47 protein-coding genes and 1 tRNA gene (1 of these 48 running past the window's edge) are annotated in these 57,671 nt (G+C 43.5%); 27 read left to right on the forward strand and 21 right to left on the reverse strand.

Annotated features, from left to right (window positions below):
* Positions 1-165: 165 nt before the first annotated feature.
* The 17 genes from N774_RS19560 to N774_RS0116290 all read right to left on the reverse strand — a co-directional run bounded on the left by N774_RS19560 (position 166) and on the right by N774_RS0116290 (position 13,945).
* On the reverse strand, positions 166-378 hold the full coding sequence (locus N774_RS19560; RefSeq protein ID WP_024862233.1) for a hypothetical protein: 213 nt from the start codon (positions 376-378) through the stop codon (positions 166-168).
* Complete coding sequence (locus N774_RS19565; RefSeq protein ID WP_196231581.1) at positions 333-635, reverse strand: hypothetical protein; 303 nt, start codon at positions 633-635, stop codon at positions 333-335. The genes N774_RS19560 and N774_RS19565 overlap by 46 nt, the downstream gene beginning before the upstream one ends.
* A complete protein-coding gene (locus N774_RS19570; RefSeq protein ID WP_196231582.1) occupies positions 572-775 on the reverse strand; it encodes a hypothetical protein in 204 nt (67 codons plus the stop codon). Before N774_RS19570 ends, N774_RS19565 begins: the two co-directional genes overlap by 64 nt.
* Before the next feature lie 274 nt (positions 776-1,049).
* Entirely contained in the window at positions 1,050-1,175 is a 126-nt protein-coding gene (locus N774_RS20050) for a hypothetical protein (protein WP_278245181.1), read from the reverse strand.
* A 28-nt stretch (positions 1,176-1,203) separates the two neighbouring features.
* Complete coding sequence (locus N774_RS0116225) at positions 1,204-1,674, reverse strand: hypothetical protein (RefSeq protein ID WP_024862234.1); 471 nt, start codon at positions 1,672-1,674, stop codon at positions 1,204-1,206.
* On the reverse strand, positions 1,652-2,242 hold the full coding sequence (locus tag N774_RS0116230) for a hypothetical protein (RefSeq protein WP_155250460.1): 591 nt from the start codon (positions 2,240-2,242) through the stop codon (positions 1,652-1,654). The genes N774_RS0116225 and N774_RS0116230 overlap by 23 nt, the downstream gene beginning before the upstream one ends.
* 91 nt (positions 2,243-2,333) lie before the next feature.
* Positions 2,334-2,930 (reverse strand): RNA polymerase sigma factor, encoded by a 597-nt coding sequence (locus N774_RS0116240; protein WP_242836697.1) that lies wholly within the window; start codon positions 2,928-2,930, stop codon positions 2,334-2,336.
* Positions 2,931-3,166: 236 nt separating this feature from the next.
* The gene (locus N774_RS18575) at positions 3,167-5,092 is read right to left on the reverse strand and encodes a serine hydrolase domain-containing protein (protein WP_024862236.1); all 1,926 of its coding nucleotides are present in this window, start codon (positions 5,090-5,092) and stop codon (positions 3,167-3,169) included.
* A 14-nt stretch (positions 5,093-5,106) separates the two neighbouring features.
* The gene (locus N774_RS0116250) at positions 5,107-5,886 is read right to left on the reverse strand and encodes an ABC-2 transporter permease (RefSeq protein ID WP_024862211.1); all 780 of its coding nucleotides are present in this window, start codon (positions 5,884-5,886) and stop codon (positions 5,107-5,109) included.
* 11 nt (positions 5,887-5,897) lie between these two features.
* Complete coding sequence (locus tag N774_RS0116255; protein WP_024862237.1) at positions 5,898-6,611, reverse strand: hypothetical protein; 714 nt, start codon at positions 6,609-6,611, stop codon at positions 5,898-5,900.
* Positions 6,580-7,464, reverse strand: coding sequence for an ABC transporter ATP-binding protein (locus N774_RS0116260; RefSeq protein ID WP_024862213.1), 885 nt, complete (start codon positions 7,462-7,464; stop codon positions 6,580-6,582). The genes N774_RS0116255 and N774_RS0116260 overlap by 32 nt, the downstream gene beginning before the upstream one ends.
* A gap of 3 nt (positions 7,465-7,467) precedes the next feature.
* Positions 7,468-7,839 (reverse strand): GntR family transcriptional regulator, encoded by a 372-nt coding sequence (locus tag N774_RS0116265; protein ID WP_024862214.1) that lies wholly within the window; start codon positions 7,837-7,839, stop codon positions 7,468-7,470.
* A gap of 202 nt (positions 7,840-8,041) precedes the next feature.
* The gene (locus N774_RS0116270) at positions 8,042-8,749 is read right to left on the reverse strand and encodes a dockerin type I repeat-containing protein (RefSeq protein ID WP_024862238.1); all 708 of its coding nucleotides are present in this window, start codon (positions 8,747-8,749) and stop codon (positions 8,042-8,044) included.
* 23 nt (positions 8,750-8,772) lie between these two features.
* Positions 8,773-11,112, reverse strand: coding sequence for an ABC transporter permease (locus N774_RS0116275; RefSeq protein ID WP_024862239.1), 2,340 nt, complete (start codon positions 11,110-11,112; stop codon positions 8,773-8,775).
* A complete protein-coding gene (locus N774_RS0116280) occupies positions 11,106-11,870 on the reverse strand; it encodes an ABC transporter ATP-binding protein (protein ID WP_024862240.1) in 765 nt (254 codons plus the stop codon). Before N774_RS0116280 ends, N774_RS0116275 begins: the two co-directional genes overlap by 7 nt.
* Before the next feature lie 99 nt (positions 11,871-11,969).
* On the reverse strand, positions 11,970-13,151 hold the full coding sequence (locus N774_RS0116285; RefSeq protein ID WP_242836700.1) for a HAMP domain-containing sensor histidine kinase: 1,182 nt from the start codon (positions 13,149-13,151) through the stop codon (positions 11,970-11,972).
* A gap of 92 nt (positions 13,152-13,243) precedes the next feature.
* Entirely contained in the window at positions 13,244-13,945 is a 702-nt protein-coding gene (locus N774_RS0116290; protein ID WP_024862242.1) for a response regulator transcription factor, read from the reverse strand.
* Positions 13,946-14,237: 292 nt separating this feature from the next.
* On the opposite strand from N774_RS0116290, the gene N774_RS18580 reads away from it, so the two are divergent.
* The 8 genes from N774_RS18580 to N774_RS0116330 all read left to right on the forward strand — a co-directional run bounded on the left by N774_RS18580 (position 14,238) and on the right by N774_RS0116330 (position 20,113).
* Entirely contained in the window at positions 14,238-15,452 is a 1,215-nt protein-coding gene (locus N774_RS18580; protein WP_024862243.1) for a leucine-rich repeat protein, read from the forward strand.
* Positions 15,453-15,774: 322 nt separating this feature from the next.
* Positions 15,775-16,242, forward strand: a complete 468-nt coding sequence (locus N774_RS0116300) for a flavodoxin (protein ID WP_024862244.1) — start codon at positions 15,775-15,777, stop codon at positions 16,240-16,242.
* A 159-nt stretch (positions 16,243-16,401) separates the two neighbouring features.
* Positions 16,402-16,752 (forward strand): hypothetical protein, encoded by a 351-nt coding sequence (locus N774_RS17805; RefSeq protein ID WP_242836702.1) that lies wholly within the window; start codon positions 16,402-16,404, stop codon positions 16,750-16,752.
* Positions 16,753-16,917: 165 nt separating this feature from the next.
* Entirely contained in the window at positions 16,918-17,490 is a 573-nt protein-coding gene (locus N774_RS0116310; RefSeq protein ID WP_024862245.1) for a recombinase family protein, read from the forward strand.
* Positions 17,491-17,830: 340 nt separating this feature from the next.
* Positions 17,831-18,136: an ArsR/SmtB family transcription factor gene (locus N774_RS0116315; protein ID WP_024862246.1), complete on the forward strand. Its 306-nt coding sequence runs from the start codon at positions 17,831-17,833 to the stop codon at positions 18,134-18,136.
* A gap of 74 nt (positions 18,137-18,210) precedes the next feature.
* A complete protein-coding gene (locus N774_RS0116320) occupies positions 18,211-18,648 on the forward strand; it encodes a C-GCAxxG-C-C family protein (protein ID WP_024862247.1) in 438 nt (145 codons plus the stop codon).
* An 80-nt stretch (positions 18,649-18,728) separates the two neighbouring features.
* The gene (locus N774_RS0116325; protein WP_024862248.1) at positions 18,729-19,730 is read left to right on the forward strand and encodes a permease; all 1,002 of its coding nucleotides are present in this window, start codon (positions 18,729-18,731) and stop codon (positions 19,728-19,730) included.
* Between the two features lie 11 nt (positions 19,731-19,741).
* A complete protein-coding gene (locus N774_RS0116330) occupies positions 19,742-20,113 on the forward strand; it encodes a thioredoxin family protein (RefSeq protein ID WP_024862249.1) in 372 nt (123 codons plus the stop codon).
* Between the two features lie 334 nt (positions 20,114-20,447).
* Here the strand turns inward: N774_RS0116330 and N774_RS0116335 are convergent.
* The 3 genes from N774_RS0116335 to N774_RS18585 all read right to left on the reverse strand — a co-directional run bounded on the left by N774_RS0116335 (position 20,448) and on the right by N774_RS18585 (position 25,639).
* Positions 20,448-20,523: transfer RNA gene (locus N774_RS0116335), tRNA-Trp, on the reverse strand.
* Positions 20,524-20,747: 224 nt separating this feature from the next.
* Complete coding sequence (locus N774_RS0116340; RefSeq protein WP_024862250.1) at positions 20,748-23,738, reverse strand: carbohydrate-binding domain-containing protein; 2,991 nt, start codon at positions 23,736-23,738, stop codon at positions 20,748-20,750.
* Between the two features lie 221 nt (positions 23,739-23,959).
* Positions 23,960-25,639, reverse strand: coding sequence for an EAL domain-containing protein (locus N774_RS18585; RefSeq protein WP_051463445.1), 1,680 nt, complete (start codon positions 25,637-25,639; stop codon positions 23,960-23,962).
* Between the two features lie 804 nt (positions 25,640-26,443).
* Between N774_RS18585 and N774_RS0116350 the strand changes: the two genes are divergently transcribed.
* From N774_RS0116350 to N774_RS18595, 7 genes are all read left to right on the forward strand, one after another.
* Positions 26,444-27,490, forward strand: a complete 1,047-nt coding sequence (locus N774_RS0116350; protein WP_024862252.1) for a hypothetical protein — start codon at positions 26,444-26,446, stop codon at positions 27,488-27,490.
* 453 nt (positions 27,491-27,943) lie between these two features.
* Entirely contained in the window at positions 27,944-29,248 is a 1,305-nt protein-coding gene (locus N774_RS0116355; protein ID WP_024862253.1) for a hypothetical protein, read from the forward strand.
* Positions 29,249-29,273: 25 nt separating this feature from the next.
* Positions 29,274-30,215, forward strand: a complete 942-nt coding sequence (locus N774_RS0116360; RefSeq protein WP_024862254.1) for a hypothetical protein — start codon at positions 29,274-29,276, stop codon at positions 30,213-30,215.
* 32 nt (positions 30,216-30,247) lie between these two features.
* Positions 30,248-31,399, forward strand: coding sequence for a hypothetical protein (locus N774_RS0116365; RefSeq protein ID WP_024862255.1), 1,152 nt, complete (start codon positions 30,248-30,250; stop codon positions 31,397-31,399).
* Positions 31,400-31,462: 63 nt separating this feature from the next.
* On the forward strand, positions 31,463-42,295 hold the full coding sequence (locus tag N774_RS0116370) for a hypothetical protein (RefSeq protein WP_024862256.1): 10,833 nt from the start codon (positions 31,463-31,465) through the stop codon (positions 42,293-42,295).
* A gap of 356 nt (positions 42,296-42,651) precedes the next feature.
* Positions 42,652-44,730 (forward strand): dockerin type I domain-containing protein, encoded by a 2,079-nt coding sequence (locus N774_RS19905; protein ID WP_024862257.1) that lies wholly within the window; start codon positions 42,652-42,654, stop codon positions 44,728-44,730.
* 199 nt (positions 44,731-44,929) lie between these two features.
* Positions 44,930-45,337, forward strand: coding sequence for a VanZ family protein (locus tag N774_RS18595; RefSeq protein WP_024862258.1), 408 nt, complete (start codon positions 44,930-44,932; stop codon positions 45,335-45,337).
* Positions 45,338-45,395: 58 nt separating this feature from the next.
* On the opposite strand, the gene N774_RS0116385 is transcribed toward N774_RS18595, so the two are convergent.
* Positions 45,396-45,734 (reverse strand): hypothetical protein, encoded by a 339-nt coding sequence (locus tag N774_RS0116385; RefSeq protein ID WP_024862259.1) that lies wholly within the window; start codon positions 45,732-45,734, stop codon positions 45,396-45,398.
* Positions 45,735-46,604: 870 nt separating this feature from the next.
* Here N774_RS0116385 and N774_RS0116390 point away from each other — a divergent pair.
* The 12 genes in view from N774_RS0116390 to N774_RS0116445 are tightly spaced (at most 38 nt apart) and all read left to right on the forward strand, a layout consistent with a single transcriptional unit that may run on beyond the window.
* Positions 46,605-47,807 (forward strand): DegT/DnrJ/EryC1/StrS family aminotransferase, encoded by a 1,203-nt coding sequence (locus N774_RS0116390; RefSeq protein WP_024862260.1) that lies wholly within the window; start codon positions 46,605-46,607, stop codon positions 47,805-47,807.
* 32 nt (positions 47,808-47,839) lie between these two features.
* Positions 47,840-48,502, forward strand: coding sequence for a sugar transferase (locus tag N774_RS0116395; RefSeq protein WP_196231584.1), 663 nt, complete (start codon positions 47,840-47,842; stop codon positions 48,500-48,502).
* A gap of 10 nt (positions 48,503-48,512) precedes the next feature.
* Positions 48,513-49,118, forward strand: coding sequence for a GNAT family N-acetyltransferase (locus N774_RS0116400; protein WP_024862262.1), 606 nt, complete (start codon positions 48,513-48,515; stop codon positions 49,116-49,118).
* A 1-nt stretch (position 49,119) separates the two neighbouring features.
* On the forward strand, positions 49,120-50,244 hold the full coding sequence (locus tag N774_RS0116405; RefSeq protein ID WP_037281292.1) for a glycosyltransferase family 4 protein: 1,125 nt from the start codon (positions 49,120-49,122) through the stop codon (positions 50,242-50,244).
* A gap of 12 nt (positions 50,245-50,256) precedes the next feature.
* Positions 50,257-51,414 (forward strand): O-antigen ligase family protein, encoded by a 1,158-nt coding sequence (locus N774_RS0116410; RefSeq protein ID WP_155250462.1) that lies wholly within the window; start codon positions 50,257-50,259, stop codon positions 51,412-51,414.
* A gap of 7 nt (positions 51,415-51,421) precedes the next feature.
* Positions 51,422-52,345 carry a glycosyltransferase gene (locus N774_RS0116415; protein WP_278245182.1) on the forward strand — a complete coding sequence of 308 codons (924 nt, stop codon included), beginning with the start codon at positions 51,422-51,424 and terminating at the stop codon, positions 52,343-52,345.
* Positions 52,342-53,793 carry a lipopolysaccharide biosynthesis protein gene (locus N774_RS0116420; RefSeq protein ID WP_037281294.1) on the forward strand — a complete coding sequence of 484 codons (1,452 nt, stop codon included), beginning with the start codon at positions 52,342-52,344 and terminating at the stop codon, positions 53,791-53,793. The genes N774_RS0116415 and N774_RS0116420 overlap by 4 nt, the downstream gene beginning before the upstream one ends.
* Positions 53,790-55,007 carry an ATP-grasp domain-containing protein gene (locus tag N774_RS0116425; protein WP_024862267.1) on the forward strand — a complete coding sequence of 406 codons (1,218 nt, stop codon included), beginning with the start codon at positions 53,790-53,792 and terminating at the stop codon, positions 55,005-55,007. Before N774_RS0116420 ends, N774_RS0116425 begins: the two co-directional genes overlap by 4 nt.
* 12 nt (positions 55,008-55,019) lie before the next feature.
* On the forward strand, positions 55,020-55,964 hold the full coding sequence (locus N774_RS0116430; RefSeq protein WP_024862268.1) for a hypothetical protein: 945 nt from the start codon (positions 55,020-55,022) through the stop codon (positions 55,962-55,964).
* Positions 55,957-56,484, forward strand: a complete 528-nt coding sequence (locus tag N774_RS0116435; protein ID WP_024862269.1) for a GNAT family N-acetyltransferase — start codon at positions 55,957-55,959, stop codon at positions 56,482-56,484. The genes N774_RS0116430 and N774_RS0116435 overlap by 8 nt, the downstream gene beginning before the upstream one ends.
* Complete coding sequence (locus tag N774_RS0116440; RefSeq protein ID WP_024862270.1) at positions 56,477-57,595, forward strand: DegT/DnrJ/EryC1/StrS family aminotransferase; 1,119 nt, start codon at positions 56,477-56,479, stop codon at positions 57,593-57,595. Before N774_RS0116435 ends, N774_RS0116440 begins: the two co-directional genes overlap by 8 nt.
* Positions 57,596-57,633: 38 nt before the next feature.
* Positions 57,634-57,671, forward strand: partial view of a polysaccharide biosynthesis tyrosine autokinase gene (locus N774_RS0116445; RefSeq protein WP_024862271.1) — the beginning only. 1,504 nt of this gene lie beyond the right edge of the window; the window shows 38 of its 1,542 coding nt (coding positions 1-38); the start codon lies at positions 57,634-57,636; its stop codon lies beyond the right edge, outside the window.

Genomic DNA, 57,671 nt, shown 5'->3' on the forward strand with positions numbered 1-57,671 from the left:
TTTTTTGCGATTGTAATTATATCTCTCATGGTCACACCTCATCATTTCCGCCGTTAAGGCTTGTATAAATATCGTAGAAAGCGTCCTCAAGGGAGCGTCCCTGCATGAGGTTTTTCCAGTGTATCGTCCGCAACTATCCTGCCGTCCATTATCATGGCAGCTCTGTCACAGACCTTTTTCTACAAGGTCAAAAAGGTGAGTGGAGATTATTACGCACTTGCCTGTTTTTTTCATGTTGAGTATGAACTCGCGGACTTCACGGGCAGCGATGATGTCCAGTCCGTTTGTGGGTTCGTCAAGGATAACGAACTTCGGATCGTGGATAACGGATATTACCAGCGATACCTTTTTGTCTCTGTCCCTGAGAGAGCTTTGCAATAGTGGTATCTGCGAATTTGTTTTATGCCGAACTCGTCAAAGAGGAGCTTTTTTCGCTTTTGCGCAGCGTCCTTTGGTATGTGTGGTAGAGTTCTGCAAAGAAGTCGAACATGATGTTGGGGTGTGGACTTCATGTCGGGTTTCAGATCAGTAGTGAGAAATGCCAGCTGTGAGCGTATCTCCTCGGGCGACTTTACGGCGCTGACGTCATTGTAGAGCGCGTCGCCGCTGTCGGGAGCGAGAAGTGTAGCCAGCATACGCATGGTAGTTGTCTTGCCTGCGCGCCGTTAGGTCCGATAAGTCCGAAGACCTCGCCTGATCTTGCGGTAAAGCTGATACCGTTTACGGCGACCTTTTTCTTTTCTGTGATCCCGAGAGCTTTGGCGTTGTTTTTCACTTATAGTGAATGATTTTACGAGTTTTTTCTGCTTTCAGTATTTCCATTATATCCTCCTTGAAATTATTGGATCATGCTGTGTTCAGGGCACAGCGGTGCATATATATACGTTTGCACACCATTTTTTATTATACATCATAATACATTATTTTTCAATAGCAAAGTCATTTTGTCCTACAGGTATACTCAAAGATATAACCACCGTCATGCGGTGGTTATATCCTGTATTTTACTATATCATGTTATGCATCAGTAAGGGTGGTTCATTGCTATATCAGGAAGAGGCTCTGCATTTTTCGTTGAAGGCTACCTTGGAATACCCCGTTCCGTAAATAGCTTCACCGTTTTCATTTTTGAAGAGCTGTTTCATGATAGTACCTGTTTCTTTATCTACGAGCATTTCTGCGTATTTTATCTTACTTACATTTTCAGCTATCGGGAAACCGCTGTTTTCTGAATAAGAGCCCGTCTGTAAAGCCTGTAGGTATGCCATTAATTGTCATCATATCTGCTTTCAGAAGCAGACATTCTCTACCCATATATTTTTTGCCGTATTCGATCTCAACAGATGAAATATCTATTGTGTTCAGCTTCGCCAATGTACTGATCGGAGATGCAGTGTATGCACAGGAGGACGAGCTTGTAAGGTCAATGCTTCCGTCGAATGTGTAATACTGCTTTGTATCTTCATACTTTTCATAAAAATCATCATAGGAAAGAGCTGTTTTATCGCGGTTGTAAGTGATATAATCATCGGCATCCAAAAAGAAGGATTTACGGTCGTTTTTCAGGTCACAGTACTTTGGGAAGTTGGGATTGCCACGGAATTCCTCGCCAAAAAGTGCACCGTCGGTATTCATGTACATAGTTCTGCCTTCAAAGAAATAATTGTAGTTCATACGGTAAACCGTTTGATGTAAGTACGGGATCGCCGATTCTGTACCAGTTTTCTTCCATGATATCGTTTGATATCACATCGATGCTGACGCTCTCTGCACTCCATAAGCCTGTATCATTTGCAAGATCGAACCAGAATGATGTTATGCAGTCCGAGCCGATGACTTCGCCGCTTATCTTATCCATGAAATGGAAGTCATTGAGCATTCTGCCGATAACAGCTTTTTCTGAGCTCATGTCATATTCGTCAAGGTCAACTTCATCAGCTGAGTATGCCTTATCGGCATTGGGATCGGCAGCTTCGGTGGTCGGTTCAGTGGCAGGCTCGGTCACAGCAGATCCAGAGCTGTCGGTTTTGAATGTGTGCTTGTTCTTCATCAGATACACGCCGCCTGCGATACCGCCTACAAGGATCGTACATGCAGCGGCTGAGGAGATCACTTTTCGGAGAGTGCGGGGACGGTAAGGCTCCGAGCCGCTTACAGATTCCTCGTCAGCGGCTGCAATGCCATTTTTTCTCATATTATACTTTCTTCTGCTCATTTCAAGTATCCTGGTTTTTTTCTTCATTGCCTGCTGCAGGGACTTTTTCGGAAAGGGACTCCAACTCATTTATCTCAGCGTTTTTCCATAATGCCGAAATCAACTTCTTTCTTGTTCGTCATAGTTCTGCCTCCTTTAAAGATATACCAATATTACTCAGCTTATCTTTCAGTTTTTTTATGGCTCGGGAGCATCTTGTCCTGACGTTGGCAGGCTCAAGTGAAACAGAATCTGCTATTTCTTTTGAACTCATGCCGTAGTAGTATTTTTGTATGATGATGATTGAATCGGGTTCTCCAAGCTCTTCCACAAGACGGAGAAGCGTGCTGCGGAGCTCTCCGCGTTCAGCGTTATCGGCAATATCCGTACTGTCTGAAATGCTGTCTGCGTCACTTTCTTCAAGTGAAACTGTCCTTCCGCTTTTTGAATTAAGGCTGTGGAACATATTGATAGCTTTTCTTATCGCCACGGTGCTGATAAAGCCTTTTACATCAGCGTTCTGTACAGATGTTTTGTCAAGGTATTCAAATACGTCTGCAAAGACATCGCTGACACATTCTTCCATATCCTCTTTGACAGCGCAGCTTCTGAGCTTGTTGAAAACGATAGTGTAAACATAGTTGAAATATTCGTCAAACAGCTTGCTCTGAGCTTCCTGCGGAGATCTGGTGAAAAGTATTCGGTATTCCTTGTCCGTCATGACTGATACCTCCATTTATTTGAAAAGTTGTAATGCGCATTTCCGCTTTCATAATATATACTCAAAATGATATTGTAAAGTGTGACACGATCAATGTAAAATTAATGATCACCGTCAGGTGGCAGAAAAAAGAAAGCGATACATCCTGATCCGCAGATGAATCGCAAGTGTCAGTATTATAAAAAAATATTGAGAAAAAGGACTTTCACATTATATCTGTCTGCAATGTTCATATGCTTCAATTGGCTGTATCAGCAGCCCCAGAAGTTGTACATCTCAAAGAATATCATTGCGGATACGGTGATAAGGTTTCCCGCAAAGCATGATATGCTGCGTATTTTTTTGTAGGGGAGCTTCTTTTTTGCTATGAGTGAGTAAGCGGCAGCAAGAAGTGCAAGTACGCAGACTCCAAGGCATAGGAGCTGTGTAATGCCTATGACCATGCCCTGTGTCTTGGTGAGACCGTCGTTGTCACCCTGTATACGAACGACTACAATGGATATCATTGCAGCAAGGGATACTATCTTTGCAAACTGTCCTGCGGTGATGATATGGGCAAAGGACAGGGGAGCAGCCTTGTGTGCCTTGTTTAGCTTCCGCTTTGCAAGGAGTATGAACAGTGACGCAACGCCGCAGAGCATAAAGCCTGCAAGGAGACAGAGCTTGGGTATGTAATGCTTTATTTCAAGGTATTCCGAGCAGCTGTTAAAAAAGCCCCGTCTGCCGTCAGAGTGTTCGACTATGCCGTATATAGCATCATCATAATAATCTTCGGAATGATATTCAAGAAATACATCGTCAGCTACCTTTACAGCGTCTATATTGTCAATTGAGAATGCGTCCATATACAGTATGAATCTTCCCATTCCTGCCGCATGTGTGCGGGTGTCGGAATAGTAGCCGCTGTAGGGCGTCAGATCTGCTTTCTCGAAGTTTTCTCCGATATAGTTCTTGGTCTTCAAGCTTCCGAAAACAAATGAGCACAAATAGTTTGGAAAATCATCGCGGCAGTTTGAAAGACCTACGACTCCGAACTTTGATACGGGATCGAATTCCATATTAGAAACACAGCCAAAGGTACCTCCTGTATGTCCGAAGGAGCGGACGTTGTTGTATTCATGGACGTCAAAGCCATAGCTGAAGCTGGGGATATCAGTGTTTCCGTAGAATGAGGAGCCTGAGAAGAGCTTCTCCTGAGTTTTGGCATTTTTGAACAGGGGGTGGTCGTCGTTGACCAAAGCCTGTGCGAAGGTGGCAAGGTCGCCGATAGTACCCGTTATTGAGCCGCAGGGGTAGAGCTGGTCGTTGAAAAGGCAGGTGCCCTTGGACTTGAATTCTTCAATAATTCCTTCCTCTATTACTCCGTCTTCGTTTTCTTTATACCCGCCATGGGTAGATAAATCATAGCAGATAGTTTTCAGACGCTGCTCTCTTACCCATGGGTTATCTGTAAGGTTAGGAGCTACTGCGGTGTGCTCCATACCGAGTGGCTCGAAGATGTTCTTGTGAATGTAGTCAACGTAGTCCATGCCGCTTACCCGCTGAACGATAAGTCCTGCAAGTGAAGCAGCCCAGTTTGAGTAGGAAGCTACTTCACCGGGACGGTAGGTCTGGGCGGGCTCCACATTTTTGAGAGCTTCTTCAAGTGAGGGCATTTCAGCCATATCCTCTGAGGTGGAGTCGTAGAACTTCTCGCACCAGCCGCCCTTGTGGTTCATGATGTCCATGAGTGTAATTGGATCGTCATATTTAAGGCGGCGGAAGAAGTCATCTGGGAGATATGTGCGGATATCCGCTTCAAGGTCTATCTTTTCCTGTTCCCAGAGCTGCATGATGCTGACCCATGTAAAGGTCTTGCTTATGCTTCCCCATTCAAATACGCTGTTCTCGTCGGCAGGGGTGTGCTCCTCAATATTAGTGCAGCCGTAGTAGCGTGTATAAAGTATCTCGTCCCCGTGAAAAACAAGCTCCACATGAGCGCTGTCAGTCTTGCTGTTTTTGATATTGGTGGGATGTGCGTTTAATTTTTTCTGACTGCTTATAAGTTTACTGACGGTTATTCCCGATGGACATTTCGGCTCGTCTTCATTTTCTGCAAAAGCGCTGAATGGCTGAGTGCAGACTGTAAGCACTGCCGCAGCAATAAAAGCGGCAGTGCTGCGCAGAAATCCTTTCATGTATATCCACCTCCTCAAAGCTCACGGGCTTCATAGTCCACTACCGAGCATACAAGCTGATAGAGTGTGAAGCCGAAGCCGATAAAGATAAGTACGATACTGAGCAGCAGTCCGTTCATGGGAGCTGCCAGCGCCATTATCATATTTAAAAGTACTATAAGTACAGGCTTGAGTATATCTACATTGAATATCAAGATAATGACAGCAGCTATGGCATAGAACAGAGCAATTCCGCCTAAGATTTTAAGGAAGCTTATCAGCAGGGAGTTGCTCTTGCTTGAAATGCCCTTTTTGAAATATCTTCTGTGCTGTCCTGCCATGACTATAAGGGTAACAGCGAAAACAAGCCAGAACATTGAGTTTTCCAGAGCCTTCATCTGTACACCTGTGCCGAAACCGTGTGATACTTCGTATACATCTCTTACGTCCTTGGAAATGGTTATTCCATGAAGCTCACTGAATTTTTCCATTATGAGGTACAGGATAAAAATAATTGCCGAAAATACGGTATATATCCCCGTTGTGAGAGCAAAGCGTGAAATGACAATGCTTTTTCTGTCGGTGGGGATGACTGAGAATATTTTTCCTGCATTGTGAGTCTTTTCTGCCATTGTGATAAACGGCACGAGCATGACTCCCAGTACAACTATGCTGAATACCATGAATATGGCTTCCGTGAGCAGTCCCATGACCACAAACATTGCGGTAAGCAGGAGCATAACGAAGATTCTTGCCTTGTTTCTGCCCTTTGCCGATATGAGGTCCACTCGCATAAGGTCGATCATCTTTTTCATATTGTCCCTCCTTACAGCTCTTTTGCGGACGCCTTTTTAATAGTGACCGTGCAGAAAAGGTATGCCGCAGCTAAGGTAATTGCATTGAGTATAGCAATGGACAGCCATTTGCCTGCCGAAGTTGGCGGCATAATTATATCTCTTAAAGCGCGGAGCTTTCCGTTGTACATCATAACCGATATGAATGCTGTGACGGCTGCAAATACAGCAACTATTATCATAAGCTCACGAATGGCTGTCTCCATGTTCTTTACCTCCGAGCGCATCTGGGCATAGCAGAGAACTATTGTTATGAAAGCAAATGCCGCAGCGGCGAGCAAATATAATTTTTCAAATTTGTAATCGGGCATTGTAGGGAATCTCTCTGCGAAATGGGAAAGCTTTTCGGGGAGTATCTCATACAGAGAGGAGCACTTTACTATTAGCAGACACAGAAAAGACAGCAGTTCTCCTATGAACATAGTAACAAATATTTCCGTGAAAAGTGCCTTTATTACAGCGCTCCTGCTGACAGGCAGTATACCGTAGAGCTTCTTGCAGCTTGAATTGTTGATACCCTGCACGGGGGCGATTATCATTACAAAGCTTACAACACAAAGGATACCGATAGGTAGACTGAACAGTGCCGCAATGATACTTACAATGCCAAATACAGCTACATAAGGAACAGTGAGCCTGCTGACAGAGATAAGGTCAAACCTTATCATTTTCATTATGTCGTTCATGTCTGTCCTCCTTTGCAACATAGACCAGTATCTCGTCGATATTAGCCTTTTCGGTCTCAAGCCCGTCTGATACCTCGCCGAGATACTCAGTACTTAGAAGTGCGTCGAAGCCGTTTCTGTAGCCGTGGAAGCCTATGCATTTTTCGCGCAGGGCAGAGGAGATGTCCTCCTCGGCGCCTCTGAGGATAACGTATTTTTCGCTGAGCTCGTCCTTTGTTCCCGTGAACCACACTCTGCCGTTGTGGAGTATGGTAACGTAGTCGGCGATACGCTCCACATCAGATGTGATATGTGTGGAGAAAAGGACGCTTCTGTTTTCGTTCTCGATGTACTCCGCAAGTATATCAAGGAGCTCATCACGGGCAACAGGGTCAAGTCCGCTGGTAGGCTCGTCAAGTATCATGAAGTCAGCCTTGTGGGACAGTGCGATAGCTATCATGAATTTCATTTTCATGCCCTTTGAGAATTCTCCCACACGCTTGTTATCGGGAAGCCCGAAGGCTCTGAGCCTGCCTGCGAATTCCTTGCTGTCCCAGTCCTTATAGAAGGGTTTCAGCTGCTTTTCTATCTGTTTAGCGGTGAGGTGGTCTGCAAGGTAAAGGCTGTCAAACACCACGCCCAGCTTTTCCTTTATGGTGATAGTGTCTTTAACGCTGTCAAGACCGAAGACGCTTATCTTTCCGCTGTCTATATTTGCCATATTGAGTATGGAGCGGATAGTAGTGGTCTTGCCCGAGCCGTTTTCGCCTACGAAGCCCATGATATACCCTTTTGGCAGGGAAAAGGTGACGTCCTTCAGCGCGAAGCTGTCGTAAGACTTGTTAAGTCCGCTTATCTCAAGAATGTTCTCCATAAATCATTCCTCCAGAAATTTTTTTAGGGCGGCGATGATCTCGTCATCGGAAAGTCCCGCATTTCTGCCGTTAAGTACGGCTTTCTCGAAGCCCTCCTCCATTTCGCACAGCATACGCTCACGGAGGAGCTCATTGTTGCTTGGTGCAACGAAATAGCCCTTGCCTGTGACGGAGATGATAAATCCCTCCTCAGCAAGGTCGTTGTATACTCTTGTAGTTGTGATAACGCTTATCTTCAGATCTCTGGCAAGCTGGCGGATAGACGGCAGCTGCTCGTCCTCTGCGACCTTGCCTTCAAGTATCTGAGCCTTTATCTGCTGCTCTATCTGTTCATAGATAGGCAGCTCGGATTTGTTTTTTATAACTATCTTCATAAGTGCACTCCTGTGTTATACTGTATATATCACTGTATATACAGTATAACACAGTTGTAGCAGTTTGTCAATACCATATCTGTAAATAATTTGTGTCCGTCCTGCAAATGGCGGTATACAGCATTTTTGCAGATGCATAAAACACGCAGTCGGCAAAACAGCCGGCTGCGTGTTCGTTTTATATAGTATTATATTGCCTGTTTTAAGCGGTAAGGTCTTTTTCCTTTTCAAGCAGAGCTTTCCTCATGAGACAAAGATCGAAAATATCAAGGTGATCGTCCTCGCACAGATCAGCGGACTTTCTGTCAGCAAGCTCGGTATCGGGAACGGCAAGCAGCCATTTCTGAAAAAGGAGAAGATCTGAAACGCTGAATTCTCCGTCACCGTTTACGTCGCCCTTTATCCTGACAGCCGTAACCTCTATCTCCTTGAATTTAAAGCCGTGCTTCTCTGCATAGGTCTGTGCAGCAGAGTCCTTGTAGCCGTGAATGACACCTGTGTATCGGATATTACTGATGATATCGCTGCCTGTTGGGTCTGCATTGTCAGGTGTTTCGCAGAATACACATTCGGGATCGAGCAGCGTTATATTTTCAAGCCCATATGGTGAATAGTCTACATATCCCAGTTTTTTGATACCTTCTCCTATGATAACATCTGTTATCCTGCAATGGCCGTATACCCTCCGATCATTTACCCATGACCAGTCAAGTATCTCTCCCGAGCCGTTTATTTTAAGTATCCCTGCATCATCGAGCTCCCAGCTGAAGCTTCCCCCGAACTCTCCCGAATCAATAGTCTCCGCAGAAGCTGTTATTGAATGCGGGAAAACATTATCGCTGCCGTAAGCGGCTGCGTTTCCGATGATGCATGCTGCGAATAACGCAGCTGTTATTTTTTTTCCTTTCATGATCATATCTCCCTTTAAAAATCTTATTCCTGTATGAGCTTATAAGCCGACAGCTTCTTCATTCTGCCTGACATCACAAAGCAGAACACAAAAACCATGACTGTTACTGCAGCTGCTGTTATCAGTATCATAAGCGGCCGGAGCAGCAGATTTGCATTTCGTATGCCGTAGCCGCCGAGTATAAGTGTGAACAGCGGATTCAGAAGAAGATAACCCAGTACCGAACCCGAAACAGCTGCTATTATAGTTGTCGGCATGAGGGACAGCGACAGCTGGCAGCGAAGCTGAGTGCTCGTAAAGCCTACAGCCTTCTTTATGCCGAACTCCCGCTCTTTTTTGATGAATACGGTCTTGAGCAGAAGCCTTATGACAAACAGCACAGTTGCAACACTGAGTATTATCATTACCAGTACAATAAAGCCTACGGCATAAACAGGTGTATTCTCATTGCTTCTCACATGCCTGTAGTAATTCTTAACGTCTGACACGCCGCAATCATCCATTTCTTTTATCGTGCTTAAAACAATATCTACCTTCTTGTCTGTAGCATCTGTTACTCTTGCACGAAGGTAATCATAGGTTGTATTTACGCCTATTGCCTGTGCGCCCTTATCAGTAATATAGATCCTGTTGCTCAGCATAGACTGCTGAAGACCTGTTATAAGATAACGTCCGCTCTCATCTCCGTATTCAATAACTATCTCATCGCCTACCCCAACTCCGAGCCTTTCGGCAACAGTGCTTCCCACTACGACCTCATTGTCCCTGCGCATTATCTCTCCCTCATAAACGCCGCAGTACACATATTCAGGCTCCGTTACATATAAAAGATCAACATCGCCGCCTCCGACACTTGCTGTTGTCCAGCCCAGTCCGTACACCTGCGATATGCCGTTTACATTTTTTATTTTATCTATAGCTTTGTATGATGCCTCGAAAGAAGTGTCCTCAAGGTAGATATAAGCATCGGGAGCATCTCCCTGTATCATTCGCTGAAAATTGGTTATATCCACCTTTGTATTGTAAAACAATAATCCCGAAAAGACCGCAACGAATGCCACAGCCGTTATAATAAAGAATACAGTGATGTTCTGCCCCATATTCTGCATTGAGCTTTTCAGCGCAAGTAGTATATTCAGCTCGCCTTTTGTCTCGCTGAGAGGGAAGTGGTTCTTTTTAAAGCTGTTGGATTTCAGTCCGAATCTGAGAGCTGTTGCAGGGTGGAGCTTCTTTATCTTTCGCGTTGAGAAATACGACACGCACATCATTACTGCAAGCATTCCAACCAGAACTCCCGGTGTTATTACGGGATAAAACCGCTTCTTCCACACGATGCCGCATATTTCCCGAATGAACATCTTTTCAGCAGCAGGAAAGACCAGATAGGAAAGAGCTATTCCGACTGCCGACCCCACAGCTCCGATGATAACATATTCAGCAGTAAGTGCAGCCCTTATCTGTCCCACGGTATACCCCACAGCCCTGAGTGCTCCGATATTGACTATATCCCTGCTGATATTGTTGTTTATGGTGAATATTATCATTATAATGCATATCGCCATGATTATCAGCGCGAACACTGCCATAAAGCCTGCAAGGATATTAACTATTACAGTATAGCTGTCTTTACAAAGCCTTACCGAAAATCCCTCCACATACACTTCTACATTGTTTTGAAGTGAATTCAGTACCTGCTGCATTGACTTATCAATATCTTCGCATTTATCAGCATTTATGTATGCGACCCGAATCGGTGTACCGCCTGATCTTTGCTGAGCTTCACTCAGTTCGGCAAATGACTCATCATCTAAAAGTACTGATATATATGAATATGTGTTGCCCAGGAGCAGATGCTGATATATTCCCGCAACTGTATATTCATACCTGCCAAATTCCGTATCAAGATACATTTTATCACCTGTACAAAGATCATTGCTTATAGCAGTATATGCGTTGATGTATATCCGCCTGCCGCTTACACTGTCATCACGCTTCATAAAATCAAGCCTGTCATAGCCGATGTTATCTCCGAAACGCTGAATTATCCAGCTGGAATCTTTTTTCTCCTTTGAGCATTTGCTCGTAGTTAACTTCAAAGTGTTTAAATACACCAAGTCCTGAACGCTATACGAGTCAATATCATTTTTCGGAGATAGGACACTTTCGATATCTTCAGCGTTTGCATTGGTCATGAACAAATAGTCTGCAATACCTCCGCTGCGTGCATATTCATCATAGAGCTTGGGATACATGGAGGCAAACAATCCTGAATGCAAAAGGAATGTGGCTATTATGATTATCATCAGAAAGACGGACATTATGGTCCTGTCCTTGTGGAAGCCCGACTTTATAAGCTTTACCATCCCATACCCTCCAGAAACTTCCTTACCTTTTCATGGCGCTGCTTGTCTCCGCTGACATACTTGCCCAGCTCACATTCTCCCATGATACCGCCGTCCTGTAAGTATATGATACGATTGCCGCGGCGGACTGACTTTATATCGTGGGTAACCATTACCACGGACTGTCCCGCATTATTGATATTTGTCAGCACATCAAGGACGGACTTTACTCCTGCGCTGTTGAGAGCGCCCGTAGGCTCGTCGGCAAATACGATATCGGGATCATTGATAAGAGCACGCACCATAGCCGAGCGCTGAGCCTCACCGCCTGACAGCTGAGCAGGGAATTTACGGGTGAGCTCCTCGGATATGCCCATTTTTTCAAAAAGCTCCATAGCCTTTGCTTTTAGCTCCTTCTGCTTCTGTCCTGTAAGCATGCCCGTGCTTATTACGTTATCCATGACACTCATGCTGTCAACAAGGTGTATCTGCTGAAATACAAAGCCGCAGTGCTTTCTGCGGAATACTGCAAGCTTGTCGTCGCACATATCCGTAATATCCTCGCCGCAGTAGTTTATCCTGCCCAAAGACGGCTTATCCATTCCCGAAAGCATATACAGCAGGGTGGATTTGCCTGCTCCCGAGGAACCTACTATAACTGTAAAATCGCCCTTGTATATCTCAAGGTCGAGATTCTTTATTACGTGCTGCTGCTTCCCGCCCACTGAAAAGCTTTTGGAAAGCTTATCTGTTCTTACTATGACTTCCTTGTTTTCCATAGCGACCCCCATAAAAATAAGATCATACAGCGCTGTTCTGTATGACCTTATTATATCATATCTGATTTTGGAAATCTTTGTCTGTTCTTTAATTGTTTTTTAAACAAGTCTGAGCCGCAGTGATACCGTAAAGCCCTTGCCGTTGTTATAGCACATGAGCTCGCCGTTCATTTGCTCGATAAAGTATTTTGATATGTACAGTCCGATACCCGAGCCGTCCTTGCCTGCCGCATTTGAACCGCGGCAGAATTTTTCAGTAATGAGTTCAAGCTCCTCGTCGGGAACTCCGCCGCCCTTATCTGCGATCTCCAGTACAAAGAAGTTTTCCTCAAAGAAGCTCCTGATAGTTATGTCTGTGTCCGCATACTTGTACGAATTGGAAATGATATTGCCCACGGTCTGTTCAAGCCTGAGCTTATCCGCATATATGACACAGTCCTTTATATCGGCAGACTTTACCTTTTTAAGAGGATCGCTCTCAGCGATTATGCGTTGAAGCTCCCGTGACGGCAGCTCCTCGGGAGACACTTCAAGCTGTTCCAGCTCTTCAAGAGCGGCATGGAACATATTTGAGACCAGCTTGTCTATTTGGTCTGTCTTGCCGTTTATGGCAGCAAGGGTTTCTTTCTGCTCCGCATTGTCGGACACAAGTTCAAGATAATCCACCATAGCCTTTATAGACGAAACAGGATTCCTTATATCGTGGGACAGCTCTGCAATGAGCTCCTTGCGGCTTTTTACAGCAGCTTCCTCACGCTTGCGCGAAGCCTTCAGCTCCTCGCGCATGATATCGAAGCTCTCAGTAAATGCGCCGAATATGTTGCCTCTGTCCATTTCAAGCGGAGTATCGAGGTCTCCTGCTGCAACTCTGACCGCAAAGTCTTTCAGTCTGCCAAATGGCGCTACTACACGTCGCCTGAGGAAAATAAAGTATCCCACAGAGACCAGAAGCATGATGCCTGCCATGCAGCCTATCATCTTTGTATTCCTGATATCGTCATTGCGTTTCTGTTCCGCATAATTGTTATGAACTATGAGCTTGCCCACAACATTATTATTGCAGACAATATCGCGGATAATGTCAAAATTCCCCGTAGCGGCAGAGACTGTATCGGATATGCCCGCCTTAGTATAACAGAGCAGCCTGCTGTCATTGTCTATAACAGCATAGTCGAATTTTTCACTGCTGTCGGTCAGGACAGCATTTTCAGCGGAGATATCGTTCCAGTTCTCCTCTATACTTATGAGCAGGCGGTTTATCTCCGTCGTATACTGCGGCATGGCTGTTTTTTTGCCTGAATCGAGTATATAGGAGCACATCAGAAAGCTCAGCAGCGAGAAAAATAAAGCATATATTACAATAAAACGCCTTTTCAATTGTTATCCTCCAGCATGAAGCCAACACCCCAGATAGTCTTGATGACAGTTGGATTTCCCGCGTCGTCTTCTATTTTCTCCCTGAGATGACGGATATGAACGTTCAGTGTTACATCGCTGACATAATCTGTTTCCCATACCTTTTCAAAGAACTCGTCCTTGGGGATAACACGGTTCTTGTTTTTCAGCATATACACAAGGAGCTTGAACTCCATAGCTTTCAAGCCGATACTGCTGCCGTTTTTGATAATAGCTGCTTTTCTCATGTCAAAATCAGCATTTCCGATATGTACTATGCCCTCATTGGCTACTCTTTCGTCCGAGCTTTGATTAGCCTCATACCTTTTGAGAGCAGCCTTTACCTTTGCGAGAAGAACTCCCAGAGAAAAGGGCTTGCATATATAATCATCGCCGCCTATACCGAGGGCGAGGAGCATATCGTCTTCCGCCGATCTCGCACTTATAAAGAATATAGGCACGTCCATAGAATTGCGTATCTCCCTGCAAAGATCAAATCCCGAGTCATTTCCGAGATTTATATCAAGAAGTACAAGAGAACAGGTATTTTCACTCAGGAAAGCAAGTGCGTCCTGTGCGTTAAGGACATACTGCGTCTCAACACCTGACATATTGAAGTATTTTGCCGTATATTCGGCAAGCTCACGCTCGTCGTCAATAACGAGTACACTTGTATGCATGTACGCACCCTCTTTCACTGTATTTTGTAACATTATATCATAAGCGGAAGAATTTTTCAAGTGGACAGGATACGGTAATGCGCATTTTATGCTGCGATGCCTGAATGGGAGCGCAGATGCTTACACTCAGTTACGCTTTTCTCTTGAAAAAACAGCATTGCGCTTTTTCGGGATATATGATATAATGAATGAAAGCATTCATTCATATCAGAACATAAACTGACAGAACGGGCTTGAATGAACAAAGCTCTGCATAGCTGAGATCATTTATTAAGCATACAGGGGGTACATTATGAATTGTAAAAGAATAATAGCAGCGCTGCTGTGTGCTGCGATACCGTTTGGGATAGCCGATCTTTCCGCTGCGGCGCCGATAGCTCTTTATGCTGAGGCAGCGACAGTAACCGCCGGCGGCACCTGCGGCAAGAATTTAACATGGCAGCTTGACAGCAGCGGTACTCTGACCGTGAGCGGTACTGGAAATATGGACGAAGCTCTTGATAGGACCCCGTGTCCGTGGAAGGACTTAAAGGACGATATAAAGAAAATAGTTATCGGCAAGGGCGTCACAAGTATCGGAATGGGTATGTTCAGCTACTGCAATAATCTTACCTCATTATCCCTTCCAAGCACGCTGAAAAACATAGATACTTATTCATTTGTGGGCTGTAAATCCCTTACATCAGTAGTTATCCCCAACGGAGTCACAAATATCGGTTCAAGTGCTTTTTTAAGGTGCGAAAAGCTGAGCAGTATTACCATACCCAAGTCCGTAACATATATCGGTGCTCTTGCGTTTTTGGATACGCCGTGGTTTGAATCTCAGAAAAGTATTGATGATCCTTTCATAATAATAAACGGGCTGCTCGTTTATGTGGACTATGATCTTTCGGGAGATGTGGTCATCCACTCTTCTGTCAATAAGATATGCGAACAGGCAGCAGAAAGACGTTCAAAAATAACCTCGCTGACCATTCCAGAAACCGTCACCGAGATAGGCTTTAACGCCTTTTTAAGCTGTTCCTCTCTTAAAACGGTGACAATACCTGCGTCAGTGAAGGAGATCAAACAGCAGGCTTTTTATAAGTGTGAGTCTCTTGAAGAGATATACATACTTAATCCCGAATGTAATATATGTGAACACTGGAACACGACCATTTCCAATGATGAGGAGGAATATTCTGGCGTTATCAGGGGCTATAAAGGCTCTACCGCCGAGAAATATGCCGAGAAATACGGTTATACCTTCAAAGCGCTTGCTCAGCTCGGAGATGTCAACTCTGATGATCATATCAATGCAGTTGATGCTTCTTCGGTGCTTTCATATTACGCCAGTATATCGACGAATAAAGACGGTGGATTTGATTACGGGCAGAAGCTTGCGGCAGATGTTGACCGCAGCGGAGTGATCAATGCTGTAGATGCGTCGAATATTCTTGCTTATTATGCGTTCAATGCTACGAGCAAGGACAAGATAAGCTTTGAAGAATACCTGGAAAATAATTGATTAACGAGGACGGCTTTATGCCGTCCTTTATTTTTTATCGTATATGGCGATTATCCGTATGACAAAAGAAGTACGGTTCCGCCTGCGACGCGAGTTAAAACAGCATTGTGCTTTTGCGAGGGATATGATATAATAAATACAGTTGCAGCGTCACGTTCTGCTTAATCACATCTGATTGCTTAATCGCGATAAGGAGACCGCCGAAAATGATCACAGTCAATCTTTACTACACAAAAAAACGTCAGAGCGATAGTATTTGCCGCTGTTTGAAAAGGATATCGCTGAGATATTCGCCGCGTCATTATAAAGGAGGAACACTATTATGAGCAAAAAGTTAGTCGCATATTTCTCTGCAAGCGGAAACACCGCTGCCCTCGCAAAGAAGCTGGCAGCTGCCGCAGATGCCGATCTTTATGAGATCAAGCCCGCAGTACCATACACAGCTGCTGATCTGAACTGGCAGAACAAGCAGTCCAGAAGCAGTGTTGAAATGTGTGATCATAATTCAAGACCTGAAATTGCTGACGGAGATGCTGATATCGGAGCATACGACACAGTATATATCGGTTTCCCCATATGGTGGTATATCGCACCAACGATAATCAACACTTTCCTTGAAAAATATGATCTCTCAGGGAAACGAATAATCCTGTTTGCCACATCAGGCGGCAGCAGATTCGGAAAAGCCGCAGATAACCTGAGAGTCAGCGCATTGGGTGCAGAGATCATTGAAGGTATCCAGCCATATCTGCATTATCAAGAATACAGTTATCCTTCGGATGGTCCTTGATATGCTGATATATTTCTATTGGACAGCAAAGGTGTATTTCGTTCAAGTGAGAATCGAGAAACTGTTCATAGCCTATACATTATAAAGGGGAGCAACCCAATGTATCTTCTTCACTTTGAGACAATAGGCTTATACGTATATGCCAGTACAGAGACAATCATGAAGAAGGCGTTGAAACAGCTGGGACTTCATAAGTTTGAGAGTAAACGTATTGATACAGCAGAGGGAGATATTCTTCGCATCGACAGGAACGGTAAAATCGCAAGAACACAGTTTGAACCAAAGATCTATCGTTCCAAGTATAGTAGCTGGTTCGATTACGATACCTCTCCTTATTATAACATGCACGAAGAAATACTGCTTGCTTACTGCGGTTGCTATGGCGTTGATAGCTCTGACGTGGAGTTGCTTCTCGATTACGGATATACCTGTGATGAGATTGAGGAGATGCTCATGGATCAAAGCCTGCTCCGTGAAGCACTCAAAGACGTGAAGTTTATGTTACGGTGAAGATATCTATGAGGAGTGTTATGGAGGGGCATTTTGAAGTCTCAAAAAGTACACTTTATTGCACACCTTGAAAACAGGCAAAAAAGTGTACATAAAAGTCCTGTTTTGACTTTTGAGACGTTCCGAAAGTAAGCACCACTTTTGGGGACAGTAAGGAGAAGAACTATGGGCAGAATAGGATATATTAGGGTATCAACGGAACATCAGGAGACAGCTCGTCAGGAAGCTCTAATGAAGCAATATCAGGTCGAGCGTATCTTTGCCGAGAAGATGTCCGGTAAAAATGCTGACCGTCCCGAGTTGAAAGCAATGTTGGAATACGTCCGCGAGGGTGATACGTTATATATCGAAAGCATCAGTAGGCTTGGAAGATCCACCAGAGATCTGCTCAACATAATCGATGTACTTCAGCGGAAACAGGTTACTCTTGTCAGCAGTAAGGAGAACATCGATACCAACACTCCGCAGGGACGATTCGTTCTGTCGATATTTGCGGCGCTCTCAGAGCTTGAACGTGAACAAACCCTACAGAGACAGCGTGAAGGTATCGCTATTGCAAGATCTCAGGGAAAGTACAAAGGTCGGCAGCCTCTACCTATCGACTGGATAAAGTTCGGGCAGCTGTATGAGCAGTGGAAGTCTGGTACTATTACGGCTGTATGGTTTCAGAAAGAGATGGGCCTGCGTGCCAACACATTTTACCGCAGGCTCAAAGAATACGAAAGAAAGTATACATAAATGAGACGGAGCCGGTAATAACCGGCTCCAATCATCTTTCAATAAGGTGGCTGTTTTTATTGCAATATTTCAAAAGCCTAAAAACGACTTATATGACATGCTTTTTTTGTATTTCAATAGACTATAGTCTATTGGCGCACCTGTAATCCGTTCCGCACAAGTCCAATCAGGCATTGTGGAGCATACCAAAATAACAGCATACCCTATTGAAACTGAATAACAGATACAGCTCTCGATTCGTGTTGAGAGCTGTATTTTTTGATGAGAATTTCTGAAAACATATTGACAAGCTTCAATATGTGTGATATAATATAGAAAATCATCAATGTGAGGTGAGCAAATGGAACTGACAAACAAGCAGATCACCGTGATTTTTAAGGCTCTGTGCGATGAGAACCGTGTGCAGATATTCAGGCTTCTGCAAAACGGTGAGAAATGTGCCTGCAAGCTGCTTGAAGCAATACAGTGTACCCAACCTACGCTTTCGCATCACATGAAGATACTCTGTGACAGCGGTCTTGTGGTCGGAAGAAAAGAGGGCAAGTGGATGTATTACTCCATTTCTCCAGAGGGTACGGAGATAGCCGTGAATGTTCTGCGTGAACTGACAAAAGTGTCTGACAGCGGAGAATGCTGCTGTAAATAAAATGTCCGTGGGAACACGGATTTTTATTTGCAGTTCGTATAGATAAATTCAAATATATTTATTGGAGGTAAACTATGAAACACACAGAAATTGCAAGTGAGCTTTTCTCAAAGCGGTATTACTGCTCTCAGGCGGTGCTTGCGGCATTTGCCGAGGAGCTTGGAATGACGAAGGAACAGGCATTGAAAGTCGGAGCTTGCTTCGGCGGCGGTATGTGCAAGGCTGAGGTCTGCGGAGCGTGTACGGGTGCGCTTATGGCTTTAGGGCTTAAATACGGTATGTGCGAAGACGGTGACTTAGAAAGCAAAGAGAGAGCAAACAGCTATGCCGTGCGTTTTCTTGATGAATTTGCGAAACAAAACGGCTCTTATATCTGCCGTGAGCTGCTTGACTGCGATATTTCCACCGATGAGGGCAAGGCTTATGCAAGGACAAAGGGGCTGTTCGCAATGGAATGTCCGAAGATGATAGAGAGTGCTGTGCTGATCGCTGAAAAGCTGATAAACGAATAATTCTGCCGTATGAAAAATACGGCTTTTTATCCCGTGAATAAATCGACTGATTTCAATTTATCTATGGAAGGAGGTGCTTTATGGGAATTTGGGACTTCATACAAGACGAGATTCTCGGTATGAAATGGCTGAACAGGCTTATCGGCTCGTTGCTGAATGCTTGTGGTCTTGATACAAGCGGAAAAATCGGTGGAAGTGTGCAGTTTTTCATTTATGATGTTATCAAGATCATGGTTCTGCTCGGTGTGCTGATATTTCTTATATCCTACATTCAGAGCTACTTTCCGCCTGAGAGGACAAAGAAGATACTTGGCAGGTTTCACGGTATCGGCGCAAACTGTATCGCAGCACTGCTCGGCACGGTCACACCGTTCTGTTCATGCTCGTCCATACCGTTATTCATGGGATTCACAAGTGCAGGACTTCCACTTGGAGTAACATTCTCGTTCCTTATCTCATCGCCAATGGTTGACCTCGGCTCCCTTATTCTTCTGATGAGCATATTCGGCTGGAAGGTCGCTGTGGTGTATGTGATCGTCGGACTTGTCATAGCTGTGGTCGGCGGTACGCTGATCGAAAAGCTGCACCTTGAAAGTGAGGTCGAGGAGTTTATCCGCAACGGCAAGAGTATTGACACTCCGCAGAACGAGCTGACAAAGCGTGACAGGCTGAAATACTCATGGAAACAGGTCACGGGAACTGTGAAAAAGGTCTTTACCTATGTCATATTGGGTGTAGGTATCGGTGCAGTTATCCATAACTGGATACCCGAAGAATGGGTGATAAAGCTGCTCGGCACAGGAAATCCGTTCGGCGTTATCATAGCAACTGTCTGCGGAATACCGATGTATGCGGATATATTCGGCTGTATCCCCATAGCTGAAGCTCTGCTTGCAAAGGGTGCAAGGCTTGGAGTGGTACTCAGTTTTATGATGGGAGTCACCACGCTTTCGCTGCCGTCGATGATCATGCTGAAAAAAGCGATCAAGCCAAAGCTGTTAGGCATTTTCATCGCTATCTGTACGGTTGGAATTATCCTTGTTGGGTATTTCTTCAATATCATTCAAATCTATATCATTTAGGAGGAAACTATATGGCTCTGTTTGGAAAGAAAAAGGAAGAAATAAAAGCTGAAACATCCTGCTGTTGTGGCTGTGGGCAGTCTGCCAGTGAGGTCACATCGACCTGTTGCGGAGAAAAGGTCAAGGGTATCTGCTGTATCAAAGTCCTCGGTTCGGGCTGTAAGTCCTGTCATCAGCTATATGAAAACACTCTGAAAGCTGTGGAAGAGTTGGGAATCGAGGTCGAGTACATCACCGATATGCAAAAGATCATGGAGTACGGCGCAATGTCAATGCCTGCGCTTGTAATCAATGAGAAGGTCGTGTCGGTGGGCAGAGTTTTGAAGCCTGCGGAGATCTCTGCTCTGGTAAGCGATATGACAGGTAAGTCGGGGTGTAAATGATGAACAAGCCAAAGGTCGCATTTATGGCAGCGAGAATACCGATGAAAAGGAGCAAGACTGCTTCGCTAAGGCGTTATTCCGCTAGCAACGGTAACATTCATTAAAAGTTTTTGTTAATGAATATTATTATATAGAAATCAGCTCCCGTGTGAGGGAGCTGCTTCTTTCATAACATTATATCGCCTTTTCTTCGTGTGAATTTCGTGTGAAAACGTGTGAAAAATAACTTTTTTTTCTCACACGGAGCTGCAAAAATGCAGTTGAAACTGCTTCAGATAGATAAGAGAAAAGCCTGTATTTCGGTGCTTTCCTCGAAATACAGGCTTTAGTAATTTGGCAGGGGCAGAAGGACTTGAACCCTCGGCACGCGGTTTTGGAGACCGCTGCTCTACCAACTGAGCTATACCCCTATGTTATCAAGTGTTATGAGCTAATCACAACATAATAATTATATCAGAAACGATGATAGCTGTCAAGAGATTTCAGAAAAAATTATTTTTTAATTAAATTAAGAGCAGAGCTCACAACTGATCGGCAGGGGATAGTGTTTGAGAGAATATAAATAAGCCCGAAAGTGATTCATGAAGAATCCTTTCGGGCTGTATTTATGGTGTGATACTTGGACCTTTAATGATTATGCTTTAAGAGTGCTGTTGATTACTTCAAAGCGCTTGAGGAGGAAGTCGATAACGGAGACGCTGTTGCTTCCGAACATTCCTCCGCCGCCACCGCCGCCGTTCCAATTGAAACCGCCGCCGAAGCCGCCCTCGAATGCCCAGCTCTGGTCGAATTCAGCATCTGCATCGGGCTCGTCGGAATTGAACTGGAAGTTCCACTGACCGCCGTTATTGCCGCCGTTCCAGTTGAAGCCGCCATTATTGCCGCCGTTGTTATCGCCGTTCCAGTTGAAGCCGCCGTTGTTGCCGCCATTGTTATTTCCGCCGTTATTGTTGCCGCCGTTCCAGTTAAAGCCGCCATTACCGCCGTTGCCGCCAACTTGGAGACCGTTTGCGCTCTTGGTAGTAGATGTTACGAACTGGTCAACAGAGAATGCGAAGCGGGGATCAGCTTCAACGTGTGGACGGATCATCTGAGCATAATTTGAAACGTACTGCTCGGGGTTCTTGTAGTAATTCATGATCTCCTTAACATAGCCTGCGTACATATCATAGTACTCGGGGATCTGGAGGAGCTTTGCAAAAGGACGGTTGTCTACAGTTGCATTGTAGAGGCTTGTATTGATGTCTGAGTTTACAGAGCTTGCGCCGTCCATGAATATACCTAAGCAGAGGTTGTAGTCCCAGCCTACGAAGTAGTGCTTGCCGCCTGTATAGATAAGGTAGTAGTTATGAGCAAGTGAGCCGTTGTAGCTGTCGTAGTTGCACATTACAGAGTTTACAGCGAATCCCTTGAGGAAGCTTGGAACGTCCATGATGTCCTCGATGAACTTATAGTTGGAAGTAGTCATCTTGTTGATAGCTGTCTTGAGCTCTTCAAGGTGTGTGAGCTGCTCGTCGTTGCCGAACTTGAGGTCAAGGTTGCTGACGGGCATCTTCTCGGTGAATGTGCTGTAGCTGTCGCCGCCGCCGAAGCCGCCCCACATACCGCCGCCGCCTGCCTGATTGCTTCTCTCGGTAGCCTTGTAGAGGTTGGAGTCGTCATCGATAGCATAGCGCTCAGCAAGTGTTGTACCGGGCTGCTCCAGTGCGAAATAGAAGCTGTAGAGCTTGCCGTTTACGTACATATCGGTGTAGCTGCTTTTTGGAGCAACACCGTCAATTGTATACATAGCGTCGTAGCAGATAAGGTCTCTCATGCATGAAGCGTCTGAGTAGAAGTTGTTTACACAGAATTCTGTGAGACCGCGGTAGTTATTGAGCTTTTCGTACTTGTCAAGCTTGAAGCGGAAGCTGTACTTGCCGTTGCTTACCATCATACGTGAACTGTTGCCCTTGGTTCTGATACCGACGTTCTTGATCTCCTCGCCGTCGATAACAAGGTCACATGGGTACCACTCTTCGTTCTGTGCAGGTGCGCCCATGAATGTGCTCCAGTCGTTATCGGGCATTTTAACTTCGATCTTGTGGATCTGCTTGAGATCGAAGAAGCTGCCGTAGAGCTGCTCCTCGTTCTCCATGTCGTTGTTTACGTCCTTGTATGCAGCAGGCTTGCCGCCCTTGAAGGTGCTGCCGCTGCTGTGCTTCATCTTGATGCCGCCTGCGAAGAGCTTATACTCACCGCTGCCGATCTCGGGAGATGAAACGATAGCGTACTTATACTTCTTTGGTGTATTATGGTCAAAGATGATATTGTTTGAAGAATCGGTAACTGCTATCGGATTATTCTTTGTCCACTCCTTTGTGAAGTCAAGCATAAGAGTGTTCTGCTCTGTGGAAGTGAGGTTCTCGCACTGGTTATCGGTAGCTGTAGCGAGGAGCTCGCCGCCTGTGATACCGATAGTGCCTGCGCTTGTGAGACCCTTGTCACCGAATGCGCCGATCTTACCGCCTGAGATATTGATAGCTGTCTCAGCCTGGATAGCGTCCTTGCCGCACTTGATGTTTACTTCGCCGTCTTCGATATCAACGTTGCCCTTTGAGGACTTGATACCGTCGCCCTCGGACTTGATATTGAGCTGACCGCCCTTGACTGTAACGGAAACCTTGCCCTTTACAGCGTCGTTAGCCTCAGTCTCGTTGAGTGTATCAATATTTGTTGTACCGCCTGTGAACTTGATATCGTTGTTGCAGACGATAGCAGGCTGAACGTTAGCGGTGATATTGAGGATACCTGTACCTGCGTCGCCGCCCTTGATGGTAAGGTCGTCCTTAGCCTCAATAACGGCATCGGTCTGATTGTCACCTGCATAAGGTGAAGTGCCGTCTGAAAGTGTATTCTCGGTGCCGTCAGCAAGAGTGATAGAGGTCTTGTCTGCGTTCTTGACAAGTACAGCAGGAGCGTTCTTGCCTGTGATGTTAACGCCGTTGAATACGAGCTTTACTGTGTCGGGATCAGCATTTGCATCGGGAACCTCAACGTAGATCTGTCCGTCATCGAGAGTACCGTCGATGGTATAGCTTCCCGAGTGTGAGATAGTTACCTTTGAGCCGTTAGCCTCGGCGTATTTACCCTCAACAGTGATAGAGCTGCCCTTGAGGTGGATCTTTGTGTCAACGTCCTCCTTGGGGAGTGTTGTCACTGTGGGCTCGGGAGCTGTAGTTGTAATAACGGTTGTAGTAGCATTATTTGTAACAGTTGTAGTTGCAGTCGTAGTTGTGCTGCCCGCAGTGCTGCTGTAGCTCTCGGGAAGTTCCTTTATAATGCCGAGAAGATAACGCTGTATTGAAAGAGCGTCGTTTGATGTAAGTCCGTTGCCGCGTTCGGAAACGTCAGCCATGTCTGTTCCTTCGGGAGTGATGTGCTTCTCGTATGTGCCTGTGGTGCCGTACTTTGAAGGATTAGCCAGAGACTGCATTATGAGTACGCAGTCGGACATATCCACAGCTCCGTCAAGATTGGCGTCGCCGTACAGCTTGTCGGCAGCTGAACCGCTGAGCGTAAGGGCTGCTGCGGAGCCGACTATACAGGCAGAAAGTATGCCTGCGATTAAGCTTTTCTTCTTCATTTTTGATTCCTCCTAAAAGTGTTATCGTGAAGTCATCGTTAATATATGATTACATAATAATGAATAAATCTTAAAATAATCTTAAACTTACCTTAAAAATACCTCTTTTTACAGCATTTTGTTCAGAAAAAACGAAAAAAGTGCATCTCCTATATACAAATAGCTGTTCGTTAAAAGATAAGCGCAGCAGACATAACTGCTGCGCCAAACTTTGTAAATATTCAAAACTGAAAATATTCGGGGTGTTCACGAACAAAAAGCTCCGCTGCTTTGTGAGCCTGTTCGGACATTGTCTCTATAGAGAAGATGTACACGTCGTTCTCACCCATGAGTACTTTTATCAGCTTGGTGTCCATTATTTCATATTCGCCGCTTTTGGTCTTATAGTGGAAGGGCTGCTGGAAGAACCTTCTGCCTGATCTTGCCATTCGGTCGCGCAGACTTGAGGGCTCCATGCTGCGGATAAACCTCTCCCTGTCATATTCGGCTACCTCGTTTTCGGCGAACATCTTTATAGCATCGTCCAGCGGCATTTCGGGATATTTGTCATTGAAGCCCAGCTTTGAATACAGCCTTGTTATGACGATATTGTTTGTGGGATCGATTACCGAGATGTGGTCATAGGTGTCTATGAGCAGGCGGCTGTACTTCTCGAAGAGGTCGTTTGTGGACTTGTCCACGTCGCCGCCGTAGGTCTGTATGCTTGCGGCAAGCATTACCTTTCCGTTGCCCTCTGCGATACACTTGGTAAGGTAGCTGAAGTATATACCATTAATGAGGTGATCCTCCTTGATGACCTGTCCCGTCTTGATAGAGGTGTACACCTGCTCGTTCATGTTGGGGTAGTAGGCTGCCTCGGTATTGTTTATGGTGAATATCATGTCGTCAACGGAGTTGAAGCCTATGCGCTTCAAGCCCTTTACGTATGCCTCGTTGCAGTAGAGCAGCTCCACGTGCTTGCCTGTCTGCTCGATAAGGGCGAGAGGTGTGGAGTTCTCGCGGATAAAACCGTAATCGCCGCTTTCAAGCTGCTCGTTGGTGAGATCGTACAGCGGATCGGGGCTCAGGAAGTTTATCTGACCGACGGAGTTCCAGTAGTGATTCTCGGCAGGGTCCTCAACGCCCAGCTTTGAGTCGGAGAGGTACTTTACGTAGAGATCGCCGTCCATGGGCTTTGCGTAGTAGAAGCCCTGTAACATCTCACAGCCGATATTGCGCAGGAACGTCATCTGCTCCTTGGTCTCGACGCCCTCGGCAAGTGTGTGCATGCCGATAGCCTTAGCCATGTTCATGACGGAAGCCAGTATCTTCTTGGAGCGTATACCGATATCGCTGAGAAAGCGCATATCAATTTTCAGTACGTCGAAGCTGTAGTCCTTCAGCACGTTCAGCGAGGAGTAGCCGCTGCCGAAATCGTCCATGAAGATAGCAAAGCCCGCGTCGTGGAAGCTGTCGAAGATACGGCGGAAATACGCGGTATTGTCAAGCATGACACTCTCGGTAATTTCAATATGTATAGCCGTAGAGGGCACATTGTGCTTCTCGAGAATTTTTGAAATGGCGTCCAGCATATCTATCTCGTCGAAGTCCAGACGGGACAGGTTAATGGAAAAGGGGTGCAGAGCCAGTCCCAGCTCTTTCATCTTATTATATGTAACGCAGATATTATCGAGGATAGCCAGATCGAGCTTATGGATAAGGTGGTATTTCTCCAGTACATTAATAAATAGGAAAGGGGAGAGGAGCCCCACAACGGGGTCCTGCCAGCGGGCGAGAGCCTCAACGCTGCATATCCTTTCGGTGAGAGTACGGATAACGGGCTGATAGTAAGCCTTGACGAAGCCTTGTTCCAGGGCGGATTCAAAGTTGCTTACAATATATTGTTCATCGATATGCTGCATAACCATTCTCCTTTGCTGTCCGCACAGCGAGGTGCAGAAGAATTGCGAAATATTTTACAAAATTATTCCGATAACTTATTATATCATAAAAGCAAAGCGTTATGATATAATTGTCCGATTGTAGGGAGCAAATCTCTGATTTGCGCATCTGCAAGGACATTAAAATAAAATTATAATGAACGCCTGCATTCATTATAACATATGGTACAGAAAAAATCAATATTTTACCTAAAATTTATGAATTGTTCACTTTTGCGGCGCGTTGCGCCGAGTGAGTAGAAAGTAGAAAGTAGTAGGGGCGGGCGTCCCCGACCGCCCGTTTGGGTTACGTTGCAATGTGGGATAACCGTAAAAACGTGTAGGGGCGGCGTTTCGCCGCCCGTGTTGGAAATGCCCATTATGTTTGCGGGTGCGGAATTTGCGCGACGGGGATATTTGCGTTATGTTGCAGGTGTGGAAATATGCGGGCGGCGGGACGCCGCCCCTACAGGTACTAAATTACAATTTGTATACAATCCTGAATTTTTTACATTTTTTGGCAATTACTGATTGCAAAGCAAAATATATATTTATACCGTGTGTAAACTGCTGATTGCAATAGAAGTGCAGAAAAACTACTTTTCATTGTGAAATCTGCTGAATTATATGAAAAATTATGAATTTTTCAAAAAAGCCGTTGACAAATAGTAGAAAATACGCTATAATGTGATTGTAAACAAAAAGTATAAACCCTAAGGCAAAACAAAAGAGGCAAGAGGCAGCCGAGCCTTTACTCGGTAATTTATTATGAAAGGAAAATGACCTATGATGAAAACTAATGCTAAAAGAAAGAACAGCGCGATGAAGAAGCTCGTTCCGGCTGCTGGAATGCTTGCCCTTTCGGCTTCTATGCTCGCAACATCCACCTACGCGTGGTTCACAATGAACAAGACCGTTAACGTTACTGGAATGGAAGTTAGAACAAAGGTTGGCGACAACTTGCTTATCTCTCATGTTACAGGAAATGGTGTAGCAAAGAATGCAGAAAATACATTTATTACTACGGATAATACGTCAATCAAAGCATGGCTTCAGCCTGTATCTACGAACACTGCAGCAGCTAATAATTTCTGGTATACTTTAGATGCTAAGGCAGATGGCTCAAAGTTGACTGCAGCTACAAATTATTTGGATTATGACAGTGTTGGATTAGGTGCTGCAACTGACGCTACCAACTTTGCAAATAAGTTTTCACAGGATTATGGTGTAACGAAGAGTGAAGTTACAGGTTTTGGTGCAACTACTTCTCCAAACAACGCAGCGGTTGGATATGTGGATTATACATTCCAGTTGAAAGCTGTTAATACAAACAGCAGTGCACAGGAAATCCATCTGACACAGTTGGATCTTCTCTATGATGGAACAGAGGCGCCAGTTGAGAACGCTTTTAGAGTAGCAGTATTCTGTGAGCCTGAAGCAACAACACATACCGATGATTCTGATTATTTTGCAGCTGGCGGTACATCATTAAAGAAGATGTACAAGACTACATCTGCTACATACTTTACAGCTAAGTCGGGTGCGAGCGCAGCAGATGGAGTTACTGCTATCACAACTTTTGCAGATGAAACTTCTTCTGATAACAAGTTGGCTTCTGTACCTGGAGATACAACAGCTTATTACAATGTAGTTGTTAGACTTTGGATTGAAGGCGAAGATACTAGCTGTAATTCTACGACATTCGCTGAACTGACCAACAAGTGGAGCTTGAATCTGAGAGTTGATCTTGGAACTCCTACTTCTGGAGAGGTTAATGGTAACGCAATTGTTAATAACCTTACAATTGACCACGATAGCACAGATAATTCTTAACTCTACAGGCGCACATAAATCATAAAAATCCCCTCTCATTGTAATTCCTCCATAAACGGGTTTTATAGACCTATTCGATCAGCTTAAAGCCCGTCGGCAATAGTCGGCGGGTTTGCATAAAAAATTTAAGTCATCGTAGGTTCCTAAAGCCTCTATAACATGATGTCCCTCTCCGAGTTTTCAAGGAGGGGGACATTGTATTTGTGGGATATGTTTTTCTATATGTCACCAAAATTTTATTGTTAGTATAGATGTGTCGGAATATACATTATGTAATTGATTTGTGCCTTGAAGCTCCCTTTTTTTGCACAAACAATACAAATAGTAAAGGGTATTATTAGCAATTATGTCCATTGAAAATGATATATGAAAATGATATAATAAAGTAGAGATACTATGCGCTAATAGGCTAACTATGCCCTTTAGCAGTTCGATAAAAAGGTGGTGATCACGGTGAGCGCTAAAGCTTTTGAAGCATTGTCAAAGTCCTCGGAGTCAGAGCTTTCTCCACAGACTGCACATAGTCAGGATAAGTCCGACAAAGAGAATAATGAAAAGATCGTCGCTGCACGCAAAAACCTCATACGCTTCGGCTCCCTCGCCGTCCTAGCCTTTGTTGTCTGGCTCTTTGCGACGATAGCTTGGTTTTCAAGCAACCGCACAACTACAGCTGGCGGTATGTCTGTTACTACTTCGGATATGCCTTTTGAGATCGCGGCAAAAGGCGATACTATCAGGAATTCTGATGTTTTCGATTCGCTCTGCACCGATTATGCGGAAGGCGCTGCCATGTATGTTACAGATAGCGAGTCAGTCACACAAACCTATTACAAGACATCTTCGACCATAGACAAGATCAAACTAAGATTCGATCTTATTGAAGATGATCCTGAAACGCTTAACATTAACGAGGATAATAATAAAAGCATAGGCCCCGGAAGCTGCGGAGTTCTGGAGCTGTATGTCATTCCCAAAAAAGACGGCTCAGTTTCCGCTAATATAGAAATGAATGTTGTTGGGTATGTAAATGTCGAAGTTGATGAAACAGTTGTTGATGAAGTAACAAACGAAGAAACAACTACTACTGTGAAAAAGCTCATGAAGGTTTCCGAGCTTACTACTTTAAATAGTGGGCTCACACAAGAGGAAATTGACAATATCAAACAGGCGGAAAAATTCTTGCAGGGACACATAATGTTTTTCAACGAAGAAAACACTGTTACAACTGCTGCTGTTACAGCGGTAAATGGTACAACAACTACTGCCACTGTTGCGTACAGCTACAGATCGCCCTGCATAAACAGAACGACTGTATATAACGGAACAGATCTGACCGCGAATACGCCCTACTACAAGCCGATCTACTGGATGTGGCCTAATACTCTGGGTCAGATAGCTGTTAAGGATAATAGTGCAAAAAGGCGTGTGGGTACTCCTGTTGTTGAGGAGACAACTGTCATGCAGACTGAATCAGGTCCCACTGATAAGGGGCTTGTCCTGCAATACATGAAAGAAAACAAGACTGATGTTTTCAAAAATCTTGAAAACGTTGCAGCTCTTACAGAGCAGCAAACAACAGGAAAGACTGATGAGGAGATATCTGCCTTGATCAATTCTACAATTGATACCCGTATAGATAATGCTTCGGATGAGGAAAACTTTAGAAAGCTGAGCACAGGATATAACTCAGCCGACTCTGACATCGGAACTATGATAGACTATTTTGTTATAGAAGTCACCGTAACAAGCGGAACGTGAGCCATTAAGGAAAGGGATGCCGTTTATGAAGAAAATAAAAGATGTAATACGGGCGATCCCGTTAAAGCGAAAGATCGAAGCCGTTTCAGCTGTGGTATTGACTGTAGCTGTATTCGGAACAGTCCGTACTTACTCATGGTTCAGCAACCAGAAAAAGGCAGCGGAAATGTTCAAGATAAAATATCCTGATTCCCTGTATATCAATGCTGCACACCGTGAGGATCAGGTTAACTTCGATCTTGGTCAGATAAGTATGGACGAATATTTGGTCAGCAATGGCGAATTTGTAATCGATAACGAAACGAATCAGCCTATCAAGGTCACGAACAAACGTTATATCTTTTCCATTTCCGGCACAAATACATATGAATACATCTTACAGCTTGCCCATACTAACAATAATATGTTCACATATACTATATATGAAGCAAAAGAGTATATGCATCCAAAGGGAATGACTGCAACAGAACAAAACGGCTTTGACGCCGAACGAATCGTTCCTTCTTCAGCAATCGATGATAATATTATCACATTCAGCCCAAGTGCTGACAAACATACTGAAAACAGCTTGCTGCTGTCTGCCGACACTTATATATCAAGCAAGAGCATAAATACGCTATATTATGTTAAGGACGATGATCCACTTGTCTTAGACTACAAGAACCCCTCGGTTGCCACAGTTACAGACGGAGAAGGCGCAACGTCTGCTGTTACTACAACAGGAATGCTTGCAAAAAAAGATACAAACGATAATTATTATCCATACGGTACAAATACAAATGTCGAGGAACATGCTGTACCATCATATAAACAAAAGAACATCCCACTGGATGAGAACACCGATATAGACAGTAACAAACAATTCTGTAAATACTACATCCTTGAAGTAACATGGGGTGATCGTCCGAGCGAAACTAAAAACAAGGAAACCGATCTTGTTTACATTTCTGTAGAAAGAGTCAGGTAGTCCATATTCTTTACAGAAAGGAGCTGCTGTAAATGAAAAAAGATTTATTAACTTTCTTAAAAGACCAGTGGCTCCGTGTATGGATAGCTTTTATGACATTGTCACTCTTTTCATTTTCTGTTTCTGCGGAATATCAGCCTCAGAGCAATATTATGAAACGCGTTGTCGTATCTGCGTCTGAGCCGATATATAAGTTTTCATCTGACGTGCTTTCAAGTGGAAGCGTAAAAACTTATGTGCCGCAGTATATGGGGGCTTTTGGTGAAGATGCTGATCCGAACTATTATGAGGTACCGATTCACATTCGTAATTACAGCACGAAAGCCAGCGCTTCATGGTATGATGAAAAAATAGATTACAAAGTAAGTTTTTTATTCACGGACATTATGGGCAATGCGATCACATTATCCGAGGGCGACACAAGGACTGTTGAAATATATAAAAATAACGGCTCTGACCCTATAGCTATTCTTAGCGCAAGTACCTTGCAAGCTCTTAATATCTCTGAAGAGCTTGCAAGTGATTCGGCACATAATTCGCAGGATACGTACTATCTACGATTCAGCTCGGATTGGAATTTGACTGAGGATGAAAATATCTGCGTACAAATGAAAGCCGAGCCTGACAGAACCGGCGGCAAATATAACGATCTCAGAAACCTTGGAGCTGTTATAGGTCTGAAACAGTCAAACGGAGATACCGACAGCGGTTGGCATGCATTTCTTGATGAAGAAAATGCTGTTAACGAAAGCAATCCTCCTTCTGTATTTGATGGCTACAACCTCATCGTCACAGGTTCGGGTAAAGCAACTATAACAATCACATGGGATACAAGATATTTTGAACTAAATAAACACTTCTATGATAATTCAAGTGGGCATATAAACAGTTTTACATTTAATGCTACTTCCAATCCTGATACAGGAGAAGCAATAACACCTGCATTCAATGAAATTACTAAAACTGATACTACATTGGGTGAAGAGCCTGATACTTATATACAGTCGACAATCACTATCAATGCCGATTCCGGTAGTTCTTTTACCAATCACAGGACACGTTATAACATTCAGGTGTACAACACCGGTTTAAGAACATATAATGATTTTGGTTTCTTTGCAGTAAATGGTGACTCTAATTTTAATACTGCAACAATAAAAGTCACCATTAATCAGGCTGAATAATGATCGCCTCATTACACACATACGGCAGATATTAATCGTCAGACTTTTAGGAGTATGATGCATATGAATAAATACATAAAAAAAATAATTAAAAGTAAAACTTCAAAGCGAATCATAAGTGGCTTTACTGCTCTTGTAATATTGTCAGGTGTCACGCCGCTAAGTGAAATAAGCGACGAATTAAGTAAACTCAGTATAAGTCCCATTCATGTTTTTGCCGACGATACGCCTGAGTTCACACAGGATAGTAATCATGAAATAAGTATTTTTATTGATGAACTTGTACGTTACTCAGAAGACTGCGAAAAATTCCGCGATTACCATAAAAATGATAATCTAAGAATAACGGTCAACTCTCAAACCGAGGTATTGGCAAATGGCTTTAAAGGACTCGGCAGTGACAGCTGTCCGTTTGAGGGTTCAGTCTCCATAGAAGCCAACAGCAGTCTTGTGCTTTTCCTTGATGCACCTCTGTTTAACGCTGTTTATGATAACGTAAGCATAAATTCAACTACTGAGAACGTACTCATCAAGAGAGGCTATGACAGCGGAAGAGATGAGAATTACAAAAAAACACCTCTTCTTGCAAAGAATGTCTATCATGGAAGCGGAACGGCTGCCACATGGCGAGTGACTTTGTCCGGAACCAGTGACGAATCCTTTGGTGGGCTTATCGGAACTATGGTGAAGGATAGTGAACACGGAAACGCTGATCTTTCTGTCGAGCTGACAATGCCATATTCGGCAACAGATGTTCCTATAAAAGGAACTGGCAATGTTGGCTTTATCTGTGGAACAATGATGGAGGATACAACGCTGAATTGCTCGCTGACTTGTCTGACGGAAAGTGAAGAAAGCACGTCGATTCGCAAAGTCGGTAATATTGAGACGGACAGCGGTAATGTCGGCGGACTGATCGGTGAGCTTCAGCACGGGGCAACTCTTAATTATACAGGTTTTGTTCCTCAGACTTCCGGTGCGGAAATAAAAACAGATGCAAATGGTTACGCCGGCGGACTCGTGGGCAAGAATCTGGACGGAACCATGAATCTATATTCCGCTACGGATACCCTTTATAGTTCAAGCAATAAGTATACTATCAGTCAGCATATGACAGGCTCAAGCGGAGCAGGCGGACTCTATGGCTACTTTGAGCCTCAGAGTGCAGCCTCTGCTTCAATATCTCCAAGCACATATACAATAGACTGCCAGGTAAATGGCAGTGGCAATACAGGCGGACTTATCGGTGAGCTGGTAAGTGCAAATAATGTTTCGCTTAGCGGAACGGATAAAATAACTTCATCGCATGCGTCAGGAACAGCTTCAACATACGGAGGTCTTATAGGACAATATATGACCTCGAATAATTCAAGCATTTCTGTCACTTCAATGGAGGTTGATACTTCATGCGGCGGTACAGCCGCTATTTACGGCGGAGCGATAGGCTGTATAGTTGATTCCAAGACCATTACAGAGAATGATGTCACGACCACGGTAGATACTAACATACACGCAGCGTTTACTTCATTTACTGTAACATCAGCAAATGCAGGTACGCTGACATATGGCGGACTTGTCGCATCTGCGAAAAAAGCATACATTGATGTTACAGGCACATCCTCGGCTAAAACCAAGATCACAGCAACCGGCGGCTTCAAGGGCGGTGGACTGGTCGGCGATCTCGGCGACGGCGTTCTTGTTATGGACGGTCATATTGATCTGTCAGCCGCAACACCAACAGCTGACGGACATTCTGTCGGCAAGGTAGTCGGTGTGCGTGATAATGCACTGGTTATAAAAAAAGAATCTGCTTCACTTGATCTGCCATCAACAGCAGTTGATAATATCGGTTCATGGGGCGATGTTATAGCCTTTGATGATCTGTTCAATATCACAAGTGGAACAAGTATAGAAATCAAGACACCCTCTGATCCAACAGATCACTATAAGAAGATAACAAATGAGGCGGACTACGCAAAAACTGCGCTCTGCTTCCAGATAGACGCAAGCCAGAACCCTTATGTCAGCTTTGCGGACACAACATATAACTACGCAACGATAGCTGCACAGAATATCTCAATAGTTCTTCCTTCAGGTACAACAGTTCTTAACCTTTCGGGCAAGGGCTTCGGAGGACTTACAAGAGACAACGACATAGGTACAAGCGGAGAGAAGTGTACATATTCGGGTATATTCAACGGTAATAGCAATACATTGAATTTAGGTATCGGTCCTGTTTACCGTCATTCCTATAATGGACTTTTTGCGATAGCAAACAATTCGACCATACAGGATGTGACTTTTGGCGGCACTATTAATGTCAATGCACTTGCTGATATGTATGTCGGTGCAGCTGCTGCAAAGGCAACATGCAGCTTTACAGTCAAGAACGTTACTGTTAATTCGCATTTTACTCATGCTTGCAGCAGCGAAAGCAAGCTTGTGCTCGGTGGAATAGTCGGTGAATCTGACGGTGCAGGTACATTGACCATCGGTGACAGCACAGGTTCAGCAGGCAATGTTACTGTAAATGCAAATATCACTTCTTCCGGAAGCGGTTCTGCAGGCGACGTTTACCTTGGCGGCGTTATAGGCAGGATAACTCATTCTGCAAACGAAGCCAAAACGTGGGAATTCAACAAAGTTAATGTCACAGGTACTATCAAGAACAGCGCTGCTCAGACGTATAACCGTGTAGGCGGTCTTGTAGCGTTTATTTCAAATACGACTTCGGGTGATGCAAGCAGCGCAAATGTGCGTTCCTTAAATCTTAAAACTGTCAATATCAAAGGTCTCTCAATAGAGGTAAATGCTTCTGAAAACGGAGCAGTGGGAGGCTTGCTTGGTTATGCCTGGAGAAATGTGAATGTTGACTTTAACGGTGTCACCGTTGATGTTAACGGAAGCACACCTTGCTCGATAAAGAATACAGGTTCAGAAGCAGGCATTGATTTTGCAGGTCTTGTATATAACGGTACAGGTTACTGGAAGGCTGATACTGCAAATGATATAAAGATAGATTCGTTTGCCCTCAGCTCAGATAATGCCGCTTCATTCGGCATGATAGTCAACAAGGGCTGGTATGCCGATACAGATAAGACCATGAGTGACGGTTCGGCTTCGGCAATTTATCTTGAACTTGGTAATACAGGTGCTTATTCGCTGACAACAGGAGCGACCTTCAAGCAGAAAACCAATACAAGTGCTGATATGTCTATCCCCACATTTGACGAGCTTGTGGCATATACTGCTTATTACACAGGCAGCGGCGCTTCAAAGGTCGGCTACAAGGATAACGAAGATGACCTCTACATCATCAAGAATGGTCAGGGTATCGTTTCCATAAAGACCTCCATAACCAATGGTCTTACAATGGACAGTACTTCTGCAAGCGGTTCGTATACGCCTAAAACATCTTTCGGACAGCAGATGAATCCGTATTCGAGATATTATTATAACCTCTCGGATTTCAGAACATTACCTGCAAATGACGAGCAGAAGCTCATGTCGTGGGGCGCACGCTGGTATGCACATTCAAGCATTAAGAAACTGTTTACGGATAACAGCTGGGGAAGTACTGTTCCAGTTCCTTCAACAGCTCCTACGCAAGCAGAAATTGATGCCGGAAAAGTGTCTACAGTCAGAGATTATGACATGGTGGGCTACAGCTGGTATCCTCTCAATATAGACAATGCTTCTGTCACTATAACAGGAACGTTCAAGCTCTATAACAAGGAGTTTGAGGACAGTGAGATAAAAGCACATAGAATCGTTGATCCAGACACAAACGATGTTACTGCTGATTATTCTCGTTCTTCTCTCTACAAAAGTGGGCCATCTCAGCATTTCCTTATGCAGAGTGCGCTTTTCTATGATGTCAACCATAATCTGACTGTTAATAATGTAACTCTTCAGGGTAGTATCCCGCAGATCAATACTATAAGAACAGTCGGCACAGGTGAGGATGCACATTCTGTTGGCGATAAATACTCGGGTGTTCTCATTCTGGATAAAGTCAAGGGTACAGGTGTTACCGAGAGTACAAAATCTGTAGTTAAGCTCAGCAACGTAACACTTGACGGCATTTATGTGCATAATTTCAGTATATTTAATGATAATGATAATACTTACGCAGATGATTATGCACCCCTGCTTATTAACAAGACCGGCAGTTATTCAACTCTGACGGTGAATGGTATCAGCAATAATGAGTACCCTTCATCGTTCCCGCGTGGTAGATGTGCAACTTATACAGATTCAAGCTCCAATACAGTATATTGCCCGAAGGTAGCAACAAGCCTTATAGGCAATGTCGGAGACACAAATGACAGCAACGTCAATATCGAGTTTTCTAATATTACTCTTGACGGCAGAAGCAATAATCTTGACCTCACAGCACTTGATACTGCTTATAAAACGAGAATATCTCTCTTCACAAAAGCAACTCTGCTGAACAGACTTTCTTTCAGCTCAGGTAAGGGTAGCTATTCATACCAGTGGGCTGAGGACTGGACTTTCTCTCAGCATCATGTTACATACGGTAAGGAAGTTGGATACACAGTTGAAAATTCACCTGTTCCGAATCAGTATCCAGATATGGAACGCTGCTATGCTGACTATAATACCGCTGAACGTACTTTTAAATATACCAATCCAACAACATCTGATGGAACAGATAATTATGCACAAAATTTCATAGACAATTATCTTCCGTATGTTGCTGTTGCATATAATCCTGAAAACAGGTATTATCAGCTTGAAGTTAACCATGCAACATCAAAATTCGGCGGCTGCGGTACATATAACGATCCATATACTATAACATCCGGAGGCGATTTTGTTACTATTTCAAAGATTCTTGCAGGCAACTGTGAGGATGCTGAAATTTATCTTCCGATGAAATCAGCGAATCAGGCTGATCTTTCATTAACATGGCACGGATCAAGTGGCTGTGGAAAATATTATTATAAATCGGGTGATGACTCACATAGTGAAGGTTTTTATTTAGACGATGATTACAGCAAAGAATGCAAAGCCGTTGACGATGTCCGCACATATGTTGCAGGAGCATATTTCAAGCTCGCACCTAAGAACAATGCAGACGGAAGCACATCAAGAGAAATTACGATAAGTAGCGGAAGCGGATTTACTGGCTTGGGCAATACAGATGATGCGAAGGCTCAGTTCAGAGGCGTTATCGTAGGCAATAAAAATCAGACTGTTGTAAATGAAACAGACTATCCTCTTATCGCAATAAGCAACGGCAGCGTTGTAAAGGACTTTGAAATAATCGTTGGTTCGGAAACAGTTGATAATGATATTACTCTTTCGCAGGGTAGCGCTAAGAGTTTCAGTGCTACTGGTGAAAATAGAGGACAAAGCTATGGCACGGTTATGGGTATCGTTCTCGGCGGCGATAACATCATCGATAACGTACCTGTGCAGTTCCGTAATACTACTATTATTCTTTCAGGAACTCACGCACAGCTCATACCAGTCGGCGGATATGTTGGCGTTGTTGAAAAAGGCGGCGTGATCTTCCGTGGAATGGAAGGAAAGGACGGTATATCAGGACTTCCTGCTACAGGTGAGGTTGTGCAATACAATAACGGTACTTCAATATCAGAGACAACTCTTATCAAAAAGCCATTATATGAGAATGAATATGATCTTACCGAGATTACAGGCTATGCAGACAATATGCGCTGGCTCTATGTCAATCCGATAATCGGCAGAGTCATTAACGGTTATGTTGTTACCGAGGCAAGTGCATACCGCCCGTTTGAGGACGGAACGCGTACTTACGGCGACGGTACTGTTGAATACTGGCAAACCAGCGGAGCTCCTGTTTCTAAGACTAAGGCTGAACTTGATGCTATGACCGATGAGCAGAAAGACTTGCTCAAAAACAGTGCTGTCGGCGTGACAATGCGCAATGGCAATAAGCATTATTCTATTGCGGATATCAGTTCGTCAGAGGCAAAATTGAATACGAAAGGATCAAATTCTGTCATAGAAGTCCCGAACGGTCAGGCATTTTTCATTATGTCTCTTGCTGTAAATAGCGGTATGTCACAAAAACAACTTGGCTATAATCAGGCATATCAGGTTTCACGCATAGCGGATTATAGCAATGTTGAAAAGAACTTGTCAGCTGCTCAAAACTCTGTACCTGATTATAATAATAAAGCTAAAAATGATATACTTAATTCATCAAATGAAGCCGCAAATAGAGGTTACCTGTGGCAGAGCTATACTTTAAATAACACTCGGATTACAAATGCAGATAAATCATTGAAGCTAACAACACAAGATGGAAAATACTATCTCCCCGACGGTTATAAAGGAATTGGTAATATATTCCAAAATTCTGATTATTATCGTATAAAGCTGACCTCTTTTAATGGTAACGGTGCAACTATTTCGCAGAATACTTATTATTACTTTTATGATAGCTTAGAAACAAAATATCCTCCGTATGAGAATTTGCAAAGCGGACTTGGATTGATTAATTATTATACCGCTGGCAGCAATGGCACATTCAGAGATTTTTATTTGAACGGAAATGTAAAGGCTGATTTAATAAACACATCAGACGGAAATCCTATTCTGACTAAGACTGCGAAGGATTTGGACACCGGAGGTACAAATGCTGCAAATTCAAAATATTTAAGTGTTGGAATGTTGTGCGGCACAATGGCTAAAGGTCTTACAGTTAAAAATGTTTCTTTGCAGAATGTTGATGTTTTAGGACTTAGAGCAACAGGAGGATTGATAGGATATATTCCTGATCAGACTTTGACATATGAAATTGAAAGTACCGTAGCTGCAACCGCTTATAATTCAAACGAAATTAAAGTTCATGGACGAGCAAGCACAGGCGGTTTGGTTGGTAAAATTCGTGCGGGTTATGCAAAAGTTGATATGAACAATCATACATTTAATCTTTCCGAAGTTGTCTGCGAATGTCAAGACAGAGGTGGAGATTATTGGGATTATGGTGTTGGCGGTTTTGTTGGTATGATGAGAGCAGGACAAAGTTCTTTAGATACAACTGCAAACTCGTTTAAAAACATTATCATTGGAACAGAAGAAAAAGCACAGAATGTTAAATGCGAGAAAGCTGAGATTTTCACCGCTGGTGTCGTAGGCATAATGAATAAGTGCAAAGGTATAACTATTGAAAAGTGTAAATTTTATAATTTGTCGGTAAAAGCTAAGTTTGCGGCTGCAGGACTGGTTGCATTTCCAACTACCTATACCCCTGCGGTAGTTACCAATACTCATTTGTATAGTCCTTTAGGCTCTACAATAGAGAGCACTACAGATTATGCCGGCGGATTGATCGGAAGTTCTGACCCTCGACGGGACATTAGCAACGGAAGCCAAAATTTTACATTCGATGGTTGTTCGGTGGACAATTATACTATTTCCGGCAAAAAAGGAGCAGGAGGTGTTATTGGTTTCAGAGGAGCTTATGAAGATAGCATTAAACTTTGTGTTAACAATAGCAGTGTTACGAACTGTACAATAAAAAGTGACGCTGCAGCGGGGGGATTGATCGGTGAGATGATCTCTCCTGTGGTTGGCTATAATTTGTTGGCACAGAATATTGCTATAGACGGATATTCAAATGATGCCCCCACATATGCAGGCTACATATGTGGCTCTATTACAGATAACAGTGCAAATGTAACATATAATACAACTGGAAATTATAAACCGGGTAGTTATATGAAAACCAATCAAGAAACAGGAAGAAACCCATTTATTAAGATAGCCGGTTTCAGCCGACAGGCAGATGATCAGAGCACCATGAAAGCGGATTTAGTTGGTGCTTGTAACTACGGAACAGGCTATGGCACCGGCGGCTATGTCATCTTCGCTGATTACAACGGCACAACAAGCAACCAAACCGCTTCAAGCGTAAATCTATCAACAGGCTATGAGGGCACTGCTCCTTATGTTACAGTCAATCCAAAAATGCTCATCAACAATGATAACTCGTCGAATCCGCTGTTCTTTACAGGCGACGGCGTAAGTGCGGTCAATTATGCAGATTCAGCATTCAAGGCAATTACTGACGCCAGAACGGCTGGTACTGATCCAAAGGCTTATACCTTCTATAAGAACGGTAACAATACTGATATCTCAGAAGCCGATATCGCAGCTATAATGGAGAACTATTCGACCTCATACATTGCATACAGCAACCGTGCAGGCGTAAGAGGTTTCCCGCTGCTTGTCATTGACGATACCGATGCGGACAAAACAACAGCTCTTATCAACAATTATATCAATGTCCTTGCCAATACGAACTACAACTACGCTGATACAAGTAGTCCCGCCAAGGAAATATATGAAGTTAAATTCAAAAGGTATACGTTCAACGGAACTGATTTTACCTTTGACAGCTCTGCTCCTGCAAGTATGTCCACAGCAGGAAGCAAATTCAAAATGGATCCGGATCACGTTGATACATCATCAACTCCGAAGTTCACACTTATGGACGTTCAGTTCAAGGATCCGTCCTCAACAGGCAATGTTGCATATCATCTGTATATCCCACTGTATGTCAAGCAGCTGTTAAGATTCGAGTTCAACGCCACAGTTGCTTCGGATACAAACTATTATCCAAGTGCTTATACTGACGGAAGAACATGGGAATTTGAAAACTATGGAAACCCCGTTACAATAATGCTGGAATATAAGTATGTCCGAACTCCTTCCCAATGGGCCGAGGCTATCAATAGTGGCGACAGCGTTCTTAATAATTACTACAAGTCATTGATCCTTTCAAATCTGATTACGGCAAGTGCATATCCCACTGACTATAATACTACTGCACTTCCGCCCGACAGCAGATTGGTCCTTGTAGACGCAAACAATAACGACAAAGCGTATTACCTCGACAGTGTACCTGCTACGGGAGAAATAAACTTTTATAGTTTTACTTCTGACGGCACCTCTGGTGGCACACATTATACGCCTGCACCATTCCAAAATCTTATGAGTATAAGAGTGGAAGAATGTGATGGTGGAACGCTTGTTGCTACAGCGGAAAACACTGCTACAAATGCAATTGTAAAATATAACAATACATATTATCGCAGTGCTGTTGACGGCGATACTGGTCAGAGATACCGCGCATTTGCAGAGTTAGCTGTTCAGGAAGATAATGTTAACGGAACTCTTGTGGTAGCTACAACGGAAGAAAAAATTCAAGCAACTGTATATAATAATGGGATCTACTATCGTTCTGCAACCGATGAAGAATTAGCAGATGCAGAAACAAAAAAGTATAAGACAGCGGATAGAGTGCAAACAGAAAGATATTATCTGAGTATTTTTACAAAGGAAAGCGATAGCACAAACATTTACCATTCAACTATTCAGTCCGCCGAGGCTTTTGCAGAGAAATCCGAGACTGTAGTTAATAATGTTCCTGAATGGAACGTTGAAAAATGGAGACCTAATAACATACATGGTTCCAATACTTCGATACATCTGTTTTATGGTAATCTGTTTGAAAACTATGTAGATATGGACGTATCATCTTCCAATGACTCAACGTTGATGAATGATGAAAACAATTACCTCAAAGTTGAATTGTTCGCAAATGTAAGATTAAGTGAAAGTGCAAAAAACAAAAACTTAGCGTCAAATCTATATAATCGAACCGAAGGTCAAGCAGGTGTTTATCAAACATTCCTTCTAAGATATGATATGAAGGACGAAACTGCAAGCAGCTTTGGCGTTGTCAAAAAAGCTGGTGTTATGGTTGTAGACAATGTCGGTGATAACGGATATTATATTCAACCGGGTTCAATCACTAAAGTCGAAGAAGGAAATACCATTATCGACAAAACTCGGTTTAACAGTACATCAAAGGTTTCTGCTTCAACATATATCACCAGCTCATCAAGCTACATTGAGTTAAGAAATAATGTTAACATCGTAAAAATGCTTGGTAATGAAGCTAATAACTATTCTGTCGCCTTTAAGGTGAAAGCTGACCTGTTGTATGCTGCAAATGCACTGAATTATCAGTTCCCGTCAGGAAACGGTGATGGAACAACCGGTTCAAAGGTAATCGGATATTCAAATATATCCGGTTCACCGGAAAATGCAGCATACAGTACGTTCACCCAAAAGGTCGAAGATACTTCTCGTTACTACACCAAGAATGAGACTAAGGCAAAGCTCGGTTATGAGGTTATCGAAACTCCTGATCCCGATGCGCTGCTTGATCCTGATTCGCCTAATCCGTTCATCGGACCATATGGTGGAGATTACAGTTATCTCGGTATAAATGCTTACGAGATCAAAGACGGTCAAAACAGGCAATATGTTGATAGCTATGCTACATATGACCTTAGCAGTATTTATCCGAGCGGCAGTAATCAGGCGACCGACTATATAAGACTTACATTGAGTCTTTCTAAGAAAGGAAGCTATCTATCACCGACAGTTGATTCTGAACATGCCGGCGGAACTGCATTGACAATAGCTAACTACATTGAAAACATAACTTTATTGGGAGCTGACGGCAGCGACGAGGATACCGATGATGATGAGCTTTACAGCAACGGCTCACTGGCATCGGGAATCACGCTTGGCAGCGACAGCGACAGCACAATGCTGGTTCTTATTGTTCCTAAAAACAGACTGAAAAAGAATCAGGAGGAAACTGAATACTATTTCCCGATAAGCTATAAAGTCAAAACGGGATCAGCTGCTAATTTCGATAATAGTCACAGCGATATGACTTATTCCAACTACATGGTATCGCTTACAGCAGAGGAATGCAGTGCAAGCGGTGAGACGATTACCACGACATTTGCAACAGACTATCTCATATACACCAATGCAATACTGGATCCGACAATAAAATAACCAAATCCAAGAGTCGGGAGTTTATCTCCCGACTCTTTTCTGCTATTCCGCAGGCATGATTTGCTGTACAAATCAAACAAAGCTGCTGCTTTCGGTTTGTGTTGAATTACGATTTTTAGGTGGATCACAGCCTATATGACCGAAGTCTGATTGACACACTCCATTATTTGTGATATGATAAAAACAGATTCCTTTCAATATAATAAATTTGATAAGGCAGTTATAAATGAACAAGCAGGCATAATGAATACATCAATGGATACTTTTATCGTTATATGAAACTGTAAATGTAAAAATCAAGTATGAGTTATTCAAAAAACACGCCGATTAACGGCATAGGAAGGGAAGAATGAAAAATGAATAAAACAAGAAGTAAGATATGCAAAACCATTGCAGGCTGCATGGCGGCAATAATGACTATTGCAAGCGGAGGACTAAAGCCTGATACAAAGGCTGAAGCTTTACAGTTTCCGTTTAAATATGAGTCTGTGAGCATAAATGCCACAACTTTTCCTGACCCTAATTTCAGAGCTGTTGTTTCAAGTGATTTTGACAGAGACAAAAATGGTATTCTTGATTCGGACGAGATCATTCTGGCAAGAAATGTATGGTGTATAGGCAAGGGTATCAAGTCTATGAAGGGTATCGAATATCTTAAAGAAATGCGCGGTATCTACTGCATGGACAATGAGATCGAGACATGGGATCTCAGTCAGAATCAGCAGATCACAGGAATATGGTGCTCGGGCAATAAGTTCAAGTCACTGGACTTTTCTGTTATACCGACCCTTGAGTGGGTGTATTGTTATGACTGTCAGCTCACTTCTCTGAATGTGTCTAAGAATCCGAAGATGGCATTTATCGAATGCAACACCAACCCATTGAAGGAACTTGATGTAAGCCACAACCCTGTACTGGAGCATCTCATGTGCGGATCCTGTGAGATTACAGAGCTTGACCTGAGTCACAATCCTAATTTGCAGCATCTTGACGCTTTCAGAAACAAATTAACTACACTTGATGTTACCTGCTGTCCAAAGATGAAGCGCCTTGACGTCTGGGATAATCGTGGGCTGGGAAGTATCGACGTCAGCAAATGCCCGGGACTTCAGTACTATAACTGTGCACATAACGACGCGACCAGTGTAGATGTGAGCCATAACCCCGAGCTCACAAAGCTCATTTGCTCCTATAATTATCTGGAGAGCTTAGATGTGTCCAACAATCCCAAGCTTGCTTATCTTGACTGTTTGCAGAACCAGCTGAAGAGCCTCGATATTTCGCACAACCCGAATCTGCACTTTTTACAGGCGTTTATCAATGATTTTACAGAGCTTGATATCGGCTACAATCCATTCCTTATAAAGACTCATAATGAGGGAAAAGATGAAGATATCTGGGGCTATGGAAAATTCCACTCATGGAAGATAGACTTCGGCGGAAGAACTTCAACGGGCGGAGATAACGTATTCTTCATCGCCTATGACAATAAAGTAAAGCTTGAAAAAACACAGAAGCAGCCGTTCCCGTCGGAATATCCTGATGATGAGACCATAACAGATACAAGTCAGCTCATAACCCGTGAGGCAGCTGTACAGACCCTGTACGAAATGGCAGGAAAGCCTTCTGTCAGCGGCTTGAAGTCAAGATTTACCGATGTGGAGAAGGGCTCGTGGTATGAGGACGCGCTGCTATGGGGCGAGAAGAATGCCCTTTGTCTTGGCTATCCTTATGTAATTGCCGATACCTTTGGTGTGGGCAAATGGGTAACAAGAGAAGATGTTGCTCTCATGCTCATGAGATACTCTGAATTTATGAACTATGAGAGAGAGATCGACTTCGGCAGAAGCGATGATTTTATTGATTATTTCGATGTGGACTTCGACCACTGGGAGGCTATATGCTGGGCTTGCACATGGCATATCATTGACGGAAAGGGCGAAGAGGGCGCACCAAAGTCGGAGCGCATTATAGATCCTCACGGAAAGGCTACCCGTGAAGAGTTTACAGAGATGATAAACACCATGCTTGAAGTTAACAAAAAGACCGCAGAGTTCCATATCCCGGAGAATCCTCAGACTACTACTACAACATCGTCCACATCAACTACAACAACTACTGTAACTACTGTAACTGCAACAACGACGACAAGACCTGTAAAGCCTGAGATCACCGAGGATTATTCGCTTGGCGACGTAAACAACGACAAGTCAATAAATGCCATAGATGCTTCGGCTATCCTCACATATTATGCAAAGACGTCAACAAAGGAGGACGGCGGATTCAGCGATAAGCAGGAGAAGTCGGCTGACGTAAACAACGACGGTCTGATAAATGCCGTGGACGCATCGGGTATCCTTGCTTATTACGCATATGTTTCCACTGCTACGGCAAAAATAATGACGATGGCTGATTTTATGAAGCAGGAAGCATAATATAATAAAAATATAAAATATAAGGAGTGCGCTCATATTCGGGCGAACTCCTTATTATTATAATATATATAGCAGGGAAGAAATAACTCAGCTAAAGTTCAAAAGCTTGACAAAAGCTGCTGTAAAGTGTATAATTAATTCAATATTGCTCGGCAAATAATGCTTTTTTTCGGGAGGAATAGGTATTTTAAAAAAATTATTGCTGATATTACTGAGACTTATCACGATACCTTATATGTACTTAGTACTGGTCATAACGCTTCTTAGCAGAAAGCCGACTCATACTCACAACATAAAGCCGCCATTCTGGGAAATAACGGAGCTGATCAAGGGGAATGAAAATATGCTCTTTGATATTATAGCTAATACGATAATGCTTTTTCCTTTGGGGATCCTTGTGCCGCTCTGTATCAGAAAGGCTGACAGCGTGAAAAAAGTCGCTTTAACAGGATTTTTTGTCTCTTTGGCGATTGAGATCACACAGCTGATAACTACGCGCGGTTATTTTGAGCTTGACGATATGTTCCATAATACGCTGGGAGCTTTTCTCGGCGGACTTATAGGCTGCCTACTGGCAAGGCGGATATATTCGGAAAACAAGAATTAAAGGAAACAATAAAAAGGCTTACTTTTGCGGAACACACAAAAGTAAGCCTGTTTTTTTATCAGCCGTAAACACTCATATATTCTAATTCGTAGGAATTATCGTAAGAAACAGTCTCGTCAGGCTTGTCGATATCGCCCAGCACATCTCTAAGCATTTCTTCAAGATTGTCAAAATACTGTTCCATAAAGAAGTTGATGATCCTTTCGGGATCTTCAAAGCCATTATTCCTTATAAACTCCTGAACTTCCGCATCGCTTTCAAAACTTGGGATATTGAGATAATCCTCATTGTCAAAAACGTCATCGGGAAGAGAAGAAAGCGCTAAATAAATAGTTTTTTCAGGCAGGAATTTGCGCAGCTCTGCAAGAAAAGCTCTAACCTTCATATTATCATTCATAAATATCACCTCAGTAAGAAAAAATTGATAATTTCTATTTATCCATCATAAAAATATATAATGCGATATATAATAGAATAAGGTGTAAAAAAGCGATAAAAAATTACAATTAGGAATAATTAGCTTATGGAATAGCTTTTGAACTTTATATCGATATTATACCACTCAGATTCGGAAAAATCAATAAAAACTATTCTTTTTTAATAAAAAATCGGCTTTTTCACAAGAAAGCCATACGCTGATTGTATAATTTGAATAATGAGATGAAGCATTAAAATATACAAAGCGTAAAAAGAAATTGCTGTATAATATTTTGTATTATAAAACCGCTGTTTACGGAGCTGTTCAAAATACCTGTCAACAGTCTTCAAGGGGAGCTTTGAGAGATGTGTTTTATGTAACGGAAAGCTGTATGCGCTGTGTGGGATCGGTCAAAAGATGATAAAATAGCACAAATGGTCATATAAAAAATATATATACGCATCATGGAGAGATAATTAAAAGATGATACATGCTATCGGTGATTTGATAAAAATACATGGGGGATAATTGCAAATTCAAAGACTTATTCACACTGTCACAATTATTGGTGGCATTATGTAAGAAAGAAGCAATATTTGGTCATATGAAAACTGTCAGTTTAAACAATTTGAATACTGTGAACTATACATCTTATATAATAATTGGGTAATATTACAAATAGTCGTTTCAGCTATTGACAGACCTATATAAATATGATATAATAACACGAAAAATACGAATCGTAACTAATTATCTATATTATACTCTTGGTTATCATTTCGCTTTGGGATTAGATCATAAGAAGAATCGTTGTCTGGATTTTTAAATACTTTTTGGAGGGAATATTTTATGAAGGTTTCATTTTCACCACCCGATATTTCGTTCCTCGAAATACATGAAGTCTGTGAGGCTCTGAAGTCAGGCTGGATAACAACAGGACCGATGACCAAACGCTTTGAGGCAAACATTGCAAAGATGATCGGTGTGGATAAGGCTTGCTGCCTTAATTCACAGACTGCCTGCGCTGAAATGGCGCTGAGACTGCTGGGTATCGGCGAGGGCGACGAGGTCATCACTACTGCTTATACATACACAGCAACAGCTGCTGTAGTATGCCACGTTGGTGCAAAGCTTGTACTTGTAGATACGATGCCCAACAGCTTTGAGATCAACTATGACGAGGTCGAAAAGGCTATCACGGAAAACACTAAGGTCATCATACCTGTTGATCTGGGCGGTGTTCCTTGTAATTATGCAAGACTTTTTCAGATAGTAGAAAACAAAAAGTCTCTTTTCAGACCCAAGAACAAGATCCAGGAAGCTATCGGACGCATCAGCATAAACGCTGATACAGCTCATGCTTTCGGAGCAAAGTGGCGCAACATGAACGTGGGCAATATAGCCGACTTCTCAAGCTTCAGCTTCCATGCTGTTAAAAATCTCACAACCGCTGAGGGCGGCGCTCTTACATGGCGTCCTATCAATGGAATCTCGGACGAGGAGATATACCATCAGCTCCAGCTCTTCAGCCTCCACGGTCAGAGCAAGGACGCTCTTGCAAAGACACAGCTCGGTGCATGGGAGTATGATGTTGTGGGAACATGGTATAAGTGTAACATGACAGATGTGGCTGCTGCTATCGGACTCAAGCAGCTTGAGAGATACCCGCGTATGCTTGAATTCAGACATCAGATAATCAATTATTATGATGAGGCTCTTCACGAGTATGGCATAGAGACTCTCCCGCATTACACAAACGAGCATTCGTCTTCGGGACACCTCTACATAACAAGAGTTCCCAATATCACTTTAGAGGAAAGAAACGAGATCATCACACGTATGGCAGAGCAGGGAATTGCTACAAACGTTCACTACAAGCCTCTTCCCATGCATACGGCATACAAGAATCTCGGATTCGACATTGCTGATTTCCCAAATGCTTATGCTCATTTTGAAAACGAGATAACACTTCCGCTTCACACCTGTCTTACCGGTGAAATGGAAAATTATGTAGTAAGCAACTACATCGATATAGTAAAGGATTACCTTTGATACTGCGCCGCTGGGAAGATCTCCCTTCATTTATGAAAACGGAAGAGGTAAGACCGTATTGGGAGATATTATGGAAAAAGCGCAGACATCTTGCTGTAAAGAGAGCATTTGACATCGTTACTGCGTCGGTGCTCCTTATGATCGCTGCTGTCCCCATGATAGTGATAGCAGTGATGATAAAGCTTGATTCAAAAGGCCCTGTGCTTTACCGCCAGGAAAGAGTAACTACATACGGAAAGCGGTTCCGTATACATAAATTCCGCACTATGGTACAGAATGCCGATCGGGTCGGATCTGCCGTTACTGTCAGCAATGACAGCAGGATCACCCGCGTCGGTTCTTTGCTGCGCGGATTAAGACTTGATGAACTGCCTCAGCTCATAGATGTGCTTCAGGGAACTATGAGCTTTGTCGGCACACGTCCCGAAGCGTCAAAGTACGTGAAAAGATACCGTCCCGAATTCTTTGCCACACTGCTTATGCCCGCAGGCATCACCAGTGAGGCTTCTATCAGGTATAAGGACGAGTACAAGCTTTTAAGCGCTTCCGAGGATGTTGATGATACCTACATAGAGCAGGTGCTTCCGGGAAAAATGGTATGGAATCTTAATTCCATCGAGCGTTTTTCATTTTTCCGTGAGCTTCTGACCATGGTCAGAACAGTTCTTGCTGTATTGGGAAAAGAATACGATTGAGGAGTTTAATATGGTCACCATCAGAAATATGACTGCTTCAGAGCAGGCAAGCATAAGGAAGCTGTCACGGCTCCACACCCGTGCTTTTCCTGATTTTTTCCTTACACAGCTTGGTGTGGGCTTCCTTGATGCTCTGTATAAAGGGTATCTCGAGGATGAAAGGTCGGGTATAATAGTTGCCGAGGATAACGGCAGACTTGCAGGCTTTATCGCTTATTCCTATGATTATCCGAATTTCTACAAGGGACTGATAAAGCATCATCTTTTGAAGTTTGCATTATGCTCCGCGGGAGCTGCTATAAGACACCCTTCATTTATAAAGAGACTTCTGGGAGCTTTCAAGAAAAGCGATTCTGTAGTCAAGAACGAAAAGTATGTTGAACTTGCATCCATATGCGTTGAACCCAAAATGGGCAAGAAGGGCATAGGCTCAAAGCTCATAGACCACCTTAAAGGCATGGTTGACTTTGAGAAGTACGCATACATCAATCTTGAGACAGATGCCGTAAACAATGATCCTGTAAACAGGTTTTATGTAAAGAATGGCTTCAAGCTGGCAGGAAGCTATTATTCTGCCGAGGGGAGAAAGATGAACGAGTACAGATTCGGGGGCTGATATGTCAGTGAAAATGCTATACATTCTCAACGTTGCGGAAAAAGTGAATAACTTCTCATATTCCGCAATGGTCGCTGCACAGAATCTTGGCATAGAGTTTTCCATAGCAGGAAACTGGAATTATCCCAATGACGCAGCAAGAAAAGCAGACGAAAAAAAATACGGTATAAAGATCTATCAGGTCGATTTTATTCGTGCTCCATATGATCCGCGCAACTGCAAGGCTTATCGTCAGATAAAGGCGATCGTGGAGCAGGAAAAATTCGACCTGATACACTGTAATACACCTATCGGCGGCATAATCGGAAGATTAGCCGCAAAAAAATGCGGCGTGAAAAAGGTGATATATCAGGCACACGGCTTCCATTTTTACAAGGGAGCGCCTTTCATAAACCGCGCACTTTTCTATCCTATAGAAAAGCACTTTGCAAAGTATACCGATGTTCTTGTTACTATAAATAATGAGGACCTTGAAGCTGCTAAGGCTTTCAAGCTGAAAAAGGGCGGCAGGCTCCGCTATGTTCACGGCGTTGGCATTGACCTTTCGGTATACGACGGCATAGCTGAGCAGAGGGATAAAAAGCGTGCAGAGCTGGGGCTCGGCAGCGACGATGTTGCTGTTATCTCAGTGGGCGAGCTCAACAAAAACAAGAACAATATCACCATAGTACAGGCTATGGCTGAGATAAAGAATAAGTCCCTGCAATATTTCCTGTGCGGAGTGGGTCCTGAGCAGGAAGCTATAAAAAGCTTTGCTGCCGAACACGGACTGACTGAGAATCTCCACTTCCTCGGATACAGGAACGATATCAAGGAGCTTTTATCAGCCTGCGATATATTTGTAATGCCTTCATTCAGAGAGGGACTGTCACGTTCCCTCATGGAAGCTATGGCTTGCGGACTGCCCTGTGTAGTTTCAGATATAAGAGGCAACACCGACCTCATACAGAAAGGCGGCGGACATCTTTGCTCTCCCTCTTCGTCAGCAGAGTTTGCAGACGGCATCAGGGCATGCCTTTCATCGGACAGAAAGGCTATGGGAGCAGTCAATGTTCAGTCTGTAAAAAAATATGATCTCGGCATAGTCATTGCTGAGTGGGAAAAGATATATAAGGATGTTTTATAAGGGATTGTTGTTATGACCAGAACGGATAACAATGTATCATTTGGCTTGTCGGCGATAAGCTTTCTGATATATTTTCTATTAAAGCCGTTTTATCTTTTTGGTAGCGGTACTTTGCAGCTGGGCGACTTCTTCCTGCTGCTGTCCTTTGCATTTCTTGTATACGAAAGAAAAAAAGGACTCAGAAACGATGATTACATATTCGGCGCATTTCTCATCTGCGTGATGATCATCAATTTTACTTATTTCTTCATATACCGCGGCAGCGATTTCCTGAAATCCTGTCTTTATTATGTATTCAATTATATAGTTATCCTGTGCTTCAGGGAATTTATGTACGACAGGACATTCCAAAAGGGACTGGCGATAGTCTGCAAAATGAACCTCCTGTTACAGCTGGCAGTATTCCTGCTTCATAAGGGCGCCTACTTGGATTACAGATACATGGGAACCTACACCGACCCTAACCAGATGGGATTTGCGGTAGTATCCACATTGTCCATACTCTTTCTGCTGCAAGACAAATGGAAATACCTGTATGTACTTGTAGCTGCATTTCTTATCTTACAGACGTCATCAGGCGGTATGCTCATGGCACTTTGTATACTGATATCTCTCGACTGCCTGATAATGCTGAAAAAAGCCATGGACGACGGCGGTATATCCTATACCCTGCTGTTCCTTATCATACTGGGTGTGGGAGCAGGTGTTATCCTGATACTCTCTGATGTGATACATATCGACTGGGATCACTTCCGTATCGCCGACAAGTTCGGCGGTGAAAAATCAGCGCTCCAGAGCTTTATAGATGACCGAGCACTCAATGTGGCTCAGGAGCACCCCGAGTATTTCCTTTTCGGATACGGCGAGGGCTTCCAGTTCCCGAGATACGGATACCAGATAGAGCTTCATTCAACATGGATATCCCTGTGCTATTATTACGGAGTTATCCCGTTCTGCATACTTCTTGCATGGATATACTCCAATATAAGGCACGTCAAGCTTAATATGATACCTGTATACTGTGCAATATTCATTGAGGCTTTCACTCTTGCACATCAGAGACAGGCGTCTTTCTGGATGATAATACTGCTTGCAAATATCTGCTGTCAGGACGACAGTGATTATGAATACACCGACGAAATAGAGATTGAGGAGATAAAAAGTGCATAATTGTTTAGTGACGGTATGTTGTCTCGCATACAACCATGAGAAATATATCAGATCTACTTTGGAAGGTTTTATCAGGCAAAAGACGACATTCAGATTCAAGGTCATAGTACACGATGATGCGTCCACAGATAATACCCGCAATATAATCAAGGAGTATGCCGAAAAGTACCCTGATATTTTTGAGACCATTCTCCAGGATGAGAACAGGTATCAGAAGGGGATAGATGTTGAGGATGAGTATATTTTCCCGAAGGTGGAAGGAAAATATGTAGCTGCCTGTGAGGGCGATGATTACTGGACTGATGAGAACAAGCTTCAGCTCCAGGTGGAGTATATGGAAAAGCACCCTGACTGTACTCTTTGTGTCCACAACACAGAGAAGATATTTGAAAACGGCGACCGGATGAAAAAGAACATCAATGTATGCCGCAGGGAAAGAGACTATTCCTTTGAAGATCTGGCACTGGCTGAGCCCGGTTCGTATTTCCATTTCAGTTCTTTCATGTGGCGGTACGACAAGATGAAAATAAAGAACCCTGCCTTTGAAATGGAGGGCATCGGCGACTATCCCATGGCGCTGTATCTTGCTTCTGTCGGATATATCCACTATATCCCGAGAGTGATGTCAAGGTACAGAATGAATTCAGTCGGTTCATGGTCCTGTTCAATGAATTCCGATCACAGTAAAAAGATAGCTCAGCACAGGAATATCATCAAGGGCTTCAGGCTGATAGATAAAGAGACTGACAACAGATATTCTCCCGTTATCAAAAAAGCCATTGCCCGTGAGGAAGCTAAAATAATGGCTATGGAAAAGAATTATTCCGCACTCCTGAAATCACCGCGGCGTTTTGCTGCATTATGCAGGACCCTGACCCATAAAGCTGTCAGGGGAGTCTGCGATAAAGTTCAGGCGGTTCGGTGCAGATGAAAAGAGATACAGTAGTAAAGAATCTTATCTGGCGTCTCGGTGAACGCTTCGGAGCAAAGATGGTACAGTTCACTGTACAGATGGTCCTTGCGAAGCTGATAGCGCCGAAGCACTGGGGAACGATAAGCCTGATACTCATATTTATCGAGATATTGCAGGTGTTCATCGAAAGCGGACTTGGAAATGCCCTCATACAGAAGAAGGATGCGGACGATCTTGATTTTTCCACTGTCTTTTACTTCAACTGCGTGGTGTGCGGAGCAGCCTATCTGCTCATGTTTTTCAGTGCACCGCTGATAGCTCGTTTCTACTCCAAGCCCGAGCTTATCCCTGTTATAAGAGTAATGAGCCTTGTGCTCATAGTTTCGGGCATGAAGAACGTACAGCAGGCATATGTCAGCAGAAATATGCTGTTCAAGAGATTCTTCTTTGCTACATTGACAGGCACTGTCACAGCTGCTGTTGTGGGCATCGCAATGGCTGTCATGGGCATGGGATTATGGGCTATCGCAGCTCAGAACCTTGTTAATATCACCATAGATACGCTGATACTCTGGCTGACAGTTAAATGGCGTCCTAAAAAATGCTTTTCGTTTCAGCGTTTAAAGGTGTTGTATTCCTTTGGCTGGAAGCTGTTTGCCTCTTCAATGATGGAAGTGATATACCTCAAGCTGAGAGGACTTATAATAGGAAAGAAATACTCGGAGGACGACCTCGCTTTTTATACCTACGGTGAGTACTTCCCGCAGTTCATAACGAGTATACTCAATTCGTCAATAGACAGTGTACTGCTGCCGTCTATGTCAAGCGTTCAGGATTCGCGTGAGAATGTTAAAAACATGACAAGGCGCGCAATAAAGCTGGGTACATACATACTGATGCCGTTCATGGTGGGGATCATGGTATGTGCAGCACCTGTTGTCAGGATCGTTCTGACCAAGGAATGGCTGCCTGTAGTTCCTTACCTCAGGATACTCTGTATTTCCTATGCATTCATGCCCATACATACGGCAAATCTCAACGCCATAAAGGCTATCGGAAGAAGCGATATTTACCTCAAGCTCGAAATAATAAAGAAATTCGTGGATTTCGCTTCCATACTTGCAACGATGTTCATATCCGTCAAGGCTATAGTATACGGTGTGCTCGCGGCGTCGATCATAAGTCAGGTCATAAACGCATGGCCGAATAAAAAGCTGCTGGGCTACAGCTATCCGGAGCAGGTTGCGGATATGATACCGCAGATGATCGCATCAGCAATAATGGGCGGCATCATATATCTTATAAACCTTATAGATATGCATTATATACTTATGCTGGCCATTCAGGTGCCCTTAGGTGTTATAATATATATCATCTGTTCAAAACTCATGCATATTGACAGCTTTGAATATCTTCTGGATATTGTAAAAAGTCTCTTAAACCGAAAGAAGGGTAAAAATATATGAAAAAACTTATGATACTGGGCGGATCGTCTTTTATAGTTCCCGTCATAGAAAAAGCACATGAGCTTGGCTGCTATGTAATTACCTGCGATTATCTTCCCGATAATATTGCGCATAAGTATTCCGATGAATACTGCAACGTAAGCGTTATTGATAAAGAGGCTGTTCTTGAAGCTGCAAGGAAGCATAAAATAGACGGCATCATCTCTTTTGCCTGCGACCCGGGAGTTGTATCTGCTGCTTATACAGCTGAGAAAATGGGACTTCCTTTTCAGGGACCCTATGAGTCTGTAAGGATACTTCAGGACAAGGGACTCTTCCGTAAATTCCTTACCGATAACGGCTTCAACTGTCCTCACGCAAAGAGCTATGACGATAAGAAGGCTCCGTTTGATGATATTGACTTCTTTAACTGGCCTGTTATCGTAAAGCCTGTTGACTCGGCAGGAAGCAAGGGCGTTACAAGAGTTGATGATCCCGCAAAGCTTTCCGAGGCTATCGAGATCGCTCTGGACGCAGGTCATAACGGACGGTTCATCATAGAGGACTTTCTCACATTCAAGGGCTCCCATTCGGGCGGCGACTTCTTTACCATTGACGGAAAGATCGTATTCGGTGCCCTGGAGGATCAGCTTTTTGACAAGAATTCTTCCAATCCCTATACTCCCGCAATGCTTATCTGGCCCACATCAATGGATAAAGAAGATGACAAGGCGCTCCACGAAGAACTTCAGAGACTTATGTATGCTCTGAATATGAAAACAGGCATATACAATATCGAAGGCTGCATCGGTGCAGACGGCAAGCCCTACATCATGGAGGTATCACCCCGCGGAGGCGGCTGCCGAATGGCTGAGATACAGCATATGGCTTACGGTGAGAATGCAGACCTTATCGGGAATGAGATAAGAATGGCTGTAGGACTTCCTCTTACAAAGATCGAGGAGGGCAAGTGCGACGGTTACTGGGTACAGTTCGATATCCATTCGCATACAGAACGCGACCGTGTGCTTAAATCGCTCCGAATAGAGCCGACGATCGAGAAGAAGTACGTAAAGTATTCCATGATAATCGCTAAGCCCGGTGATATAGTAAAGCCTTTTACGGGCGCAAACATGACACTTGGCGACGTATTCATGAGATTTGATACCCGTGAGGAGATTGCCGAAGTAATGAGCCGTTCCGAGGAATGGGTGCTTCTTGATTACGAAGACTGATAATTTGTAATTATGAAAGAGATCGGCGGATACATTGAATTTGAAACATTCCGCTCCAAAATGCTGTATGACGACGGTATAAAGCTGAACTGCGGAAGAAATGCTTTCGCATATCTTATCGAGACCGAAAATATCAAAAAAGTATGTTTCCCGAAAATGATGTGCGATTCTGATGATAAGGTGCTCGGTGACTACGGTGTGGAGGTAAGGTATTACTCCATAGACAGGGAACTGAAAATGGAGGATATCGTTCTTGAGGACGATGAGTGGCTGTATGTGGTGAATTACTACGGACAGCTCACAGATGAATATATCAAGTCGCTGAAGAAAAAATACGGCAGGATAATACTTGACAATGCACAGGCTTATTTCCAAAGACCTGTTGCAGGAATAGATACTGTTTATACCTGCCGCAAGTTCTTCGGAGTCCCCGACGGAGCAGTGCTTTACACCGATACGAGACTTGACAGGGAGCTTCCTGTGGACGAATCATTCAGCAGGATAAATTTCCTTGTGGGAAGATTTGAGAGAACAGCCTCGGAGTTTTACTGCGAATATGCTGCAAACAATGATCTGTTCTTTAATGAGCCGATCAAAAGAATGTCAAGGCTGACGGAGAATCTTCTACGCAGTATCGACTATGATTTTATAGAGAACAGAAGAACAGAAAACTTCACACATTATAATGAAGAGCTGGCTTCTGTGAACAAGCTCCGTCTGATCGTACCGAGAGGAGCGTTCATGTATCCATTTTATACCGAAAACGGCAATGAGGCAAGAGCAATACTGAAGGATATGAAGATATATATCCCTACACTCTGGCCGAATGTGTTTGATAAATGCACTGAAAACGATGCTGAGTACGATCTGGCTGAAAACATACTTCCGCTGCCGTGTGATCAGAGGTATTCATATGATGAGATTAAATATGTGATCGAGGTGATAAAAAATGTTTAGACTCCGCGAACTGGAAAGCAGGGATATTGCTGAGATAAATTCATGGAGAAACGACCCCGAGCTGATAAGTCACCTCGGTGCACCTTACAGATATATTAACCTCAGAGTTGATGAGGAATGGTTTGAGAATTATATGAGTTCGCGTTCGAGAAATGTAAGATGCTCCATTGTAGATGAAAATGATGAATTATACGGACTTGTCAGTCTGACAAATATAGATCAGCTGAATCAGTGTGCCGAGCTACATTTAATGATCGGTGACACTGCAAGGCGTGGCAAGGGTGCAGGCACCTTTGCGGTCAGGGAAATGATACGTCATTCATTCGATGATCTTAATCTTCACAGGATAGAGCTTGAATGTCTTGCAGCAAATGAGACAGCTGCAAAGCTGTATGAAAAATGCGGCTTTAAAAAAGAGGGCGTCAAGCGCGGGAGCGTATTCAAAAACGGGGAATACTCCGATGTTTGTATGTATTCTATCCTTAGAGAAGAGTATATGGAGGTGAAAGGAAATGAATGAGGAGATCTTAGTTACCAGATCCTCTATGCCTGATTTTGAGGAATACTGCAATGAGATAAAGGATATGTGGGACACCCACTGGCTCACAAATATGGGCGATAAGCACAAGCAGCTGCAGGAGGAGCTTGAGAAGAGGTTCGATGTTCCTCATGTTACTCTTTATACCAACGGACATCTGGCTCTTGAAAATATCATCGCCGCCATGAATCTTCCGAAGCACGGCGAGGTAATAACCACACCGTATACATTTGCTTCGACCACTCATGCTATCGTAAGAAACGGGCTCAATCCTGTTTTCTGCGACATCAATGATGAGGATTTCACCATAGATGCCGATAAGATCGAAAGACTTATCACAGACAAAACCTGCGCCATAGTTCCCGTTCATGTATACGGAAATGTGTGCGACGTGGAAAAGATACAGAAGATAGCTGATAAATACGGCTTAAAGGTAATATATGACGCAGCTCATGCTTTTGGCGTGACTTATAATGGCGAAAGCGTTGCCCACTTCGGAAATGCTTCTATGTTCAGCTTCCATGCTACAAAGGTATTCAATACAATAGAGGGCGGTGCCCTCTGCTACAGTGACGACAGCCTTGTGCAGAAGCTGTACGATATGAAGAATTTCGGGATACACGGTCCCGAGGACGTTGCATATGTAGGCGGAAATGCCAAGATGAATGAATTTCAGGCTGCCATGGGCATATGCAATCTGAGACATATCGATGACGAGATCGAAAAAAGACGAATAGTCACAGAGCATTACAGAAGCCGTCTTGAAAATGTAAGCGGTATAGTACTCTGTAAGCCGCAGAAGGACGTAAAGCCAAATTACGGTTATTTCCCTGTGGTATTCAACGAAAAGCTCTTCGGCGCAACAAGAAATGACGTGTTCATGGCGCTTGCTGATAACAACATAAATGCAAGAAAGTATTTCTACCCTATATCAAATACCTTTGAATGCTTCCACGGCAGGTATGATGTAAGCGAGACCCCTGTGGCGCTCCATGTAAGCAAGCGTGTGCTGACACTTCCGCTTTATGCGGATCTCAGTGAAGAGATCGTTGACAAGATCTGCGATATAATCCTTGCATTGAGAAAAAAATGACCCAACGTCCATAATAAATTTGAGAAAGGCTGAAACCGATGAGGAATGATGAAAGAAACGTAATTAATTTTAAGGA

The organism is Ruminococcus flavefaciens AE3010 (assembly GCF_000526795.1).
Lineage (GTDB): Bacteria > Bacillota > Clostridia > Oscillospirales > Ruminococcaceae > Ruminococcus > Ruminococcus flavefaciens_D.

Excerpts from the sequence above, each read along its gene's own strand:
- N774_RS19905 (WP_024862257.1), top strand. The coding sequence starts at position 42,652 with ATGAATAAAACAAGAAGTAAGATATGCAAAACCATTGCAGGCTGCATG.
- N774_RS0116410 (WP_155250462.1), top strand. The coding sequence starts at position 50,257 with ATGACCAGAACGGATAACAATGTATCATTTGGCTTGTCGGCGATAAGC.
- N774_RS0116360 (WP_024862254.1), top strand. The coding sequence starts at position 29,274 with ATGAAGAAAATAAAAGATGTAATACGGGCGATCCCGTTAAAGCGAAAG.
- N774_RS0116370 (WP_024862256.1), top strand. The coding sequence starts at position 31,463 with ATGAATAAATACATAAAAAAAATAATTAAAAGTAAAACTTCAAAGCGA.
- N774_RS18580 (WP_024862243.1), top strand. The coding sequence starts at position 14,238 with ATGAATTGTAAAAGAATAATAGCAGCGCTGCTGTGTGCTGCGATACCG.
- N774_RS17805 (WP_242836702.1), top strand. The coding sequence starts at position 16,402 with ATGAAGAAGGCGTTGAAACAGCTGGGACTTCATAAGTTTGAGAGTAAA.
- N774_RS0116240 (WP_242836697.1), bottom strand. The coding sequence starts at position 2,930 with ATGGAGGTATCAGTCATGACGGACAAGGAATACCGAATACTTTTCACC.
- N774_RS0116320 (WP_024862247.1), top strand. The coding sequence starts at position 18,211 with ATGAAACACACAGAAATTGCAAGTGAGCTTTTCTCAAAGCGGTATTAC.
- N774_RS0116395 (WP_196231584.1), top strand. The coding sequence starts at position 47,840 with ATGAAAACGGAAGAGGTAAGACCGTATTGGGAGATATTATGGAAAAAG.
- N774_RS0116225 (WP_024862234.1), bottom strand. The coding sequence starts at position 1,674 with ATGAACTACAATTATTTCTTTGAAGGCAGAACTATGTACATGAATACC.
- N774_RS0116315 (WP_024862246.1), top strand. The coding sequence starts at position 17,831 with ATGGAACTGACAAACAAGCAGATCACCGTGATTTTTAAGGCTCTGTGC.
- N774_RS0116365 (WP_024862255.1), top strand. The coding sequence starts at position 30,248 with ATGAAAAAAGATTTATTAACTTTCTTAAAAGACCAGTGGCTCCGTGTA.
- N774_RS0116405 (WP_037281292.1), top strand. The coding sequence starts at position 49,120 with ATGTCAGTGAAAATGCTATACATTCTCAACGTTGCGGAAAAAGTGAAT.
- N774_RS0116230 (WP_155250460.1), bottom strand. The coding sequence starts at position 2,242 with ATGAAGAAAAAAACCAGGATACTTGAAATGAGCAGAAGAAAGTATAAT.
- N774_RS0116265 (WP_024862214.1), bottom strand. The coding sequence starts at position 7,839 with ATGAAGATAGTTATAAAAAACAAATCCGAGCTGCCTATCTATGAACAG.
- N774_RS0116310 (WP_024862245.1), top strand. The coding sequence starts at position 16,918 with ATGGGCAGAATAGGATATATTAGGGTATCAACGGAACATCAGGAGACA.
- N774_RS0116435 (WP_024862269.1), top strand. The coding sequence starts at position 55,957 with ATGTTTAGACTCCGCGAACTGGAAAGCAGGGATATTGCTGAGATAAAT.
- N774_RS0116250 (WP_024862211.1), bottom strand. The coding sequence starts at position 5,886 with ATGAAAAAGATGATCGACCTTATGCGAGTGGACCTCATATCGGCAAAG.
- N774_RS0116430 (WP_024862268.1), top strand. The coding sequence starts at position 55,020 with ATGAAAGAGATCGGCGGATACATTGAATTTGAAACATTCCGCTCCAAA.
- N774_RS0116290 (WP_024862242.1), bottom strand. The coding sequence starts at position 13,945 with ATGCATACAAGTGTACTCGTTATTGACGACGAGCGTGAGCTTGCCGAA.
- N774_RS0116275 (WP_024862239.1), bottom strand. The coding sequence starts at position 11,112 with ATGGTAAAGCTTATAAAGTCGGGCTTCCACAAGGACAGGACCATAATG.
- N774_RS0116280 (WP_024862240.1), bottom strand. The coding sequence starts at position 11,870 with ATGGAAAACAAGGAAGTCATAGTAAGAACAGATAAGCTTTCCAAAAGC.
- N774_RS18585 (WP_051463445.1), bottom strand. The coding sequence starts at position 25,639 with ATGCAGCATATCGATGAACAATATATTGTAAGCAACTTTGAATCCGCC.
- N774_RS0116285 (WP_242836700.1), bottom strand. The coding sequence starts at position 13,151 with ATGCCGCAGTATACGACGGAGATAAACCGCCTGCTCATAAGTATAGAG.
- N774_RS18575 (WP_024862236.1), bottom strand. The coding sequence starts at position 5,092 with ATGAAAGGATTTCTGCGCAGCACTGCCGCTTTTATTGCTGCGGCAGTG.
- N774_RS0116270 (WP_024862238.1), bottom strand. The coding sequence starts at position 8,749 with ATGAAAGGAAAAAAAATAACAGCTGCGTTATTCGCAGCATGCATCATC.
- N774_RS0116390 (WP_024862260.1), top strand. The coding sequence starts at position 46,605 with ATGAAGGTTTCATTTTCACCACCCGATATTTCGTTCCTCGAAATACAT.
- N774_RS0116340 (WP_024862250.1), bottom strand. The coding sequence starts at position 23,738 with ATGAAGAAGAAAAGCTTAATCGCAGGCATACTTTCTGCCTGTATAGTC.
- N774_RS0116325 (WP_024862248.1), top strand. The coding sequence starts at position 18,729 with ATGGGAATTTGGGACTTCATACAAGACGAGATTCTCGGTATGAAATGG.
- N774_RS0116400 (WP_024862262.1), top strand. The coding sequence starts at position 48,513 with ATGGTCACCATCAGAAATATGACTGCTTCAGAGCAGGCAAGCATAAGG.
- N774_RS0116260 (WP_024862213.1), bottom strand. The coding sequence starts at position 7,464 with ATGGAGAACATTCTTGAGATAAGCGGACTTAACAAGTCTTACGACAGC.
- N774_RS0116420 (WP_037281294.1), top strand. The coding sequence starts at position 52,342 with ATGAAAAGAGATACAGTAGTAAAGAATCTTATCTGGCGTCTCGGTGAA.
- N774_RS0116440 (WP_024862270.1), top strand. The coding sequence starts at position 56,477 with ATGAATGAGGAGATCTTAGTTACCAGATCCTCTATGCCTGATTTTGAG.
- N774_RS20050 (WP_278245181.1), bottom strand. The coding sequence starts at position 1,175 with ATGCTCGTAGATAAAGAAACAGGTACTATCATGAAACAGCTCTTCAAA.
- N774_RS0116425 (WP_024862267.1), top strand. The coding sequence starts at position 53,790 with ATGAAAAAACTTATGATACTGGGCGGATCGTCTTTTATAGTTCCCGTC.
- N774_RS0116350 (WP_024862252.1), top strand. The coding sequence starts at position 26,444 with ATGATGAAAACTAATGCTAAAAGAAAGAACAGCGCGATGAAGAAGCTC.
- N774_RS0116255 (WP_024862237.1), bottom strand. The coding sequence starts at position 6,611 with ATGAACGACATAATGAAAATGATAAGGTTTGACCTTATCTCTGTCAGC.
- N774_RS0116300 (WP_024862244.1), top strand. The coding sequence starts at position 15,775 with ATGAGCAAAAAGTTAGTCGCATATTTCTCTGCAAGCGGAAACACCGCT.
- N774_RS0116330 (WP_024862249.1), top strand. The coding sequence starts at position 19,742 with ATGGCTCTGTTTGGAAAGAAAAAGGAAGAAATAAAAGCTGAAACATCC.
- N774_RS0116385 (WP_024862259.1), bottom strand. The coding sequence starts at position 45,734 with ATGAATGATAATATGAAGGTTAGAGCTTTTCTTGCAGAGCTGCGCAAA.
- N774_RS19565 (WP_196231581.1), bottom strand. The coding sequence starts at position 635 with ATGCTGGCTACACTTCTCGCTCCCGACAGCGGCGACGCGCTCTACAAT.